The sequence below is a fragment of the Ensifer canadensis genome, assembly GCF_017488845.2.
In the GTDB taxonomy this organism is placed as follows: Bacteria; Pseudomonadota; Alphaproteobacteria; order Rhizobiales; family Rhizobiaceae; genus Ensifer; species Ensifer canadensis.
This window is the reverse complement of record NZ_CP083370.1, coordinates 3,683,952-3,741,622: the sequence shown is the minus strand read 5'-3', so window position 1 is coordinate 3,741,622 and position 57,671 is coordinate 3,683,952. Positions and strand designations below refer to the sequence as shown.

51 protein-coding genes (2 of these 51 cut by a window edge) are annotated in these 57,671 nt (G+C 62.2%); 24 read left to right on the top strand and 27 right to left on the bottom strand.

What is annotated here, in order from left to right; translation table 11 throughout:
• Positions 1–233, bottom strand: partial view of an MmcB family DNA repair protein gene (locus J3R84_RS18065; protein ID WP_025425368.1) — the 5' portion only. 307 nt of this gene lie to the left of the window's left edge; the window shows 233 of its 540 coding nt (coding positions 1–233); the start codon lies at positions 231–233; the stop codon falls past the left edge of the window.
• A gap of 183 nt (positions 234–416) precedes the next feature.
• Between J3R84_RS18065 and J3R84_RS18060 the strand changes: the two genes are divergently transcribed.
• Positions 417–1,106 (top strand): L,D-transpeptidase, encoded by a 690-nt coding sequence (locus J3R84_RS18060; RefSeq protein ID WP_025425367.1) that lies wholly within the window; start codon positions 417–419, stop codon positions 1,104–1,106.
• A gap of 269 nt (positions 1,107–1,375) precedes the next feature.
• Positions 1,376–3,313 (top strand): methyl-accepting chemotaxis protein, encoded by a 1,938-nt coding sequence (locus J3R84_RS18055; RefSeq protein ID WP_057206497.1) that lies wholly within the window; start codon positions 1,376–1,378, stop codon positions 3,311–3,313.
• Between the two features lie 134 nt (positions 3,314–3,447).
• Here the strand turns inward: J3R84_RS18055 and J3R84_RS18050 are convergent, their stop codons facing one another.
• Entirely contained in the window at positions 3,448–5,619 is a 2,172-nt protein-coding gene (locus J3R84_RS18050; protein ID WP_025425366.1) for a malate synthase G, read from the bottom strand.
• A gap of 115 nt (positions 5,620–5,734) precedes the next feature.
• The gene (locus J3R84_RS18045) at positions 5,735–7,738 is read right to left on the bottom strand and encodes a hydantoinase/oxoprolinase N-terminal domain-containing protein (RefSeq protein ID WP_025425365.1); all 2,004 of its coding nucleotides are present in this window, start codon (positions 7,736–7,738) and stop codon (positions 5,735–5,737) included.
• A 144-nt stretch (positions 7,739–7,882) separates the two neighbouring features.
• Here J3R84_RS18045 and J3R84_RS18040 point away from each other — a divergent pair, with 144 nt between their 5' ends.
• Positions 7,883–8,503 carry a hypothetical protein gene (locus tag J3R84_RS18040; protein WP_203529146.1) on the top strand — a complete coding sequence of 207 codons (621 nt, stop codon included), beginning with the start codon at positions 7,883–7,885 and terminating at the stop codon, positions 8,501–8,503.
• Here the strand turns inward: J3R84_RS18040 and J3R84_RS18035 are convergent.
• From J3R84_RS18035 to hslV, 5 genes are all read right to left on the bottom strand, one after another.
• A complete protein-coding gene (locus tag J3R84_RS18035; RefSeq protein ID WP_025425363.1) occupies positions 8,457–9,851 on the bottom strand; it encodes a cytochrome P450 in 1,395 nt (464 codons plus the stop codon). The genes J3R84_RS18040 and J3R84_RS18035 overlap by 47 nt on opposite strands.
• Before the next feature lie 74 nt (positions 9,852–9,925).
• A complete protein-coding gene (locus tag J3R84_RS18030) occupies positions 9,926–10,870 on the bottom strand; it encodes a DUF1402 family protein (RefSeq protein WP_025425362.1) in 945 nt (314 codons plus the stop codon).
• Positions 10,871–11,087: 217 nt separating this feature from the next.
• Positions 11,088–12,392, bottom strand: coding sequence for an ATP-dependent protease ATPase subunit HslU (gene hslU / locus J3R84_RS18025; RefSeq protein ID WP_025425361.1), 1,305 nt, complete (start codon positions 12,390–12,392; stop codon positions 11,088–11,090).
• A complete protein-coding gene (locus J3R84_RS18020; protein WP_025425360.1) occupies positions 12,389–12,910 on the bottom strand; it encodes a GNAT family N-acetyltransferase in 522 nt (173 codons plus the stop codon). Before J3R84_RS18020 ends, hslU begins: the two co-directional genes overlap by 4 nt.
• On the bottom strand, positions 12,900–13,457 hold the full coding sequence (gene hslV / locus J3R84_RS18015; protein ID WP_025425359.1) for an ATP-dependent protease subunit HslV: 558 nt from the start codon (positions 13,455–13,457) through the stop codon (positions 12,900–12,902). Before hslV ends, J3R84_RS18020 begins: the two co-directional genes overlap by 11 nt.
• Positions 13,458–13,680: 223 nt before the next feature.
• Between hslV and hisB the strand changes: the two genes are divergently transcribed.
• The 7 genes from hisB to coaA are packed head-to-tail and all read left to right on the top strand — an operon-like array spanning position 13,681 to position 18,317.
• A complete protein-coding gene (gene hisB, locus J3R84_RS18010) occupies positions 13,681–14,289 on the top strand; it encodes an imidazoleglycerol-phosphate dehydratase HisB (RefSeq protein WP_025425358.1) in 609 nt (202 codons plus the stop codon).
• Between the two features lie 24 nt (positions 14,290–14,313).
• Positions 14,314–14,784 carry a DUF2628 domain-containing protein gene (locus J3R84_RS18005; RefSeq protein ID WP_025425357.1) on the top strand — a complete coding sequence of 157 codons (471 nt, stop codon included), beginning with the start codon at positions 14,314–14,316 and terminating at the stop codon, positions 14,782–14,784.
• The gene (hisH, locus tag J3R84_RS18000) at positions 14,784–15,434 is read left to right on the top strand and encodes an imidazole glycerol phosphate synthase subunit HisH (protein ID WP_025425356.1); all 651 of its coding nucleotides are present in this window, start codon (positions 14,784–14,786) and stop codon (positions 15,432–15,434) included. The genes J3R84_RS18005 and hisH overlap by 1 nt, the downstream gene beginning before the upstream one ends.
• A gap of 31 nt (positions 15,435–15,465) precedes the next feature.
• Positions 15,466–16,203, top strand: a complete 738-nt coding sequence (gene hisA / locus J3R84_RS17995; protein WP_025425355.1) for a 1-(5-phosphoribosyl)-5-[(5-phosphoribosylamino)methylideneamino]imidazole-4-carboxamide isomerase — start codon at positions 15,466–15,468, stop codon at positions 16,201–16,203.
• A gap of 4 nt (positions 16,204–16,207) precedes the next feature.
• Complete coding sequence (gene hisF, locus J3R84_RS17990) at positions 16,208–16,984, top strand: imidazole glycerol phosphate synthase subunit HisF (protein ID WP_203529144.1); 777 nt, start codon at positions 16,208–16,210, stop codon at positions 16,982–16,984.
• A 17-nt stretch (positions 16,985–17,001) separates the two neighbouring features.
• Positions 17,002–17,325: a phosphoribosyl-ATP diphosphatase gene (locus tag J3R84_RS17985; protein WP_025425353.1), complete on the top strand. Its 324-nt coding sequence runs from the start codon at positions 17,002–17,004 to the stop codon at positions 17,323–17,325.
• On the top strand, positions 17,322–18,317 hold the full coding sequence (gene coaA, locus J3R84_RS17980; protein ID WP_025425352.1) for a type I pantothenate kinase: 996 nt from the start codon (positions 17,322–17,324) through the stop codon (positions 18,315–18,317). Before J3R84_RS17985 ends, coaA begins: the two co-directional genes overlap by 4 nt.
• Before the next feature lie 99 nt (positions 18,318–18,416).
• Here the strand turns inward: coaA and J3R84_RS17975 are convergent, their stop codons facing one another.
• The 5 genes from J3R84_RS17975 to J3R84_RS17955 all read right to left on the bottom strand — a co-directional run bounded on the left by J3R84_RS17975 (position 18,417) and on the right by J3R84_RS17955 (position 22,314).
• Positions 18,417–19,028: an alpha-ketoglutarate-dependent dioxygenase AlkB gene (locus J3R84_RS17975; RefSeq protein WP_025425351.1), complete on the bottom strand. Its 612-nt coding sequence runs from the start codon at positions 19,026–19,028 to the stop codon at positions 18,417–18,419.
• A gap of 10 nt (positions 19,029–19,038) precedes the next feature.
• Positions 19,039–19,488 carry a hypothetical protein gene (locus J3R84_RS17970; RefSeq protein ID WP_025425350.1) on the bottom strand — a complete coding sequence of 150 codons (450 nt, stop codon included), beginning with the start codon at positions 19,486–19,488 and terminating at the stop codon, positions 19,039–19,041.
• Positions 19,485–19,958 (bottom strand): peptidoglycan-binding protein LysM, encoded by a 474-nt coding sequence (gene lysM, locus J3R84_RS17965; protein ID WP_025425349.1) that lies wholly within the window; start codon positions 19,956–19,958, stop codon positions 19,485–19,487. The genes J3R84_RS17970 and lysM overlap by 4 nt, the downstream gene beginning before the upstream one ends.
• Positions 19,959–20,051: 93 nt before the next feature.
• Positions 20,052–20,486 (bottom strand): alternative ribosome rescue aminoacyl-tRNA hydrolase ArfB, encoded by a 435-nt coding sequence (gene arfB / locus J3R84_RS17960; RefSeq protein ID WP_025425348.1) that lies wholly within the window; start codon positions 20,484–20,486, stop codon positions 20,052–20,054.
• Between the two features lie 217 nt (positions 20,487–20,703).
• Entirely contained in the window at positions 20,704–22,314 is a 1,611-nt protein-coding gene (locus J3R84_RS17955) for a phosphoenolpyruvate carboxykinase (protein WP_025425347.1), read from the bottom strand.
• Positions 22,315–22,643: 329 nt separating this feature from the next.
• On the opposite strand from J3R84_RS17955, the gene chvI reads away from it, so the two are divergent.
• From chvI to trxA, 12 genes are all read left to right on the top strand, one after another.
• Positions 22,644–23,372, top strand: a complete 729-nt coding sequence (gene chvI, locus J3R84_RS17950; RefSeq protein WP_025425346.1) for a two-component system response regulator ChvI — start codon at positions 22,644–22,646, stop codon at positions 23,370–23,372.
• A gap of 228 nt (positions 23,373–23,600) precedes the next feature.
• Positions 23,601–25,382 (top strand): sensor histidine kinase, encoded by a 1,782-nt coding sequence (locus tag J3R84_RS17945; RefSeq protein WP_025425345.1) that lies wholly within the window; start codon positions 23,601–23,603, stop codon positions 25,380–25,382.
• A 29-nt stretch (positions 25,383–25,411) separates the two neighbouring features.
• Positions 25,412–25,834 (top strand): HPr kinase/phosphorylase, encoded by a 423-nt coding sequence (locus J3R84_RS17940; protein ID WP_051509138.1) that lies wholly within the window; start codon positions 25,412–25,414, stop codon positions 25,832–25,834.
• A gap of 156 nt (positions 25,835–25,990) precedes the next feature.
• Positions 25,991–26,392 carry a PTS sugar transporter subunit IIA gene (locus tag J3R84_RS17935; RefSeq protein ID WP_025425343.1) on the top strand — a complete coding sequence of 134 codons (402 nt, stop codon included), beginning with the start codon at positions 25,991–25,993 and terminating at the stop codon, positions 26,390–26,392.
• Positions 26,389–26,682, top strand: coding sequence for an HPr family phosphocarrier protein (locus J3R84_RS17930; RefSeq protein ID WP_025425342.1), 294 nt, complete (start codon positions 26,389–26,391; stop codon positions 26,680–26,682). Before J3R84_RS17935 ends, J3R84_RS17930 begins: the two co-directional genes overlap by 4 nt.
• Before the next feature lie 168 nt (positions 26,683–26,850).
• Complete coding sequence (gene ahcY / locus J3R84_RS17925; protein ID WP_025425341.1) at positions 26,851–28,251, top strand: adenosylhomocysteinase; 1,401 nt, start codon at positions 26,851–26,853, stop codon at positions 28,249–28,251.
• Between the two features lie 306 nt (positions 28,252–28,557).
• Positions 28,558–31,038 (top strand): sensor histidine kinase, encoded by a 2,481-nt coding sequence (locus tag J3R84_RS17920; protein WP_025425340.1) that lies wholly within the window; start codon positions 28,558–28,560, stop codon positions 31,036–31,038.
• A complete protein-coding gene (gene tsaE, locus J3R84_RS17915; RefSeq protein ID WP_025425339.1) occupies positions 31,038–32,549 on the top strand; it encodes a tRNA (adenosine(37)-N6)-threonylcarbamoyltransferase complex ATPase subunit type 1 TsaE in 1,512 nt (503 codons plus the stop codon). Before J3R84_RS17920 ends, tsaE begins: the two co-directional genes overlap by 1 nt.
• Positions 32,550–32,559: 10 nt before the next feature.
• The gene (locus tag J3R84_RS17910) at positions 32,560–33,291 is read left to right on the top strand and encodes a nucleotidyltransferase family protein (protein WP_203529143.1); all 732 of its coding nucleotides are present in this window, start codon (positions 32,560–32,562) and stop codon (positions 33,289–33,291) included.
• 2 nt (positions 33,292–33,293) lie between these two features.
• A complete protein-coding gene (addB, locus tag J3R84_RS17905; RefSeq protein WP_025425337.1) occupies positions 33,294–36,473 on the top strand; it encodes a double-strand break repair protein AddB in 3,180 nt (1,059 codons plus the stop codon).
• On the top strand, positions 36,463–40,032 hold the full coding sequence (gene addA, locus J3R84_RS17900) for a double-strand break repair helicase AddA (protein WP_203529142.1): 3,570 nt from the start codon (positions 36,463–36,465) through the stop codon (positions 40,030–40,032). Before addB ends, addA begins: the two co-directional genes overlap by 11 nt.
• 86 nt (positions 40,033–40,118) lie before the next feature.
• Positions 40,119–40,442: a thioredoxin gene (gene trxA, locus J3R84_RS17895; RefSeq protein ID WP_025425335.1), complete on the top strand. Its 324-nt coding sequence runs from the start codon at positions 40,119–40,121 to the stop codon at positions 40,440–40,442.
• Between the two features lie 236 nt (positions 40,443–40,678).
• Here the strand turns inward: trxA and J3R84_RS17890 are convergent, their stop codons facing one another.
• From J3R84_RS17890 to J3R84_RS17870, 5 genes are read right to left on the bottom strand one after another with little or no spacing between them, the layout of a single operon-like run.
• On the bottom strand, positions 40,679–42,022 hold the full coding sequence (locus J3R84_RS17890) for a bifunctional folylpolyglutamate synthase/dihydrofolate synthase (protein WP_025425334.1): 1,344 nt from the start codon (positions 42,020–42,022) through the stop codon (positions 40,679–40,681).
• Between the two features lie 27 nt (positions 42,023–42,049).
• Positions 42,050–42,967 (bottom strand): acetyl-CoA carboxylase, carboxyltransferase subunit beta, encoded by a 918-nt coding sequence (gene accD / locus J3R84_RS17885; protein WP_025425333.1) that lies wholly within the window; start codon positions 42,965–42,967, stop codon positions 42,050–42,052.
• A 50-nt stretch (positions 42,968–43,017) separates the two neighbouring features.
• Positions 43,018–43,857, bottom strand: a complete 840-nt coding sequence (gene trpA, locus J3R84_RS17880; RefSeq protein ID WP_025425332.1) for a tryptophan synthase subunit alpha — start codon at positions 43,855–43,857, stop codon at positions 43,018–43,020.
• A gap of 5 nt (positions 43,858–43,862) precedes the next feature.
• The gene (gene trpB / locus J3R84_RS17875) at positions 43,863–45,083 is read right to left on the bottom strand and encodes a tryptophan synthase subunit beta (RefSeq protein WP_025425331.1); all 1,221 of its coding nucleotides are present in this window, start codon (positions 45,081–45,083) and stop codon (positions 43,863–43,865) included.
• On the bottom strand, positions 45,080–45,754 hold the full coding sequence (locus J3R84_RS17870) for a phosphoribosylanthranilate isomerase (RefSeq protein ID WP_025425330.1): 675 nt from the start codon (positions 45,752–45,754) through the stop codon (positions 45,080–45,082). Before J3R84_RS17870 ends, trpB begins: the two co-directional genes overlap by 4 nt.
• A 131-nt stretch (positions 45,755–45,885) precedes the next feature.
• Between J3R84_RS17870 and J3R84_RS17865 the strand changes: the two genes are divergently transcribed.
• A complete protein-coding gene (locus J3R84_RS17865; RefSeq protein WP_025425329.1) occupies positions 45,886–46,086 on the top strand; it encodes a YqaE/Pmp3 family membrane protein in 201 nt (66 codons plus the stop codon).
• Between the two features lie 12 nt (positions 46,087–46,098).
• On the opposite strand, the gene J3R84_RS17860 is transcribed toward J3R84_RS17865, so the two are convergent.
• The 9 genes from J3R84_RS17860 to J3R84_RS17820 all read right to left on the bottom strand — a co-directional run bounded on the left by J3R84_RS17860 (position 46,099) and on the right by J3R84_RS17820 (position 56,774).
• Positions 46,099–46,854, bottom strand: coding sequence for a M48 family metallopeptidase (locus J3R84_RS17860; RefSeq protein WP_025425328.1), 756 nt, complete (start codon positions 46,852–46,854; stop codon positions 46,099–46,101).
• A 210-nt stretch (positions 46,855–47,064) separates the two neighbouring features.
• A complete protein-coding gene (locus J3R84_RS17855) occupies positions 47,065–47,493 on the bottom strand; it encodes a DUF2852 domain-containing protein (protein ID WP_025425327.1) in 429 nt (142 codons plus the stop codon).
• Positions 47,494–47,641: 148 nt separating this feature from the next.
• Positions 47,642–48,916, bottom strand: coding sequence for a polyhydroxyalkanoate depolymerase (gene phaZ, locus J3R84_RS17850; RefSeq protein WP_025425326.1), 1,275 nt, complete (start codon positions 48,914–48,916; stop codon positions 47,642–47,644).
• A 331-nt stretch (positions 48,917–49,247) separates the two neighbouring features.
• Positions 49,248–50,270 (bottom strand): zinc-binding alcohol dehydrogenase family protein, encoded by a 1,023-nt coding sequence (locus J3R84_RS17845; RefSeq protein ID WP_057206483.1) that lies wholly within the window; start codon positions 50,268–50,270, stop codon positions 49,248–49,250.
• Between the two features lie 31 nt (positions 50,271–50,301).
• The gene (locus J3R84_RS17840; RefSeq protein ID WP_057206480.1) at positions 50,302–51,279 is read right to left on the bottom strand and encodes an ABC transporter permease; all 978 of its coding nucleotides are present in this window, start codon (positions 51,277–51,279) and stop codon (positions 50,302–50,304) included.
• A gap of 39 nt (positions 51,280–51,318) precedes the next feature.
• The gene (locus tag J3R84_RS17835; RefSeq protein ID WP_025425323.1) at positions 51,319–52,872 is read right to left on the bottom strand and encodes a sugar ABC transporter ATP-binding protein; all 1,554 of its coding nucleotides are present in this window, start codon (positions 52,870–52,872) and stop codon (positions 51,319–51,321) included.
• Between the two features lie 110 nt (positions 52,873–52,982).
• Positions 52,983–53,972 carry an ABC transporter substrate-binding protein gene (locus J3R84_RS17830; protein WP_025425322.1) on the bottom strand — a complete coding sequence of 330 codons (990 nt, stop codon included), beginning with the start codon at positions 53,970–53,972 and terminating at the stop codon, positions 52,983–52,985.
• A 236-nt stretch (positions 53,973–54,208) separates the two neighbouring features.
• Positions 54,209–55,228, bottom strand: coding sequence for an aldo/keto reductase (locus J3R84_RS17825; protein WP_025425321.1), 1,020 nt, complete (start codon positions 55,226–55,228; stop codon positions 54,209–54,211).
• 40 nt (positions 55,229–55,268) lie between these two features.
• Positions 55,269–56,774: a UxaA family hydrolase gene (locus tag J3R84_RS17820; RefSeq protein WP_025425320.1), complete on the bottom strand. Its 1,506-nt coding sequence runs from the start codon at positions 56,772–56,774 to the stop codon at positions 55,269–55,271.
• A gap of 269 nt (positions 56,775–57,043) precedes the next feature.
• On the opposite strand from J3R84_RS17820, the gene J3R84_RS17815 reads away from it, so the two are divergent.
• A protein-coding gene (locus J3R84_RS17815; protein WP_025425319.1) for a GntR family transcriptional regulator crosses the window boundary here: on the top strand, positions 57,044–57,671 show its 5' portion. 251 nt of this gene lie beyond the right edge of the window; the window shows 628 of its 879 coding nt (coding positions 1–628); the start codon lies at positions 57,044–57,046; its stop codon lies beyond the right edge, outside the window.

Genomic DNA, 57,671 nt, shown 5'->3' with positions numbered 1-57,671 from the left:
CGATCGACGCGGAAATCCTCGATCGACGTCTTGATCTCGACGATCCAGATTTCGCCCTTCGCCGACAGCGAGATGAGATCGGCACGCCGGCCGCTGGCGAGCGTCAATTCCGGCAGCACCGCGTGGCGCAATTCCGTGAAAAGCCGCTGAACCCCGCGGCGCACCATGAGCGCGCGATTCGATTGTCGACCGTCCACGAGAGGGTTGTCGTCATGGATAGAGAGAATTGTCATTCGTCTAGACTCTCGTCTGCCACCGCTTTTGTTGCAAAAAAGCCAGCGTCACGGAATTTACACTTTCCCGCCGCCTTGTTGCCACGCAATCCCTTGCATAGCAGCAACTAATCGAAAATAACCGTTGTCACTGATGGTCGGGCCGACCCAGTTTTTCTTCGCTTCTTATTTTAAGAGACTCCTATGCGCTTCCGCAATGCCTTCCTCCTGTGCAGCCTGGCGGCGACACTCGCCGTAGCCGGCTGCTCGACAACTTCGACCAAGTCCGAGACGGCAAGCGGTGAGCCTGCTCCCGTTGCGGAACAGGTCGCTTCGGATCAGATCTTTTCGGGCAATTATGGCGCAGTTGAGGATCACGGTTACGCGCTCCCTGCAGTTCCGATCAACAAGGTCGATGGCCGCTTCCATCGCCAGATCGTCGATTATTCGACGAGCGAGCGTCCCGGCACCATCGTCGTCAACACCCCGAACCGGTTCCTCTACTACGTGCTGCCCGGCGGCAAGGCCGTTCGCTACGGAATCGGCGTCGGCAAGGCCGGCTTTGCATGGGAAGGCGAAGCCTATATCGCCTGGAAGCAGGAATGGCCGATGTGGCACCCGCCGAAGGAAATGGCGGAACGGAAGCCGGAAGTGGCCAAGTATGTCGAGGCAGGCATGGGCCCGGGCCTGAAGAACCCGCTCGGCGCTCGTGCACTCTATCTCTTCAACGACCAGGGCAAGGACACGCTGTTCCGCCTGCATGGCACGCCGGAATGGTCGTCGATCGGCACGGCCGCTTCGTCGGGCTGCATCCGTCTGATGAACCAGGACATCATCGATCTCTACTCCCGCGTTCGTCCGGGCAAGAACGCACGCGTGGTCGTTCAGCAGTAAAACGCGACCAGGATCATGCAATCAGAAAGCCGCCGGATTCCTCGGCGGCTTTTTTGTTGGCCGAACGTCCGCGACGATATTTCCTCGACGTCGCTACGCAGAGTTGCCCCGCTTCCGGTGCTTCAAACCAGGGTGGCTGGCTTCCGGTTCCGTTGCGATTATTTGTTCAAAAAACGCGCAAGAAGGCCTGAAATTCAGCGCCTTATTAAGTAAGGATTATCTAATTAATTAAAAAGTGTGGCCGAGAGATACCTAACCAAGGGACCGCCATGCTGATCAAGACCAAGCTCCTGAGTGCGATTGCACTGTTGTCACTCATCGCGATCGGCATTGCCGTCTACAGCCAGCATGCGCTTGCCGAAAACAGCGCGACGATGGATGCGGTCTATGCCGACCGTATCGTTCCCTTGAAAAATCTGAAGGCAACATCGGACGCTTTTGCCGTCTCGATCGTCGACGCGGCGCACAAGGTGCGCAACGGAAACGAGACGATGGAGGCCGGTCTTGCCTCGGTCAACGACGCCCGGCAGGTGATAACCGCCAATTGGGACGCCTATGTCGCGACCTCTATGACACCGGAGGAGCAGAAGCTTGTCGAGAACGCCAAGCAGCAGATGGTGGTCGCGATGGACTCGATCGCAACGCTGACGAAAATCCTGTCTGAGCGTGATTCTGCGGCGCTCGACAGCTTCGTTCGCACCTCGCTTTACGAAACCATCGATCCCTTGACCGAGACCATCTCGGAAATTTCCGACCTTCAGGTGCACTTGTCGGACAAGGTCTTTCAGGAACAGCATCGCGAATTCGAAACGGTGCGAGCTGTCAGCATCGGCATCATCCTGCTCGTTCTCGCGCTGGCTGCTGGAACCTACCTGGTGGTTTCACGTGGCGTCATCGGTCCGCTCGCCAGGCAGATCGGGGCGATGCGCAAGCTGATCGACGGCCATCTCGAAGACGACGGATCGAATGTGACCGGCAAGGACGAAATCGCCGAGATGGCCCGCGCCATCCAGTCGTTCCGGGAAGCGGCCCGATCCAACCTTCGTCTGCAGGCCGAGGCCGAGGAAAGCCGCCGCAATGGCGAAGCGGAACGCACGCGGATGCAGGACGAGGCCGAAGAGGCCGCGCAGCAGAAATTGATCCAGGCGACGTCAGGCCTTGCGACCGGCTTGCAGCGGCTGGCCGACGGCGATCTCGCCGTGCGGCTGGAGGAACCCTTCTCCGCAGAGTTCGAGCAGTTGCGTCACGACCTCAACAAGGCCGCCGCGCAGCTCAACGATGCCATGCTCGCCGTCGCTGACAGCGCCGGCAATATCGGCATGGGCACCCGCGAAATCAGCCAGAGCGCCGACGACCTGTCGAAACGCACGGAGCAACAGGCGGCATCCCTGGAGGAAACGGCAGCGGCCCTCGACCAGATCACCGCCAATGTCAGCAATTCCTCGCGCCGGACGGAGGAAGCCCGCGACGTGGCAGGCGAAGCAAAGACCAGCGCGACGCAGTCGGCCGTCGTCGTGGCCAATGCCGTCGAGGCGATGCGGCGGATCGAAGAATCATCCAGTCAGATTTCCAGCATCATCGGTGTGATCGATGAGATCGCCTTTCAGACCAACCTTTTGGCGCTGAACGCCGGCGTCGAGGCAGCGCGGGCGGGCGACGCCGGCAAGGGATTTGCGGTCGTGGCGCAGGAAGTGCGCGAACTGGCGCAGCGTTCGGCAAAGGCAGCCAAGGAAATCAAGGAACTGATTCGCAGCTCCAGCTCCGAAGTCGAGAGCGGGGTGCGGCTGGTGCGCGACACCGGCGAGGCGCTCAAGACCATCGAGGCGCACGTCATCACCATCAACGAGCATATGGCTGCCATCGCCACCTCGGCCCGGGAACAGTCGGTAGGGCTGGCCGAGGTCAATACCGCCGTCAACCAGATGGATCAGGTGACGCAGCGCAACGCCGCCATGGTCGAGGAGGCGAATGCCGCGTCGGCGACGCTTGCCCAGGAAGGCACGAACCTTCGCGCCCTGATCGGAAGGTTCCAACTTTCCGGGGAAACCCGTGCCGCGGCCAAGCCAGAGGCGCGGCGGACGCCGCCCCGCGCCGTCACGCCCCAACAGCACGCGAACATCGGAAACCGACCGCCTGCGGTACGATCGGCTGGGTATGCGGTGCAGGGCAACGCGGCCTTGTCCACCGAAGGCTGGGCCGAGTTCTGATCTACAGCGTTTCCGCCCCAAACGGAGGCACGGAAACGCCCTATGTCTTTGGTTTTTCGCGTTTCCGGACGGAAAACCGCTTCGCAGTTTTCCTGGAAAGTCTCCGGCGTTGATGAAGCCCGGCGCCGCCTTGATCAGGCGGCCAGCCGGGCCTTCAACTCGCGGCGACGGCGATGCAGGACCGGTTCGGTATAACCGTTCGGCTGCTCGCGGCCCTTGAGCACCAGCTCGAGCGCTGCCTGGAAGGCAATCGAGCCGTCAAAATTGCCGGCCATCGCTGCATACTGTGCATCATCGGCGTTCTGGCCGTCGACGACGGCGGCCATGCGCTCCATCGTCTCGACCACCTGCGCCTCGGTGACGACGCCGTGATGCAACCAGTTCGCCATGTGCTGCGCCGAGATGCGCAGAGTGGCACGATCCTCCATCAGGCCGACATTGTTGATGTCGGGCACCTTGGAGCAACCGACGCCCTGATCGACCCAGCGCACGACGTAGCCGAGAATGCCCTGCGCGTTGTTATCGAGCTCGCGCTGGATTTCCTCTGGCGTCCAGTTCGGACGGGTCGCGACCGGAACCGACAGTATATCGCTGAGCTTGGCCCGTGCCCGGCTCTTCAAGCCGGCCTGAACGTCGGCGACATTGACCCGGTGATAATGCGTAGCGTGCAGGGTCGCAGCCGTCGGCGACGGCACCCAGGCGGTATTGGCACCCGCCTTCGGGTGGGCGACCTTCTGCTCCAGCATCGCCGCCATCAGGTCCGGCATGGCCCACATGCCCTTGCCGATCTGCGCATGGCCGGAAAGCCCGCATTCGAGACCGATGTCGACGTTCCAGTTTTCGTAAGCGCCGATCCAGGCGGCCTGTTTCATGTCGCCCTTGCGGATCATCGGACCGGCTTCCATCGAAGTGTGGATCTCGTCGCCGGTGCGATCGAGGAAACCGGTGTTGATGAAGACGACGCGTTCGCGCGCGGCGCGGATGCACTCCTTGAGATTGACCGTCGTGCGGCGCTCCTCGTCCATGATGCCCATCTTCATGGTGTTGGCGGGCATGCCGAGTGCCGCCTCGACGCGCGAGAAGATCTCGCAGGCGAAAGCGACTTCTTCCGGCCCATGCATCTTCGGCTTGACGACATACATTGAGCCGTCGCGGGAGTTCATGCGGCGGCCGCCCTGGCCGATATCGTGCAGAGCGATCAGCGCGGTTGCCATCGCGTCCATGATGCCTTCCGGCACCTCGTTTCCGTCGCGATCAAGGATAGCCGGATTCGTCATCAGGTGACCGACGTTGCGCACCAGCATCAACGAGCGGCCTGGCAAGGTCAGCGTGCCCCCACTTGGCGCCGTGTAGACGCGATCGGCGTTGAGGCGGCGCATGAAGCTGCGGCCGCCCTTGGCGACTTCCTCCTCGAGATCGCCCTTCATCAGGCCGAGCCAGTTGCGGTATACGACGACCTTGTCTTCGGCATCGACCGCCGCAACCGAATCTTCGCAGTCCATGATGGTGGTGATCGCGGATTCGAGAATGACGTCGGAAATATGAGCCGGGTCATCCTTGCCGATCGGAGTCGTCGCATCGAGAACGACGACGGCATGCAGATTGTTGTGCCGGAGAACGATCTGCGACGGCGCTTCGTGCGAACCCGCAAAGCCGGCAAACTGCTCGGAGTTGCGAAGCGTCGTCTTCGCTCCGCCCGCAAGCGCAACCGAAAGGCTGCCGGAAGCAATCTTCAGCGACGCAACATCCGCCCAGCTGCCGCTTTCCAGCGGCGCGCTTGCATTGAGGAAGTCGCGCGCCCAGGCAATGACCTTGGTGCCGCGCTTGGGATTGTAGCCGCGTCCCTTTTCCGCACCGCCTTCGTCGGAAATGGCATCGGTGCCGTAGAGGGCGTCATAGAGCGAACCCCAGCGTGCGTTGGCGGCGTTGAGGGCATAGCGTGCATTCATGACGGGAACGACGAGCTGCGGACCGGCGATCGTAGCGATTTCAGGATCGACATTATCAGTCGAAACAGAAAACTCGGGGCCCTCAGGCAGGAGATAACCTATCTCCTTCAGAAAGCCCTGGTAGGCTTCGAGGTCGCTCGGCGCGCCATTTTCGCGATACCAGGCATCGATCCTGGCCTGCAGATCGTCGCGCTTGGCAAGCAAGGCGCGGTTCTTCGGCGCGAGGTCATGGACGATCTCCGACAGCGCGGAAAAAAACCGCTCGGCGTCGACGCCGGTGCCCGGCATCGCCTCGTCGACCAGAAAGCCATGCAGACCTGCATCGATCTTCAATCCGTATTTCTCAATGCGGTCCATCTTTTTACTCCTTGAAACAGGCCACTCGCGCGCGTGAAAGGCCGGCAGTTTCTCACCAATTCATTCCCTGTCAATTCAGCAAGGATGCGAAGAATTATTTCCAAAATCGAAAAGATCAGCCATGGGCAATGCGCGGCCTGCCGCTCGCCGACGCGATGAAACGTGCCTCGACCAGCTTGCGGCTTCCTTCGACCTCGGGAGCGTCGATTTCTTCTCGCAGCATCGAAGCCGGCTCGTCGGCACCGTTGGTGCGTGCCGCCTCAAGCGCCATCGTCTCGGCGCGACGGCGGGCCGCTGAAAAGGCCTGGTCCTGATCGAGAAAACGCTCGCTCACCCCTGCTCCGTTGACGATGAAAATGCCCTCTTCCGGCGTGGTGACGAACACGGTGACGGTTGCCCGCACCTGGCCGACAACCGCACCGATGGCATTTGCGACATCGGCCTCATCAGGGATGGATGGCTCGGTGCCAAGCATGTCGGCAATAGCGGGATAATAGACCGGGGCCGAAGCCCCCAAACCGACGAGCGGGCGATCGAGACCGATCGAAAACCGCACGATACCAGGCGCGCGGGTCAGAGCACGATCGACTGCCTGCGAGACCGCCGGGTCGATGGCCCCTGCCCCGTCTTCGCCGAGACAGGCCTGCAGGATGACTTCGCACGATTGGCGCGTGACGCGATCGACGATCATCTCGGCCATCGCCTCGGCAGATGCAGCAATCGGCTGGCCGGAGCCGTCGCGGATGCGCGCTGCCAGTTCGATGCCGAGACGGGCAGCCTCGACGCTCCATTGCGACTGCCTGCCGAGCACATGCATTGCATCGGAGGGCGTCAGGCCGCAGATATGCACCAGGCCGCGTGCCACCAGCCGGTCCAGCGTTGCCCGCTGCGGCGTCGAGGTCAGCAGGTTTTCAAGCGAGATCGGCACTGTGCCGATGCGCTCGTAGAGCGCCTGCTCCTGTGGCTGCAGACCGCTCGCCAGATGGTCGGGTAGACCGGTGCGAACAGCCAGGCGGCCGTTGTTGCGGCCGGCATGTTGCGCCCGCAGTTGTTTTTCCAAAACGGACAGCACCGCATCGCCATGCAGCGCCGCCGCGAGGCTGAGCGGCATCAACCGCCTCGGCCCAAGGTCGATCTTCGCCTTCAGCCCACGATCATTGATGCGGACCTCCGAATCGCCGCCAAGGCCATAGGTGCGCATCGCCACCGCCTCGACCATGGTGCGGAAACCGCCGACCACCGCACCTTCGCCATCGAGCCGCGGACGACCGCGGTCAAGTACCGCGACATCCGTCGTCGTGCCGCCGATATCCGAGACCACGGCATTGTCGAGGCCGGTCAGGTGCCGCGCACCGACAAGGCTGGCGGCAGGGCCGGAAAGGATCGTCTCGATCGGCCGAAGTCTTGCCTCCTCGGCCGAGATCAAGGCGCCATCGCCGCGCACAACCATCATGGGCACATCGATGCCGCGGGACTTCAAAAAGCCCTCGCACGAGCCGATCAGGCGATCGATCATCGAGACGAGCCGGGCGTTCAGCAGTGTCGTCAGCGCCCGGCGCGGGCCGCCGAGCTTGGACGAAAGCTCATGGCTGCAGGTAACCGGCAGATGCGAGACTTCGCGGATGCGGTCGCGCACCCGCTTCTCGTGATCCGGATTGCGGACGGCAAAATAGCCGGCGATCGCAAAGGAGGAAACCTGATTGGCCAAGGTCGGCAGGGCCTCATCGAGCGCGGTCATGTCGAGCGGCGTCTCGCCGCCGTGAACGTTGTGACCGCCCGGCAGGAAGATCACCGGATCGGAGCCGAGCGCATCCTGCAGCCCGTCACGCTTGAGATCGTCTGGCCCGAAGCCGATCATCACCAGGCCGGCACGGCCGCCCTGGCCCTCGACGAGCGCGTTGGTCGCAAGCGTGGTCGACAGGGATACGAGGCCGATGGCGGAAGCCGGGACGCCGGCCTTCTCCAAGACGGATTCCACCGCGCCGGAAATCCCGACGGCCAGATCGTGGCGGGTCGTCAGCGCCTTTGCCTTGGCGACGACACCCGCCGTTTCGCTGAAGAGAACGGCGTCGGTGTAGGTTCCGCCGGTATCGATGCCGAGAAGAAAATGGGACGTCAATTCAAGCCAGTCCAGTGTTTCGGCCCGGGGTAGCGCCGGGTTCAATGGGGATCGATCCGGTGATATGACATATTGGAAGAGAAGGCCATCGTGTCGCGGACATTCGCAGTCAGCAGAGCGACACGATACGAACGGGGGTGCGGCATGACGTTTTCCAGAGCTTCGGCAGTCGCCGGCATTCTTGCGGCAGGTCTGCTCTTCGCCCAGCCGGGCGGCGCGCAGGACGCCGTGGAGGAGGAATACAAGCCGCAACTGCCCGACGTCTCGATCTACAAGGCGATGCTCGACGCCAACAAGCAGACCGGGTGGATCCAGTTTCGCAACTACGACGACCGGCAGCTGATCTATTTTACCGCGCTGCAGACGATGCATTGCCGGCTATCGGAAATCCGCTACTCGATCAACTCGGACGCTCTCGACAAGCGCTTCCCCTTGGCAAAATGCAATCCGCAGATCCCCTTCAACCTGCCCGCCGACGAAACGGCCGAGTATGTCTACATCTCGCTGCCCGCAAACGAGGCCAAGACATTGACGATCCAGGCGGTGTGGGACGACGGTGCCGGCAGCGAGATCGTCGTCTACAAGCCCTGCGACAATGTCGGGGATGCGACCTGCGCCGCGATCAAGACCATCAAGAAGCCATCGAGGCTGTTGCCGCAGCCGATGCCGGCGGATTCGCCGGTGCGTGGCGTGCAATCGGCTATTCCCGGCAAGACCTTCAGCGAGCCGAAACCCGCATCGGCAAGCCGCCCCGCGGTTGAGTAGTCAGCCTCTGCACCGGCCAGGGCCGGGTCTCGTCGGTGACGTCGAAACGGAACCGATGCATCAGGACGGCAAGCGCAATGACCGCCTCCTGCAGCGCGAAGGTCGCGCCGATGCAGATGCGCGGTCCGGCGCCGAAAGGCAGATACTGAAAACGATGCAGCTTCTCGCGGTTTTCCGGCAGGAAACGCTCGGGCATGAAGGCGCGCGGCCGGTCCCAGTAGAGCACGTGACGGTGCAACGTCCACGGCATCACCAGAACCGCGATGCCCTTGGGTATCCTGACGCGCTCGCCGGACGGTGACGTCCATTCGTCCTCCTCGATGGCGGCGCGATTGATCGACGGCGCCGGCGGGTAGAGACGCATCGCCTCCTCGAAGGCCGCCAGCACATGCGGCATCAGGTTCAGCCATTCGACCGGTTCGGCACCGCTCTTGAGCACGGTGTCGATCTCCGCCTCCATCGTCTCGCGGAAAGCCGGCGTGTTGGCGACGCAATAGAGCGTCCAGGCCAACGCCCGGGCAGTGGTCTCATGCCCGGCGCCGATGAAGGTGAGGATATTGTCCTCGATCTCTTGCGTCGAAAGGCCGTTTGCGCCCTCCGTCTGCAGCAGCAATGTGAGGAAATCGTTGGGCGTGCCTGCTGGGTCCGTCGCCATGCGCTGGCGCCTCATCGCCATCGTTTCCGAGACGATCGACCGGAACCGGTTCATGACCTTCTTGCCGCCGATGCGGGTCAATCGCGGCAGCCATTCCGGCGCCAGCAGGATATCCATCGGATCGACGCGCCCCATGCGGTGCAGAAGCTCTTCGACACTCTGGACGAAGCCCTCCCTTTCGACGGCGACCTCACCGGAAAACAGCGTTTCCGCCAGGATATCGAAGGTCAGTTCGGTCATGTCGCTGGCGACATTGGTGGTGAACGGCTTCACCTTCGCGTGCGCGTAGCGTTCGACGAACTCTTCCGACCGGCGCAGCATCTGCCCGGCGAATCCCTTGGCGTGGCGCGGGGTAAAAACCGGCGCAATGGCCTTGCGCGACCGTTTCCAGATCTCGCCTTCGGCCGTCAGAAGACCGTCACGCAGGATCGGGCGGAGGATCAGCCGCCGAACCTTCGACATCTCATAGTTGCTGACGTTTTCGACGAGGATATAGCGGATGAGGCCGGGATCGTTGACGATCAGGGTGCGCTGCGTGATGAACTTGGTCTCGATCCACGGCAGCGTGTAGGACGGCTCGCCCCAGAGTTCGAGCGGATTGCGCAGAACAGTCTTGATGATCTTCAGGTAGGACGGCACGCCGACCCGAGGAATGGGAGCCGGTGGTTCGAAGGGCTCCGGACGCATGTCCATGGTGATAGGCCTTTCTCGATTGCGCCAGGATTTCAGGTTTTTACGGCGCAATCAAGGAAAGTGCTTCACATGAATCACAACAGGCCTTCGAGCTCCACGAGCTTGTCGTTCACCAGCCAGCCGTAATAGTTTTCTTCGGGCCACTGGGTCTCGCCGCCCTGGTTCCTGGCGGCAAGGGCTGCTGCGCGTTGGTCCGGATTGCCGACATTGTAAAGCGTGGCGGTGACGCCGGGATTGCCTGAAATATCGACGCCGGCGATCGACTTGTAGACGTCGATCGAGTGGCGGATCGAGGCGGCCATATAGGCGAGCGAGACATCAGGATCCATGATCGCCTCGTAGACCCCGGCGGCGTTGTTCTCGTCGAGCCGTTCGTAGCCCGACGTCTTCGAGACGATATCGGTCAGCATCAGGGCGGTCAGCGGATTGATCTGCCCGAGGCCAAAGGTCTGGCCGGCAAAGAACGGCTGGAAGAAAACGGCGCTGAAACGGTTGTTCGGGAAGGACTTGCCGTCGACGGACTTGCCGCGGAATTCGCTGTCCCAGACCCGCTCGCGGCAGCTCCACAGCGAATAGGAGCTCTTCTTTCCGGTGCAGTCGGCAAATTGCGGGCGGGCGACGAACTCAGCCACCGTCTCGCCGTCATAGCCGAACTGGAAGCTGTTGCCGGCATAGGCTGCAGCCTTGACGTAGTAGGACTGCAGCCGATCGTAGGCATCGACATTGTAGGTATGTTCGCCGACGATGGCGCCGATCATGTGGATCGGTGCGATGCCATAGGCGCGCGACGTCGACTTGATCTTGCTGATCAGCTGCCGGTCATTGGCGAGCAGATCCCGCACCTTCTCGAATTTGGCATCGAAGGACGTGCGGCCGGCCTTGGTGCGGCGAACGGATGCGCCCGGGATGCCGGGTTGTTCGACGTTCCGGTTGCCCGGCGGAACAACATTGGCCGCCATCGTCTGGCCTGCGGTCAGGCAAAACGTGGCAATAGCGAGCATGCAGGCGGTAAAACGCACGATCTCTTCTTCCTATGAACGGTGGAGACGCCCTATCCGGCGGTGCGGCTCCTACGACAGGATCGTGTCGGAAAGATGCCTCCGGCCACGATCGATTGCGGTTTCCGTGTTAGAAAAAATGAAGGCGCCTGTCGAGAGACAGGCGCCTTGCATCTTCACGGTTGCCTGACGGCAAAGGATTGCCGCCACCTCCGCGTTACAGGATGCAACGCGTGCGTCACAGGATGTAACGCGACAGGTCGGTGTTGGCGGCGAGATCGCCGACGTGCTTGCGCACATATTCGGCATCGATCGTGATAGCCTGGCCAGCGCTATCCGGCGCATTGAACGAGATTTCATCCAGCACGCGCTCCATCACCGTCTGCAGCCGGCGGGCGCCGATGTTCTCGACGCTCGAGTTGAGCTGGACTGCCACGTCGGCAAGCGCATCGATGGCATCGTCGGTGAAGTCGAGTTTCACTTCTTCCGTCTCAAGCAGAGCCTTGTACTGACGGATGAGGCTCGCCTCGGTCTCCGTCAGGATGCGGCGGAAGTCTTCCTTGGTCAGGGCACGCAGCTCGACGCGGATCGGCAGGCGGCCCTGCAGTTCGGGCAGAAGATCGGAAGGCTTCGACACATGGAAGGCGCCCGAGGCGATGAAGAGAATGTGATCGGTCTTTACCGGTCCATACTTGGTCGCAACCGTCGTGCCTTCCACCAGCGGCAGCAGATCGCGCTGAACGCCTTCGCGCGATACGCCGGCACCCATGCCGCCTTCACGCGATGCGATCTTGTCGATCTCGTCGAGGAAGACGATGCCGTCGTCCTCGACCGCCCTCATCGCCTCGCGCTGGATCTGCTCGTTGTCGAGCAGCTTGTCGGACTCGTCGTTGACGAGCACCTCATAGGAAGCCTTGACCGTCGTCTTGACCTTCTTGGTGCGTGCGCCCATCGCCTTGCCGAACATTTCCGACAGGTTGAGTACACCGATATTGGCGCCCGGCATGCCCGGAATTTCGAAGCCGCCCGGCGCGCCGGTCTCGGCGATATCGACCTCGATCTCCTTGTCGTCCAGTTCGTTGGCGCGCAGCTTCTTGCGGAAGGAATCGCGCGTTGCCGGCGAGGCCGTGGCGCCGACCAGCGCGTCAAGCACCCGCTCCTCGGCATTCTGGTGCGCCCTTGCCTTGACCTCCGCCCGGCGCTTTTCGCGCACGAGACCGATGCCGACCTCGACGAGGTCGCGGATGATCTGTTCGACATCGCGGCCGACATAGCCGACTTCGGTGAACTTGGTCGCCTCGACCTTGACGAAGGGTGCACCGGCAAGCTTTGCCAGACGGCGGGAGATTTCCGTCTTGCCGACACCGGTCGGCCCGATCATCAGAATATTCTTCGGCATGACCTCGTCACGCAACTCGTCGCCGAGCTGCTGGCGCCGCCAGCGGTTGCGCAGCGCAATCGCCACCGCGCGCTTGGCGTCGTTCTGGCCGATGATGAACCGGTCGAGTTCCGACACGATTTCCCTAGGTGAAAAAGTACTCATGTATTCCTCTCAAACTCGGTCCGCGTCAGCTCCATCAGGAGTGTGCGGCCGGACGCATCTATCCATTCGCCAAAGGGCACGAAGCCAGCTTTCGCATAGGCCCTCACGGCCCTTCTGTTGCCCGCATCGGGGTCGATCACGATCCGTGGTGCGCCGGCGGCAAAAAGCGTCTGCGCAAAGGCCCTCAAGGCCAGCGACGCCACGCCTTTTCCGGTCATCTCCGGCGGGCCGATGAAGATATCGACGCCGGGGACATCGCCGGGCAGATCCTTCGCCCACGGCTCTTCGTCATATTCGGACGGTGTCCAGGACTGGATGTAGCCGGCGGGCTCGCCGGCTACATGGAAGATGAAGCCATCCACTTCGCCCGTGGCGCAGCCGTCGCGGATCAACACGACTTCCTTGTCCGGATCACCCCACCATTGCCGCACATGCGGCTCGCTCAACCAGGCATGCAGCATCGGCAGGTGGTCATCGGCCACCCGTTCGAAGCTGACATGAACCTGGTCAGTTGCCATCCAGCGTCTCCACCACGATATTGTGGTTGGTATAGACGCAGATGTCGCCTGCGATCTCGAGCGCCCGGCGGGCGATTTCTTCGGCCGACTTGTCGCTGTCCATCAGGGCGCGGGCCGCGGCAAAGGCATAGTTGCCGCCCGAGCCGATGGCGATCGTTCCATGTTCCGGCTCCAGCACGTCGCCATTGCCGGTAATCGCCAGCGTGATCGACTTGTCGGCGACCAGCATCATCGCTTCGAGATTGCGCAAATACTTGTTGGTGCGCCAATCCTTGGCGAGTTCCACTGCCGCGCGCATCAACTGGTCGGGATATTGCTCCAGCTTGGCTTCGAGCCGCTCCAGAAGCGTGAAGGCATCGGCCGTCGCCCCGGCAAAGCCGGCGATAACGTCGCCCTTGGCGAGACGCCGTACCTTGCGGGCATTGCTCTTCATCACCGTCTGGCCAAGGCTGACCTGGCCGTCGCCGGCCATCACCACCTTGCCGTCCTTGCGCACCGTGATGATGGTGGTCGCATGCATCGTTCCGTAGGGATTGTGTTCACTCATTGAAGATACCTGTCGGCCCCAGAACCAGGGGCGTTGGGGGCTCGAACGAGCCTGGTTGCTTGGAGCCTATGTAAGTGCGCCTTACGCGATTGCAAATCCCGGTGAGCCACGCAGTTGACCGTAAATCGGGCGCCTGCCCGAATCGTTCGAATCTCAGCCGCGGTTCTGGATATTTTCCGCCTCCCCTGATAAGGAGCGGCTCCAGCGCATACAGGAGAGCCTGATGGCAGAAGCCACGTCCAGCCGCACCGGCCAAGTTTCGCGAAAGACGAATGAAACGGCCGTGTCCGTATCCGTCAATATCGATGGAACCGGAACGTCGAAGATTGCGACCGGAGTCGGCTTCTTCGACCACATGCTGGACCAGCTTTCCCGACATTCGCTGATCGACATGGACATCAAGACCGATGGCGACCTCCATGTCGACGATCACCACACTGTCGAAGACACTGGCATTGCCATCGGCCAGGCCATTGCCAAGGCGCTTGGCGACCGGCGCGGCATTACCCGCTACGCCTCGCTCGACCTTGCCATGGACGAGACGATGACGCGCGCGGCGGTGGATGTGTCCGGCCGGCCGTTCCTTGTCTGGAACGTCGCCTTTACCTCACCGAAGATCGGCACGTTCGACACCGAACTGGTGCGCGAATTCTTCCAGGCGCTCGCCCAGAATGCCGGGATCACGCTGCATATCCAAAATATCTACGGCGCCAACAACCATCATATCGCCGAGACCTGCTTCAAGTCCGTCGCCCGCGTGCTTCGCACGGCAACCGAAATCGACCCGCGCCAGGCCGGACGCGTTCCCTCGACCAAGGGTACGCTTGCCTGAGCGGTCATTATCTGGCTGATGACCATGGCCTCTTACATGATCCTGACCCCGCCGGGCGCCCGCGCCGACGATGACCGAGCGCGTTTCGTCGCCGACGGCTTCTCGTGGGGCGCCTTTCTGTTTCCGGCGCTCTGGCTTTTCGCCAAGCGCATGTGGCTCTTCGGAATCGCAGTTGCTGTTCTGCAGATTTTGTTAATCTCTCTGTCGGTGATCGGTGGCGGCCTCCTGGCAGCGCTGCTGTTGCATCTGGCGCTCGGCCTCATGGTCTCGCTGGAAGGCCCTGTTTTCATCGCCCGCCGCCTGATCGCCCGCAACTGGACGGTGCGCTCGATCGTGCCGGCGCGCGATCTTGAGACCGCCGAGGAAATCTACTTCGCAAACGTGGCCCCGGCCGACCGAAAGGCAGCGGAGCGGCCATCTGTCGACTGGCCGAGACAGGCGCCGGCAAACACCGGCCCGGGTCTTGGGCTTTTTGAATCCTACGGAGAACGCTGATGCGCGTCGCCATTATCGACTATGGATCGGGCAATCTGCGCTCGGCAACGAAGGCTTTCGAACGGGCAGCGCGGGAAGCCGGCATCGACGCAGAGATCGACCTGACGGACAGGCCCGAGCGGGTGGCGACCGCCGACCGCATCGTCCTGCCGGGCGTGGGCGCCTATGCCGATTGCCGTCGCGGCCTTACGGCCGTCGACGGCATGGAGCAGGCACTGACCGAGGTCGTCGAAGAGGCCGGTCGCCCGTTTCTCGGCATCTGCGTCGGCATGCAGCTGATGTCGTCGCGCGGCCTGGAAAAGACCACGACCCACGGCTTCGGCTGGATCCCCGGCGACGTCGTAGAAATGAGGCCGGCGGATCCGTCGCTGAAAATCCCACAGATCGGCTGGAACACGCTGCGGCTTGCCCGCACGCACCCGCTGTTTGACGGCATCCGCACCGGCGACGACGGCCTGCACGCCTATTTCGTGCACTCCTACCATCTGGCCGCGGAAAATGCCGGCGATGTTGTGGCCGAGGCGGATTACGGCGGCGCCGTCACCGCCTTCGTCGCCAATGGCAACAAGGCCGGCTCGCAGTTCCATCCGGAAAAGAGCCAGGCGCTTGGCCTTGCCCTCATCTCGAATTTCCTGCGTTGGAAGCCCTGAAGGCTCCGGCGACCTCTGATCGGATAGATACATGATCCTTTTTCCCGCTATCGACCTGAAAGACGGGCAATGCGTGCGCCTGAAGCTCGGCGACATGGAGCAGGCAACGGTCTACAACCCGGATCCGGGCGCCCAGGCGCGCGCCTTCGAGGAGCAGGGTTTCGAGTGGTTGCATGTGGTCGACCTCAACGGTGCCTTTGCCGGCGAGACCGTTAATGGTGCTGCCGTCGACGCGATCCTCAAGTCGACCAAGAACCCGGTCCAACTCGGCGGCGGCATCCGTACGCTTGACCATATCGACAACTGGCTGTCGCGCGGGCTTGCCCGCGTCATCCTCGGCACCGTCGCGGTGCGCGACCCGGCACTGGTGATCGAAGCCTGCCGAAAATTCCCGGGCAAGGTCGCCGTCGGCATCGACGCTAAGGGCGGCAAGGTTGCGGTCGAGGGCTGGGCCGAGGCGTCGGAACTCGGCGTCATCGAGCTTGCGAAGAAATTCGAGGGTGCCGGCGTATCGGCGATCATCTACACCGACATCGATCGCGACGGCATTCTCACGGGCATCAACTGGCCTTCGACGCTGGAGCTTGCCGATGCGGTTTCGATCCCGGTGATCGCTTCGGGCGGTCTCGCTTCGATGGATGATATCCGGCGAATGATCGCCCCGGATGCGGCAAAACTTGAAGGCGCGATCTCCGGCCGTGCGCTCTATGATGGCCGCATCGACCCGCAGGAAGCCCTGGCGCTGATCCGCGCCACGAGAAAGGCATGAGCCGATGACCCTCAAAGCCCGCGTTATCCCCTGCCTCGACGTCAAGGACGGTCGGGTCGTCAAAGGGGTCAACTTCGTCGACCTGATCGATGCCGGCGACCCGGTGGAGGCAGCCCGCGCCTATGATGCGGCCGGAGCGGACGAGCTCTGCTTCCTCGACATCACCGCCTCGTCGGACAACCGCGAAACCATCTTCGATGTGGTGGCGCGCACGGCCGAGCAGTGTTTCATGCCACTGACCGTCGGCGGTGGCGTGCGTCAGGTGGCCGATATCCGCAAGCTGCTTTTGGCAGGCGCCGACAAGGTGTCGATCAACACGGCGGCGGTGAAGAACCCGGATCTCGTCGCCGAAGCCGCCGACAAGTTCGGCAACCAGTGCATCGTCGTTGCGATCGACGCCAAGAAAGTCTCGAAGGACGGCGAAGAGAACCGCTGGGAAATCTTCACCCATGGCGGCCGCCAGACGACGGGCATCGATGCAGTGGACTTTGCCCGGCGCGTCGTCGATCTCGGTGCCGGCGAAATCCTTTTGACCTCGATGGATCGTGACGGAACGAAGAGCGGCTACGATATCGCGCTCACCCGGGCGGTTGCCGATGCGGTGCGTGCGCCGGTCATTGCGTCCGGAGGCGTCGGCACGCTCGACCATATGGTTGCCGGCATCCGCGACGGCCATGCGACGGCGGTTCTGGCCGCTTCGATCTTCCACTTCGGCACCTATAGCATTGGCGAAACCAAGCGCTATATGGCCGAACATGGCATCGCCATGCGTCTCGATTGAGTTTCAGGGTTTCGTTCATGAGTGATTTCTCCCTTTCCGACCTCGAGACCATCGTCGCCGCGCGCGCCAAAGCGTCACCGGACGAATCCTGGACGGCGAAACTGGTCGCAAGCGGCCAGCAGAAAGCGGCCAAGAAGCTGGGCGAGGAAGCGGTCGAAACCGTGATCGCAGCGATCCGCAACGACCGCCAGAATCTCGTCGATGAGAGCGCCGATCTGCTCTATCATCTCATGGTCGTATTGAAAATTGCAGACATTCCGTTGCAGGATGTGCTCGACGAACTTGCACGGCGGACAAGCCAATCCGGTCTGCAGGAAAAGGCTAATCGGCAGGATCCATGACCCTAGCTGCGCAAGACATCGAAACGGTCGATCTCCCGGACAATCTCCAGAACCGGGACTATTCGCCCTATCATCTGTTTTCTGCCGAAGAGTGGTCCCGCTTTCGCGCGGACACGCCCCTGACGTTGACGGCAGACGAAGTGCAGCGTCTGCGCTCGCTGAACGACCCGGTGGACCTCGGCGAGGTCAGGCAGATTTACCTGTCGCTGTCGCGGCTTCTGTCCGCGCATGTGGAATCGTCCCAGCTTTTGTTCGAGCAGCGCAAGCGCTTCCTCAGCATGTCCGGCGAGACGAAGACGCCCTTCGTCATCGGCATTGCCGGATCGGTCGCCGTCGGCAAGTCGACGGCCGCACGTATCCTTGCCCAGCTCCTGTCGCGCTGGCCGTCGAGCCCGAAGGTCGATCTGGTGACGACGGACGGCTTCCTCTATCCGAACGCCGTCCTGCAGCGCGAAAACATGATGGATCGCAAGGGCTTCCCGGAAAGCTACGACCTCGGCGCGCTGCTGCGGTTCCTCTCGGCGATCAAGGCCGGCCAGCCCAATGTCAAGGCACCGAGCTATTCGCACATGACCTATGACGTGCTGCCGGACCAGTACACGGTCATCGACCGGCCCGACATTCTGATCTTCGAAGGCATCAACGTCCTGCAATCGCGCAACCTGCCCGCCGACGGCAAGATCGTGCCGATGGTCTCGGACTTCTTCGACTTCTCGATCTACATCGACGCCGAGGAGAGCCTGATCCACAGCTGGTATGTCAGCCGCTTCATGCGCCTCAGGGAAACGGCCTTCAAGAATCCGGAATCCTACTTCCACCGCTATGCGACCATCAGCGAGGATGCGGCGCGCGCGATCGCCGAAGGACTTTGGCACAACATCAACCTGAAGAACCTGCACCAGAACATTCTGCCGACGCGGCCGCGCGCCGACCTCATCCTGCAGAAAGGCCCCAACCACCTCACCGAGAAGGTGGCGCTGCGCAAGCTTTGAGCGTGCAACATGCGTGCGACCCGAGAATACGCAGCGATGGCTTCGCGGAAAATGTGGGCGTGACGCGAAGGCTGCCGCTCTATTTTGACGCGACATGCCTTAGGGGTTCACCCGGCGCAGCGTCAGATTGAGTCGGCCACCGTTCTTGAGCAGCGTCGATGTGTTCGGATAGATCCGGTCGACGCCGTGGAAGGCCAGACGCCCCTCGCCGCCGAGCACGACGATATCGCCGCTTTCGAGCCTGAAGGATATGGTCTGGCTGCCGCGCTCTCTGCCGCCGACCCGAAACAGGCAGCTATCGCCAAGGGAAATCGAGACGACTGATGTTTCCAGATCGCGCTCGTCCCTGTCTTGGTGCAGACCCATGCGGGCCTCGTCGGAATAGAAATTCACCAGGCATGCTTCCGGCCGTTTGTCGCTGGCCGAAACCGCATTCCAGATTTCAAGGAGAACATCCGGCATCGGCGGCCACGGCCTGCCCGTCCCCGGATGCTGCGGCTGATAACGGTAGCCCTTCTCGCGGTCGGTCACCCAGCCGAGCGGGCCGCAATTGGTCATGCGCACCGACATCGGCTTACCGGTCTTCGGCATCGCCGGCACGAACAGCGGCGCTTCGTGCACCACGCCCCTGATCGCTTCAACGATCTGCTCCTGACGGGCCCGGTCGAGAAAGCCAGGGATGTGTTTTATTCCTTTCGGGAGAACCTGCATGAGGTTGCCCTCACTCCTCAAGCCCGAGCAGTTTTGCCGGGACGCCGTAGCGCTCAGACCAGCCGGCATAGGCGACATCCGTCGGACCAACGACGTGATCCACCAGATTCCATCGACCGCCCTGGAAGCTGACGAGCGCGAACACCGTCAAGCCATCCATCATGTCGGCCTCGTCGCGAAACCCGGTCTGCGCGAGATCGATGCTGCCGCCGCCCGGACGTTGCGGCTCGACCTGGACGAAGGCCCAGTTCGGCGCCGCTCGCATCGTCGTGACGACGAATTCAACCGAACCGCGCATCTCCGCCTCGACGGCAGGCCGCAAGGCATCAAGGATCGCTGCACGCTCCGAACTACCCTTAGCCGGCTCACGCAGCGATTGCGCGGTGCCGGCGGAGGCAAGTCCAAGACTTGCGACCACCAGAACGACGCTCGAAAATGCACGCATCGACAAGGCTGTCACGCGGCATCCAGATCCGGAATGCGCAGCACCTGACCGGGGTAAATTTTGTCGGGATGGGTCAGCATCGGTTTGTTTGCCTCGAAGATGACCGTGTGCTTGGCGCCCTTGCCCTTGCCGTACTGCGCCTCGGCGATCTTCCAGAGGTTGTCGCCCTTCTTGACGGTATAGAAGACGGGGGCCTTGGCGGGCGCGGGCGCTGCACCGGCATCCGCCACCTTCAGCTCAGACGCTTCGACCGAAGACACGCCGAGCGTGTTGCCGACGGCGACGACCGCCTTCTCGAACGCCGTCTGATCCTTGACGACACCCTTCAGCACCACCTTGTCGTTGACGACTTCGACCTGGACGTCCTTGGTGCCGAGATCGTGCGAAGCGAGTTCCTTCTGGACGCTGTCGGCATCAGGCGCATCGTCGTCACCGCCAATGCCCAACTTCTTGCCGGCGTTCTTGATAAAACTGAAAAGGCCCATGGATTTCTCCTTCTGCAAAAGTTCCTGCGCGATAAGAGAGGGCGCTTGGCGACAAAAGACAAGGGACAGCCGAAAAGAATCCGCAACCGCAAGTCACTCGCCAGTCGGGCGGCCGCGCAACTTCTTGGTCTCGCCGCGACCGGTTTTTTCCTTCAGTCGGCGCTCGATCGAGCCGCGTGTCGGCTTGGTCTTCCTGCGCGGTGGCGGCGGCGGCTCCGCGGCCTTCAGGATCATCTCCTTCAGCCGTTCACGGGCATCCTCGCGGTTGCGCTCCTGGCTGCGAAAGCGACTGGCCTCGATCATCAACACGCCGTCTTTCGAGGCGCGGCGACCGGCGAGCTTCAGGGTGTTGGCCTTGATGCGATCGGTGAGCGCGGGCGAGGCCTGGACATTGAAGAACAACTGAACGGCCGTCGACACCTTGTTGACGTTCTGTCCACCCGGCCCGCCAGCCAGCACGAATTGCTCGCTGAGTTCCCACCCGGCGATAACGATCTGTTCGTTGATGTATAAAGGGTCGCTGGCCATGATCGCTCCTGGCGCTTTCTACTGCATAATTCCTAAAACCGGAATCGATTTACGGAGAAAATTATGCAGCAGATCTCGAGCCTTACAGCGTCCTTTGCGCGTCACATTTGACGCGTGCGCTGCAGCGCACAGAGCGAACCGCTTGAAAACAAGCAACCACAAAAAGTGAAACCCGGCCATTGAGGCCGGGTTTCACGTGAATCATAGCCAGCAATGCTTATTCGGCGGCAATCTTCGTGCCGGGAGCTGCATCGCGGACGCTGCCATCGACATGGTCTTCGAACTTGGCGAAGTTGGCGACGAACATATCGACGAGGCGACGGGCCTGAGCGTCATAGGCGTTACCATCAGCCCAGGTCGAGCGCGGATCAAGAATGCCGTCGTCGACGCCCGGTACCGAAACCGGCACGGCGAAGCCGAAGTTCGCGTCAGTGCGCAGTTCGCTAGCGTTCAGCGAACCGTCGAGGGCTGCCGCGAGCAGGGCGCGGGTCACCTTGATCGGCATGCGGCTGCCGGCGCCATAGGCACCGCCGGTCCAGCCGGTGTTGACCAGCCAGCAGGTGACGCCGTTGTTGGCGATCAGATCCTTCAGCAGGTTGCCGTATTCCGACGGGTGACGCGGCATGAACGGCGCGCCGAAGCAGGTCGAGAACGTTGCTTCCGGCTCGGTGACGCCCTTCTCGGTGCCTGCGACCTTGGCGGTGTAGCCAGACAGGAAGTGATACATCGCCTGTTCCGGCGTCAGCTTGGCGATCGGCGGCATCACGCCGAAGGCATCGGCGGTCAGCATGATGATCGTGCGCGGCTGCGGCGCGGTACCGGTTTCGCTGGCATTCGGGATGAAATCGAGCGGATAGGCGCAGCGGGTGTTTTCGGTCAGCGAACCGTCGTCGAAATCGGGAACCCGGCGTTCGTCGAGAACGACGTTCTCCATGACGGTGCCGAAGCGGCGGGTCGTCGCGAAGATTTCCGGCTCGGCCGCTTCGGAGAGACGGATGGCCTTGGCATAGCAACCGCCTTCGAAATTGAAGACGCCCTGCTCTCCCCAGCCATGCTCATCGTCACCGATCAGCGTGCGGGTCGGATCGGCCGAAAGCGTGGTCTTGCCGGTGCCCGACAGGCCGAAGAAGATGGCGGTATCGCCTTCAGGGCCGACATTGGCCGAGCAGTGCATCGGCATGACGCCCTTCTTCGGCAGCAGGTAGTTCAGAACGGTAAATACCGACTTCTTCATCTCGCCGGCATAGGACGTACCGCCGATGAGAATGAGACCGTTGGTCAGATCGCAGGCAATGACCGTTTCCGTGCGGCAGCCGTGCCGCTCGGGATCAGCCTTGAAGCTCGGCAGGTCGATGATCGTCAGCTTCGGCAGGAAGGAAGCCAGCGCACCACGCTCCGGACGGATCAGCAGGTTGCGAATGAACAGCGAATGCCAGGCAAATTCCGTGACGACGCGGGTCGGCAGGGCATTGTCCTTGTCGGCGCCGCCAACGAGATCCTGGACATAGAGCGACATGCCCTTGGCATGATCAAGCATATCCTGGCGCAGCACGGCGAAATGCTCCGGCGACAGCGGCTTGTTGTTGTCCCACCAGATCTGATCGTCGGTGGACGCATCACGAACGACGAACTTGTCCTTCGGGGAGCGGCCAGTGTGCTGACCGGTGCGCGCAACGATCGCGCCGTGCGCCGTCAGCTGAGCCTCGCCGCGGCGAATGGCTTCTTCATAAAGCTCTGGGGCTTCGAGGTTGTAGCGGACCACATCGAGATCCGTAAAGCCGAGTTTTTCCAAGCCGTTCGCTGCATTGCGAGTGCCGAGTTGCTCCATGGTCAAGCTTCCTTCGTGTTTGGCCATTGGCGTTAAATCTGGCCGGAACATACTTGCATGCTCGCTCAAAAACAAGGCGACGTCAAAAAAAGAATAATGATTTCAGTATATTAATCGATTTAAAGAAAATTATCGTTTTTTTAATCGGTTGAATCCGAGTTCCCTGCGCCATATCTGCCTCTGGGCGACGGAGTGTACGCTTGAGCGCATTTTGGGCTTCGCCACAATTTGTTCCACCTTTATACTCAAGTAACGCACCCGTGACTCGCGGTTGCCGCAGATTCGGAGACGAAACCGGCGATCGGCCTCAAATGACGGAGTTGAACACGATGCAGACCATCGCGCTTGTCGATGATGACCGGAATATCCTGACGTCCGTATCCATCGCGCTTGAAGCTGAAGGCTACAAGGTCGAGACCTATACCGACGGCGCCTCGGCGCTCGAAGGCCTGTTGGCCCGACCGCCGCAGCTTGCGATCTTCGACATCAAGATGCCGCGCATGGACGGCATGGAGCTGTTGCGGCGCCTGCGTCAGAAGTCGGATTTGCCGGTGATCTTCCTGACCTCCAAGGACGAGGAAATCGACGAGCTCTTCGGCCTGAAGATGGGTGCGGACGATTTCATCACCAAGCCGTTCTCCCAGCGCCTGCTGGTCGAGCGCGTCAAGGCGATCCTGCGCCGGGCGGCCAACCGCGAAGCGGCTGCAGCCGGCGGCACCGCCGGAACACCCAAGACTTCCGACACGCCCTCGCGCTCGCTCGAGCGTGGGCAGCTGGCCATGGACCAGGAGCGCCACACCTGCACCTGGAAGAACGAGCCGGTCACGCTTACGGTGACCGAGTTTCTCATTCTTCACTCCCTCGCCCAGCGCCCGGGCGTGGTGAAGAGCCGCGACGCGCTGATGGACGCCGCCTATGACGAGCAGGTCTATGTCGACGACCGCACCATCGACAGCCACATCAAACGGCTGCGCAAGAAGTTCAAGATGGTCGACAATGACTTCGACATGATCGAGACGCTTTACGGCGTCGGCTACCGCTTCCGCGAGATGGCCTGAAGCGACGCGGGGTCTCAGCACTTGCCATCGCGTCGTTTGTGGAGCATTCAGAACCGACGCGATGGCGGCAGGCTTTGACCCGCCTCTTGGCTTGGCCGGTGGCATCGGATCCACGAGACCGAAGACCAGAAAGAACATCCGCGGATCTGCGAAACCCGACATCCGGGTGACGCCTGGTCGCAATCAGAAGATACGGCGGGGATACTCCCGCTGCGGGAGCGGAAAGACTTGGTGGAAGTCTTGCAAGGCGATGTCGATGAACTTGACGGACGGACATCGGCGAAAGGCCGGCGCTGGGCCTATTCGTTCACGCTGATTCGCCGCCTGTTCGGCAACGCCGTCTTTTCGAGCCTGACGCGACGGATCGTCTTCTTCAATCTCGTTGCGCTCGTGGTTCTGGTCGGCGGGATCATGTATCTCAACCAGTTTCGCGAAGGGCTGATCGACGCCCGCGTCGAAAGCCTGCTGACCCAGGGCGAAATCATCGCCGGCGCCATTTCGGCTTCCGCCTCCGTCGACACCAATTCGATCACCATCGATCCTGAAAAACTGCTGGAGCTGCAGGCCGGCCAGAGCATCACGCCGCTGCCGAGCGACGAAGACCTCGATTTCCCCATCATCCAGGAACGGGTGGCTCCGGTGCTCAGGCGGCTGATCTCGCCGACCCGCACCCGCGCGCGCCTGTTCGACGCCGATGCGGATCTGCTGCTCGATTCGCGCCACCTTTATAGCGGCGGCCAGGTGCTGCGCTTCGACCTGCCGCCCGTCGATCCCGAAGCCACCGGTATCGAGGAAAAGTTCGGAAGCTGGATCAACCGCCTGCTGCAGTCGGGCGACCTGCCGCTCTACAAGGAGCCGCCGGGCGGCAACGGATCGATCTATCCGGAAGTGATGAACGCGCTGACCGGCGTGCGTGGTGCGGTGCGCCGCGTGACCGAAAAGGGCGAGCTCATCGTCTCGGTCGCCGTGCCAGTGCAGCGGTCCCGCGCCGTTCTCGGCGTGCTGCTCTTGTCCACCCAGGCCGGCGATATCGACAAGATCGTGCATGCCGAACGCCTCGCCATCATCCGCGTGTTCGGGGTAGCCGCCCTCGTCAACGTCATTCTGTCGCTGCTCTTGTCGTCGACGATCGCCAATCCGTTGCGGCGCCTTTCGGCCGCCGCCATCCGGGTGCGTCGCGGCGGTGCCAAGGAGCGCGAGGAAATTCCTGATTTCTCGTCGCGCCAGGACGAGATCGGCAATCTCTCCGTCGCGTTGCGCGAGATGACGACCGCACTCTACGACAGAATCGCGGCGATCGAGAATTTCGCCGCCGACGTCAGCCATGAGTTGAAGAATCCGCTGACGTCGCTGCGCAGCGCAGTCGAAACGCTTCCGCTCGCCCGCACCGACGAATCGAAGAAGCGGCTGATGGACGTCATCCAGCATGACGTTCGTCGCCTCGACCGCCTGATCAGCGATATCTCCGACGCCTCGCGTCTTGACGCCGAGCTTGCGCGTAGCGACGCCAAGGTGATCGACCTCGAAAAACTGCTGGGCGACCTCGTCGATATCTCGCGCCAGATCCGCAGCAAGAAGAAGCCGGTGCTGCTCGATTTCGTCATCGACCGCAAGGACAGCCCCAAGGCGCGCTTCGCCATCAACGGCTACGAACTGCGCATCGGCCAGATCATCACCAATCTGATCGAAAACGCCCGCTCCTTCGTACCCGAACAGGGCGGCCGCATCGTCGTGCGCCTGACGCGCTCCCGGTCGCGCTGCCTCGTCTATATCGAGGACAATGGTCCCGGCATCCAGGCAGAAGACATCGACCGGATCTTCGAACGCTTCTATACCGACAGGCCGGAAGGCGAAGACTTCGGCCAGAACTCCGGTCTTGGCCTGTCCATCTCCCGGCAGATTGCCGAAGCGCACGGCGGCACGCTGAAGGCCGAGAACATCATGGGTCCGGATCGGCGGATCGTCGGCGCCCGCTTCGTGCTTTCCCTGCCCGCCGAGCCGCACGCGTGACGCCGCGGCACAACATTCACGGCACGGCAATGGTTCTCGGCACGACCGGCTTTCTGGTAACCGGACCTTCCGGCATCGGCAAATCGCGGCTGGCGCTCGCCTGTATTTCGGCGGCACAGCAGATGGGACACTTTGCGGCACTGGTCGCCGACGATCGTGTCGACCTGTCAATGGAGCAGGGCCGAATAATCGCCCGTTGCCCCGCGTCGATCGAAGGCCTGATAGAGATCCGCGGCGCCGGCATTGCCAGGCTCGAGACGGTGCATGCAGCGGTAATGGATTGGGCAATCCTGCCCGTCAACGCGCCATTCGATCCGCGCATGCCGCCGGAAAACGAGGAACTTCCCCTACCCGGCGGTGGCAGCCTGCCAATTGTTCGCGTCCCCATTGAAAACGGCGTACACGTGCTTGCTGTTCTGCGTGTGCTGCTACCCGAAAAATTAGGATTTTAGCTATAGTTGCAGGCAACTGGGCTGGTTTTTCGGCATTTTTGGCTTGCACTTCGCCTTTTCCTTGCCAAGATGGCCGCCCCAACAGGTGGACGAAATTGCTGCATTGCGATATCTGACCATCAGTGAATTGCGCGTGCAGTCGGAGAAAAGATACCCATGATCGGACTTGTGCTTGTCACCCATGGCAAGCTGGCTGAGGAATTCCGGCACGCGCTCGAGCATGTTGTCGGTCCGCAAAAAGCTATCGAGACCGTTTGCATCGGCCCCGAGGACGACATGGATCAGCGTCGGCAGGATATCCTCGACGCCGTGACCAATGTCGACGAGGGCCACGGTGTCATCATTCTCACCGATATGTTCGGCGGCACGCCTTCCAATCTTGCCATCTCGGTCATGCGCAGCGGCACGGTCGAAGTCATCGCCGGCGTCAACCTGCCGATGCTGATCAAGCTGGCCGGCGTGCGTGGCGAAAGCGACATGGACAAGGCCCTGCTGGAGGCTTCCGAGGCGGGACGCAAATACATCAACGTCGCCAGCCGCGTCCTGAGTGGAAAATGATGGACCATCGCACCGACATGTTGCTGACGCGCGAGCTCCTCATCGTCAACAAACGCGGCCTCCACGCCCGCGCTTCGGCGAAGTTCGTACAAACGGTCGAGGCCTACGATGCCGAAATCACGGTGTCGAAGGACGGCAGCACCGTCGGGGGCACCTCGATCATGGGCCTGATGATGCTGGCCGCCAGCACCGGCTCAAGCGTTTGCGTCACCGCCAGCGGTGCGCAGGCCGAAGAAGCGCTGAATGCGCTCGACGCGCTTGTGCGCGACAAGTTCGGCGAAGAAATGTGACCGACAATATAAAGATATAAAGACTTCTTTATATCGAGGTTGCCCTGCCCCAGGATTCCTGATAGATCGATCGCACTCTCACCGCGATGACATGCGCGGGAGGCATAGTCGTGCCGCCGGATGGCCAGAGGGCCAGAGCGGCTTGAAGAGATCAGCCTGGAGAATTTCATGACCACCACTCAGGATTACATCGTCGCCGACATCGGTCTTGCCGATTTCGGACGCAAGGAAATCACGATCGCCGAAACCGAGATGCCGGGCCTGATCGCCTGCCGCGAAGAGTTCGGCGCCTCCAAGCCGCTGAAGGGCGCGCGGATCACCGGTTCGCTGCACATGACCATCCAGACGGCCGTGCTGATCGAGACGCTCGCGGCTCTCGGCGCTGACATCCGTTGGGCCTCGTGCAACATCTTCTCGACCCAGGACCACGCAGCCGCAGCAATTGCTGCCAGCGGCATCCCGGTCTTCGCCGTCAAGGGCGAAACGCTTGAAGAATACTGGACCTACACCGACAAGATCTTCCAGTGGACCGACGGCGGCGTCTCCAACATGATCCTGGACGACGGTGGCGACGCGACCATGTACATCCTGCTCGGCGCCCGCGCCGAAGCCGGCGAGGACGTTCTCTCCAACCCGGGTTCGGAAGAAGAAGAGATCCTGTTCGCGCAGATCAAGAAGCGCCTCCAGGCTTCGCCGGGCTGGTTCACCAAGCAGCGTGACGCCATCAAGGGCGTGACCGAGGAAACGACGACAGGCGTCAACCGTCTGTACCAGCTCCAGGCCAAGGGCCTGCTGCCCTTCCCGGCAATCAACGTCAACGATTCCGTCACCAAGTCGAAGTTCGACAACAAGTACGGCTGCAAGGAATCGCTGGTTGACGGCATCCGCCGCGGCACCGACGTGATGATGGCCGGCAAGGTTGCCGTTGTCTGCGGCTACGGCGACGTCGGCAAGGGCTCGGCTGCTTCGCTCAGCGGCGCTGGCGCCCGCGTAAAGGTCACGGAAGTCGACCCGATCTGCGCCCTGCAGGCAGCCATGGACGGTTTCGAAGTCGTCCAGCTCGAAGATGTTGTTTCGTCTGCCGACATCTTCATCACCACGACCGGCAACAAGGACGTCATCCGCATGGACCACATGCGCGAGATGAAGGACATGGCGATCGTCGGCAACATCGGCCACTTCGACAACGAAATTCAGGTCTCCGCGCTGCGTAACCTGAAGTGGACGAACATCAAGCCGCAGGTCGACATGATCGAGTTCCCGAAGGGCAACCGCATGATCCTTCTGTCGGAAGGTCGCCTGCTCAACCTCGGCAACGCCACCGGTCACCCGTCCTTCGTGATGTCCGCTTCGTTCTCCAACCAGGTGCTGGCTCAGATCGAGCTTTTCACCAAGGGTGAGAACTACAAGAACGAAGTCTACGTTCTGCCGAAGGCGCTCGACGAGAAGGTTGCCCGCCTGCACCTGAACAAGCTGGGCGCGAAGCTCTCCGAGCTGTCGCGCGAACAGGCCGACTATATCGGCGTCGGCCAGCAGGGTCCGTTCAAGCCGGAACACTACCGGTACTAATCGTTACCCGGGCAATCCACAACATGTTGTGGCCGCGTTCTTGACAAGAGAGCGCGGCCTCTTTTTTGGGCAGCTCCCTTCCCGGCGATTCGTCAACGAAGTATGCTCTAACCCATTGATTCGTGATGCCGGTGCGGACCTTCGGGCATTGCGAGTGGGATGTCTTGTCGGCAAGCGGCAAACAGACGGAGACAGACCGGGGATGCAATCAGAACTGACGCGAACCCTTCAACCGGGTATCGCCGGAACTGCGCATGGCACTACAGGGCCGGCAGCACCCTTCGGGCAGACGGGGACGGCAGCGCCATGACAACAGCACAACAAACCTCATCGGGCGGTCGCCGCAAAGGTCCGGTATATCTCCGCCGCCTGATTTCTTGCACGGCGCTTTTCGCTGCGACCGATGCGGTCGCCCAGGTCTCGGCGCAGAAGGCGAATATCTTCGGTTCGTCGGAGGTCATCACCTTCTCCGTCCTCATCGGCGTCATTTCCGCGGCGATGATCTCGGCAATCTGGCTGATCCGCCAGCGCGGCAATATCGAGGCTGAAAACCGCGAGCTGCGATCCGACCTTTCGGACGCCAATCAGCGCCTCTCGCGCTTCCAGGCGCTCATTGCCGACAAGAACCGCCGCATCGTCATCTGGGATGGGCTTGCCGAGCGGGCCGAGTTGCTCGGCCAGTTGCCGGCAGAAACCGGCGCGCCTGCAGACGATCGCGAGTTCCTGGCCTTTGGGCGCTGGATTAAGGCGAATTCCGCCAGCGAGCTCGAAAAGGCGATCGACGCCTTGCGCACGCAGGCACGCAGCTTCGATCTGGTGCTCGAAACGACGCGCAACGAAGTCCTGGAGGCACAAGGCCGCGTTTCCGGCGGACGCGCTTTTGTGCGCTTCATCGCACTTAACAACATGCGGGCTGAACTGGCTGAACTGAAGCTCGAACGCGATCGCCTCAACAACTCGCTGACGTCCTTCCGCACCCTGCTCGACGCGATCGACCTGCCGGTCTGGCAGCGCGGCACCGATGGAGCGCTGAGCTGGGTCAACGAGGCCTATGCCGACGCCGTGGAAGCCCCCAACGTCGCTGCAGCCATCGCCGAGGGCCGTGAACTGCTGGCGACCGTGGCACGCGAAAAAATACGCGCCGTCTCGACCTTCGACACGCCATTCCGAGACAAGCTGTCGACCGTGGTCAAGGGCAACCGCACATTCTTCGACGTCGTCGACGCACGCAGCCCGGCCGGAACGACCGGCATTGCCATCGACGTCTCCGGCGTCGAGGCTGTGCGGGAAGAACTCAATCGCACGCTCAAGAGCCACGCGGAAACGCTTGACCATCTCGCAACGCCGGTCGCAATCTTCGACGGCAATCAGCGCCTACAATTCTACAACCAGGCCTTCCAGCGCCTCTGGAACCTGGACATGGGCTTCCTCGAGCGCAAGCCGGACAATGGCGAAGTGCTCGACCGTCTGCGCTCGGGCGGACAGCTGCCCGAACAGCTCAACTGGAAACAGTGGAAGGCGAACGCGCTCTCCGTCTACCAGGCGCTCGATACGCAATCCGACCTCTGGCACCTGCCGAACGGCCAGACGCTACGGGTATTCGCAACGGCACGGCCGCAAGGCGGCGTCACGTGGGTATTCGAGAACCTAACCGAGAAGGTCGATCTGGAAACCCGCTACAACACGCTGGTCCAGGTCCAGGGCGAAACGATCGACCATCTGGCCGAAGGCGTTGCGGTGTTCGGTCCCGATGGCCGCATCCGGCTTTCCAACCCGGCCTTTCGCGCGACCTGGGGCATCAACGAGACCGAGGCGAAGCCAGGCACGCATATCCGCGCGATCGAGCAGGCCTGCCTCATGTCCTACGACCAGCCGGACGGCTGGAAGCGGTTCTCCCATATCATCACCAGTTTCGACGACGAACGGCCCTCGAGTCGAGGCATTCTTGAACTTCGAACCGGGCTGATCCTCGACTACGCCGTCATTCCGCTGCCAAACGCCCAGACGATGCTGACCTTCGTCAACATCACCGACAGCGTGCGGGTCGAACGGGCACTGACCGAGAAGAACGATGCGCTGCGCAAGGCGGATGCGCTGAAGAACGACTTCGTTCATCACGTGTCCTACGAGCTGCGCTCGCCGCTTACCAACATCATCGGTTTTGCCGATTTGCTGAAGACGCCTGCCTTTGGTGACCTCAACGATCGGCAGGCGGAATATGTCGATCACATCGCCACGTCCTCGTCGCTGCTTTTGACCATCGTCAACGACATTCTCGATCTTGCGACCGTCGACGCCGGCATCGTCGAGCTCGACATGTCGGAAATCAATCTTACCGACTTCCTCGACGACATCGCCCATCAGATGGCTGACCGACTGGTCGAGGGCGGCGTCACACTGCGCGTTGCGGCACCCGACAACCTCGGACGCATGGTCGCCGACCAGCAGCGGCTGAAGCAGATTTTCGTCAAGCTGCTCACCAACGCCGCCAACTTTGCTCCTGACGGTAGTGTCATCGAGCTTTCGTGCCGGCGCGACGGTGGAGACTTCGTCTTTTCCGTTTCGGACAGCGGACCGGGCATTCCCCAGGACGTGCTCGATACGGTGTTCAACCGCTTCGAAAGCCACGGTCAGCGCGGCGGCGCCGGCCTTGGCCTGTCGATCGTCGAGAGCTTCGTCAGCCTTCACCACGGCACCGTGTCGATCCGCAGCCGTGAGGGCGAAGGCACCGAGGTCAGCTGCCGTATCCCTTCGGCAGAGGTCCCGAAGATCGTCGCGGCGGAATAATGAAGCCGATCGAACGCTTCCTGAAGGACGAGGCAGCCACGATCCAGCTTGGCGAAGACCTGGCTCTGGCGCTGAAAGTCGGCGACTGCCTGGCTCTCTCGGGTGATCTTGGGGCCGGAAAGTCGACCTTGGCACGCGCCTTCCTGCGCGCCGTCGCCGATGACGACGGGCTGGAAGTCCCGAGCCCGACATTTACGCTGGTGCAGAGCTACGACCTGCGCATTCCCGTGGCGCATTTCGATCTCTATCGGCTGGCAGATGCCAGCGAACTCGATGAGCTGGGCTTCGACGAGGCGCTGTCTCTGGGCGTCTGCCTGGTCGAATGGCCGGAGAGGGCCGACGGGGCGTTGCCTTCCGACAGGATCGTGCTGCAGATCACCCATGAGGCGGCCGGACGAACCGCCAGCATCGCCGGCCCCGAAGATGCCCTGCAGCGCATTACCCGCTCGCTGGCGATCCGCGATTTCCTCGCAGGTAACGGATTTGCGGACGCGCGCCGACGTCACCTGAGCGGCGATGCCTCGGTGCGAGCATACGAACGGGTCGACGGCCGAGACGGCCTTCCGAGCCGGATCCTGATGGATGCCGCGCGGCATAAGCCCGGTCCGATCCTCCAGGATGGCAGGTACTACCAGCAACTCGCGCATATCGCCGAAGATGTGATCCCCTTCGTCGCCATCGACGAGCTCCTCAGAGAACGGGGCTTTGCAGCACCTGTGATCTACGCACGCGATCTCGACCAGGGAATTCTGCTGATCGAGGACCTCGGCTCCGAAGGAGTACTCGACGAGGCCGGGAAGCCGATCGAGGCACGCTACGTCGAAAGCGCGCGCTTGCTCGCCCGACTTCACGCCACCCCGGCAAGGCGTGACATCGCGCTCTCCGGCGGCGTAGAGCACCATATCCCTGATTTCGACCGGAGGGCGATGAAGATAGAGACCCGGCTGCTCACCGACTGGTACCTGCCGTGGAAACGCGGCGAGCCGGCGACGGAACAGGAAAAGCAGGAATACGCGGCGATCTGGGACGACCTCATCGACCTCATCGCGACGTCGGAGAAGAACCTGCTCCTGCGCGACTTTCACTCGCCGAACATCATCTGGCGTCCCGAGCACGAGGGTCTCCAGCGTGTCGGCCTGATCGACTTCCAGGATGCGATGATTGGCCCGACGGCCTATGACGTGGCGTCACTGGTGCAGGACGCTCGGGTGACGATCGAACCGGCACTGGCAAGCCGCATGATGGATGCCTATCTCGGCGACCGCCGCGCTGCCGGTTCGTTCGACGAGGCCCTGTTCCTTCGCGACTGGCATCTGATGTCGGCGCAGCGCAACTGCAAGCTCGTCGGCATCTGGGTGCGGCTGATGCAGCGCGACGGCAAACCCGGCTATATGAAGCATATGCCGCGCACTTTCGCCTATCTCGAAGTCGCTCTCATGCACGAAGCGCTGAAACCCTTGCGCGACTGGTGTATGAAGACGGGAATCATCGTGCCCGAATCAGCGAACTGACAGAGAAGCAATGTCGATCAGCAATGCGATGGTGCTCGCGGCGGGCCTCGGTACCCGTCTACGCCCGATCACCAACTCCATCCCGAAGCCACTGGTGAAGATCGCCGGCAAGCCGATGATCGACTATGTTCTGGATCTGCTGGTGAACGCCGGCGTCACCAGGGCAGCCGTCAACGTCCACCACTTCGCCGAGCAGATGGAAGCACATCTGGCGCAGCGCCCGGCGCCCGAAATCGTGATTTCCGACGAACGCGATGCGCTGATGAATTCGGGCGGTGGCCTGGTCAAGGGGCTGAAGCTGCTTGCCGATGGCCCCGTTCTGGTGATGAACGCCGATCTCTTCTGGGTTGGCGAGGAAGCGGGCAAGCCCAGCAATCTCGAGCGGCTCGCCGGCTTCTTCGATCCGCAGCGCATGGACATGGCACTGCTTTGCGTGCGCGACGAGGATACGACCGGGCACAACGGCAAGAGGGACTTTTCGCTCGGCACCGACGGCCGTCTGGTCCGCTATGCCGAGGGCATGGACAATCCCGTGGTCTATGCCGGCGCGATCGCGCTCGACAAGAAACTGTTTGCCGACGCGCCGGATGATGCGTTCAACCTGAACATCTATTTCGATCGGGCGATCGCCGAAGGCCGATTGTTCGGCATCGTGCTCGACGGCCACTGGATGACTGTGGGCACGCCAGAGGCGATCGAAGACGCTGAAGCCGCGATCCGCCGCTACCAGCCGGAAGGATGAGCATGTCCTATCGCGGAACCAACGTCTTTACGATTCCGCCGGGCCTGCCCTTCCTGAAGACACTTGCGCGCAAACTCTGCGACGGGACGCTGACGCCGGATTTTCGCTACGATCCCGCGGATCCGCTGCCGCTTGCCGGCGTGACGATTTTCGTCCCGACGCGTCGGTCCGCCCGCGTGCTGCGCTCCGAATTCGTCGATCTGCTCGGCGGCCGTTCGGCAATCCTGCCGACGATCCGGGCACTCGGCGAAACCGATGACGACAGCGGCTTCTTCGATGCGGAAGTGCCGGCGATCTTGGACCTGGCGCCGCCCCTTCCCGGCACCGCCCGCCTGATCGAACTTGGCCGGCTTATCCTTGCCTGGCGAAACCGCCTGCCGAAGGTGGTGCTCGACATTCACGCGGAAAGCCCACTGATCGCCCCCGCAAGCCCGGCGGACGCCATCTGGCTGGCGCGCAATCTGGCCGAACTCATCGATGCGATGGAGACGGAAGAACTCGACTGGGAGCAGCTCGACAGTCTCGATGCCGGCGAACATGCGCTGTGGTGGCAGCTGACGCTCGAGTTCCTGAAAATCGCCCGCACCTATTGGCCGGAGCGGCTGGAAGAACTCAAACAATCCTCGCCGGCACGACATCGCAACGCCATCCTGCAGGCCGAGACCCAGCGCATTGCCGCGGGCGCGCTTCAAGGGCCGATCGTCATTGCCGGTTCGACCGGCTCCATCCCGGCGACGGCCGCCCTGATTGCCGCGGTTCAGAAGCTGTCCAACGGCACGATCGTGCTGCCGGGGCTCGACCAGACGATGACCGACGCCGAATGGGGCATGATCGTCGGCGAGACCGTCACCGGCGGCAGATCCGATCCGGCCAGCCGCAGCCACCCGCAATACGGCTTTCACCGCCTGCTGCAACGCATGCAGGTGGAACGCCGCGATATCCCGACCCTCGACCAGGCCGATGCAGGGCTCATCGATCGCAGCGAAATCCTGTCGCATGCGCTTTTGCCCGCCAAGGCGACGAATGGCTGGACTGAAACCCGCAACGAACTTAAGCCCGAAACATTGCAACGGGCCTTTGGCGACGTCGCCCTGATCGAAACCGCCAATGAGCGCGAGGAGGCGACGGCGATCGCGATCGCACTGCGGCTGGCGCTTGAGGGAAGCGACGACAGCCAGGCGGCCCTGATCACCCCCGACCGCAATCTTGCGCGCCGTGTCGGCGCGGAGCTGGCACGTTTCGATATCGAGGCCGACGATTCCGCCGGCACGCCGCTCGCCTCTACGCCTGCCGGCACGCTGATGCGGCTTCTGCTGGAGGCAAGTCTCAGGCCCGGCGATCCGGTACCGTTGGTCGCTTTGTTCAAGCATCCCCTAGCCCGCTTCGGCCTGCCGCAGGCGGAGATGCGCCGCAGCGCCGATGTGCTGGAGCGCTTGGCGCTGCGCAGCGGCACCGATATCGCCGACATTTCGCTTCTGGTGCCGCTGCTCGAACAGGCAGCCGGCCATCACAGGACGGACCGCCATCCCCCGGAATGGCGGATCGGCATTACCGAGGACGACATTCTCGCCGCGAGGGGCCTCGCAGCGCGGGTAAAGGTGGCAACGGACCCACTCGCCGGCGCGCTGGTGCGGCGCAGCCATGGCCGCCGCCCCTTCTCCGAGATATTTACCTTTGCCGAATGGGCGACACGAACCGGCCAGGCGCTGGAGGCCGTCTGCGGCGACGAGCGCGCCGACCTCAGCGGTCTATGGTCCGGCGAGGCAGGCGAAGCCTTGGCGACGCTGCTGCGCGGCATCATCGAGACCGAAGGCCAGATGGATGCCGACGGACCGCAATGGTGCGACATCATGGAGGCGCTTGCCGCCAGTGAGGCGGTCAAGCCGCGCTCGATGCGCCACCCCCGCGTCTTCATCTTCGGCGCGCTGGAATCGCGCCTGCAGAGCATGGATCTCGTGGTGCTTGGCGGCATGAACGAAGGCAACTGGCCGGGGCAAACCGCCAATGATCCCTTCCTTTCCCGAACGATGAAAACCGGGATCGGCCTCGAGCCGCCCGAACGCCGCATCGGCCAGCTCGCCCACGACTTCCAGATGGCGTGCGGCACCCGCAAGCTGATCTTCACCCGCTCGATGCGCCAGGGATCGGCGCCGACCGTCGCATCGCGATGGCTGCAGCGGCTGCTGGCGCTGGGCGGCAAGCGGCTGGCAGAGAACCTGCGATCGAACGGCAGCGACTATCTCCTGTGGGCGCGGATGCTCGACAAGGGTGGGCGTCAGGCCTTGGCCGAGCGCCCGGCACCCAAGCCGCCGGTCGACCTGCAGCCACGCAAATATTCGTTCAGCGAAGTCTCGCGGCTTCGCCGCGATCCCTATTCGATCTACGCGCGCCGGATCCTGCGTCTGCATCCGCTCGACCCGTTCAATCGCGATCCGGGCGCGTCAGAACGCGGCACGCTCTATCACCGCATCGTCGATCGTTTCGTGCGCGGCGGCTTCGACATCCTGTCCGCGGCTGCAGAAGAGGCGATGGGCCGCCTGCTCAATGAAGCCTTCGACGAAGAACGGCTGCCCGCCCATATCGACACCATATGGCGGCCACGCTTTGCAGCGGTCGGCAAGGCGTTCGTCGCCTGGGAACGGGAGCGTGCGCGGTTTATCCGCAAGCCGTTGACCGAAGTTGCGGCATCGATGGAGATCGGGGTGGTGGATATTCGCCTGACGGGGATCGCCGACCGGCTCGACACGATGACCGACGGGACGGTGGAAATCATCGATTACAAGACCGGCTCCAGCCCGTCGATCAAGGAAGCCCGCGTGCTGCTCGATCCGCAGCTGGCGCTGGAAGCGGCAGCGCTGAAAGCCGGTGCGTTCAAGGGCATGGGTCCCGGCCACCCGCAATCGCTGCTCTATGTCCGGTTGAAGCCCGGCTCCCGCTTCAAGGTCGAGACCGTCAACAACGAAAACAGCCGCGCCAAGGAAACGAAATCGGCCGATCAGCTGGCGGACGACGCCCTGACTGAGCTTAGAAAGCTGCTGACCGCCCTGATGTCGGGCAGACATGGCTTTGCCTCACGACTGATCGTGCAGAAGGAACGCGACTACGGCGGTGAATACGACCATCTGGCCCGGGTTGCGGAATGGTCGACAGCCGACAGCGAGGATGACAGCGATGAGGGATGAAAGCGCCGGCCCCGACGAAAGGACGCCCGAAGCCTGGCTCGACTGGACGTCGCGCCGGCAGTCGCTCGCCTCCGATCCCGCTCGCTCCGCCTGGGTTTCAGCCAATGCCGGGTCGGGCAAGACCCACGTTCTGACGCAGCGCGTCATCCGGCTGCTGCTTGCGGGCTGCAGGCCTTCGGCCATTCTGTGCCTGACCTATACCAAGGCGGCGGCTTCGGAAATGTCGAACCGCGTGTTCGAACGCCTTGCCGAATGGGTGACGCTCGACGACGAGGCGCTGGAAAAGCGGATCGAAACCATCGAGGGCGAGTTGCCCTCGCGGCTGAAGCTCCAGGAGGCGCGGCGGCTGTTTGCGCGCGCGCTCGAAACGCCGGGTGGCCTGAAGATCCAGACCATCCACGCCTTCTGCGAGGCGCTGTTGCACCAGTTTCCGCTCGAGGCAAACGTTGCCGGGCATTTCTCGGTTCTCGACGACCGGGCGGCGGCCGTGCTGCTGGCAGACGCGCGCCGCGCCCTCTTGACCGCGACAACGGCTGACAGCGATGCACCGCTTGCCGATGCCTTTGCCACCGTGCTCGAGCTTGCCGACGACACCGGGCTTGAAAAACTGCTGGGTGCGATCGTCTCCAACCGCACGGCGATACAGGCATTTCTCGACCATGCTGACCTCCATGGCGGCGTCGCCGTGCAACTGCACGCGGCACTCAGGCTTGAACCTGAAGACAGCGTCGAGCGCATCCTCGAAAGCGTCTGGCCGCTTCCCGGCCTTAACGGCCCGGCCCTCGAACGCTACCTTGGATTGGCTGCCAGCGCCGGCGGCGCCAAGGTGCTCGATTTCGCCGAGGGGCTTCGCGCAACGGCCAAGCTTGTCGATCCGATGGCCCGATACGAGGGGCTGCAGGAGCTGTTCTTTACCGGCACCGGCAAGCCGCGCGCCGAATCGGCCTTCGTAAACAAGGCCATGCTCCAGGCCGCGCCGGATCTGATTGAGCTGGTCGAAGCCGCCCGCGATCATGTCATCGCCTGCGCCGACCGGCTGAGCATCATCCAGATGTACGAGGCGACACTCTCGGCGCTGACGCTCGCCGATCGGCTCAACAACGACTATGAAGCGCTGAAGCGCACCCGCAGCCAGCTCGACTTCGAGGACCTGATCAATCGCACCGCAAGCCTGTTTGCGCGCGGCGACGTCAGCGCCTGGGTTCACTACAAGCTGGACCAGGGCATCGACCATATCCTTGTCGACGAAGCCCAGGATACGAGCCCGACGCAATGGACGATCATCCAGGCGCTGGCGGCGGAATTCTTCTCGGGCGACAGTGCGCGCGGCAACGAGCGCACCATGTTTGCCGTCGGTGACGAGAAGCAATCGATCTACTCGTTCCAGGGCGCACGCCCCGAGCGTTTCTCGCGCGAAAGCATCGAGACCGAGCGGCGCGTGCGAGACGGCGGCAAGGCGTTCAGTCCGATCCGCCTGCAGCTCTCCTTCCGCTCCACCGTCGACGTGCTCTCCGCCGTCGATACCGTCTTTGCCAACCCGGCGCATGCGCGTGGGCTGAGCGCCCGGAACGAAGCGGTCGTGCACGCCTCGAACCGCATCGGCCATCCCGGCGCCGTCGACATCTGGGATGTGATCGCGGCCGAGCCGACGGCGACCGACGACGAATGGACGGCCCCCTTCGATGCCACGCCGGAAACGGCACCGGTCAACATTTTGGCACGGCGCATTGCCGCCGTACTCGATAGCTGGATCGGGCGCGAGACCATCATCGAAAAGGGCGTGCGCCGCGCCATGCGCCCGGGCGATGTCATCGTGCTCGTCCGGAAGCGCGACGCCTTTGTCAATGCGCTGACCCGCGCCCTGAAGCGGCGCAGCGACATCCCCGTCGCCGGTGCCGACCGGCTGGTTCTGACGAGCCATATCGCCATCCAGGACCTGCTGGCGCTCGGGCGCTTCATGCTGCTGCCGGAGGACGACCTGTCGCTCGCGGCGCTGTTAAAGAGCCCGCTGTTTAACCTCGACGAAGACATGCTTTTCGAACTCGCTGCCCAACGGGACGAAGGCGCTAGCCTCTGGCAGAGGCTGCAGGAATCCGGCGCCATCGAAGGCTCCCCACATGAGGGAACCGTCAAGGCGCTTCTTCGTTATGCCGCCCTTTCTCAACAATTGGCCCCGCATGATTTCTATGCCCGCGTGCTTGGCGTTCATGGTGGGCGCGCGGCGTTTCTCGCCCGGCTCGGCAGCGAAGTGAGCGACATTCTCGACGAGTTCCTGACCTTTGCGCTCGAACACGAAAGAAGCGGCCTGCCCGGCCTGCAGGCTTTCGTCTCGACGCTCGAAATCGAGGCGCCGACCGTCAAGCGCGAGCAGGACAAGGAGCGCGACGAAGTCCGGATCATGACGGTGCATGCGGCCAAGGGGCTGGAGGCGCCGGTGGTGTTTCTGGTCGACGGCGGCGGCAAGCCTTTCAACTCCCAGCACGTGCCCGATCTTCGCTTCCTCGAGATGCCACTCGCCGATGGCTCGAGCTACCCGCTGCCCGTCTGGCGGGCGCCCGGTTCGGCTTCGAATTCACTCATCGCCGCCGACAGCGACCGGCTGAAGACGCTGGCCGAGGAAGAATACCGCCGGCTGCTTTATGTGGGCATGACCCGGGCTGCCGACCGGCTGGTCGTCTGCGGGTATCGCGGGCAGCGGCCAAGTGCGGACACTTGGCACGCCATCGTGCAGGCGAGCCTTTCGCAGGACGAGAATGGTCGCTGCACCCCTGTCACCTTCAAGGCGGGTGACGAAGAATGGCCAGGGCACTCCTGGCGGGAAACGCATGTGCCGCGCGAAGTGCCGTCAGGTGACGAGCTATCGGACCTCATGGCCCCCGCGAAGACCGGCCTGCCGATTGCTCTTTCGACGCCGCTGCCGCCGCCACGGCGGTTGCCGCGGCCGCTGAGCCCATCGGGCGTCGGCATTGCGGTCGATGAGGACGACGGCGACATGATCGTCAGCTCGGCGCTGTTTTCCGTGAAAACGCCAGCAAATTTCTCGATGCTGCGCGGCGCCATCCTGCACCGGCTGCTGCAGGTGCTGCCGTCGATCGCCCCGTCCGAGCGCCTGGCGGCGGCCGACCGATATCTCGCCCGCTCGGTGCCGCGTTGGCCCGAAACGCAACGCAAGCGCCTGCGTGATGCCGTCCTGCAGGTCCTCGATCATGGTGACCTGCGCGCGCTCTTTTCCGGCGCCAGCCGCGCAGAAGTCTCGGTCATGGGCACATTGAAGCTCGCAAACCGCGAATTTGCCGTTTCCGGCCGGATCGACCGGCTGTCGGTGGCGGATGGCGTCGTCACCATTGCCGACTTCAAGACCAATCGCAGCGTGCCCGCGTCAGCCGACAACGTCCCCGCCGCCTATAAAACCCAGCTTGCGATCTATCGCGAGCTGCTGCGGCCACTTTATCCCGCGCACCGCTTCCAGTGTGCGTTGATCTTCACCGAAGGCCCCGTCATCCACGTGCTCGAGGATGCGGCACTGGACAGGAGCCTTGAAGACCTCGCGACAAAGTGAGATACCCGATATTGAAAATCCAGTGGGACAGCCTCACATGAGACACAACATCTGGACACCGACATTTCGAACGCAAGGAGCAGCCGATGGCTACTGTAAAAGTCGATACATCCAATTTTCAGCAGGAAGTGCTGAACGCCGCCGAGCCGGTGGTTGTCGATTTCTGGGCTGAATGGTGCGGCCCGTGCAAGATGATCGCGCCGAGCCTTGAGGAAATCTCCAACGAGCTCGCCGGCAAGGTCAAGGTCGTGAAGCTGAACATCGACGAGAACCCGGAGCTGGCCGCGCAATACGGCGTGCGCTCGATCCCGACGCTTGCGATGTTCAAGGCCGGTGAAGTTGCCGACATCAAGGTTGGCGCTGCTCCGAAGACGGCCCTGACGTCCTGGATTTCGACTGCGGCCGCTTAAGGCCACCACATCGAAGTGACTTCAAAGCCCGGCTTGCCGGGCTTTTTTCTTGTCAAGAGCGTTTCCGATTTATGCGGAACCGCACAAACGCTCTATCTCTTTGTTTTTACGCATTTCCTGACGGAAAACCGCTTCGCACTTTTCCTGGAAATGCTCTAGAGGAAATTGCCCGGCTGCCAATTTTCGGGCGCCAGCGCAAATGGCGGCCTGTTGCGATCCTTGTCGCAGGCAACCGATCACTTCGGTGGCGTACCGTTATCGGCAAGCACGTCGCCGACGAGATAGAGCGAACCGCCGATCAGGATGCGTGGCGGCATCGGGTCTTCGTCGACGAGATTGGCGATGACGGTCAACGCTTCGGCCACCGATGACACGGCGGACGCCTCGAAGCCGACCGAGGCCGCGTCCTGCGCCAGGGCCACCGGATCCAGACCGGCATCGGAGCCACGAATCGGCACCGTGAAGACCTGTTCGGCCAGATCAAGGAAGGCGCGGAAGTAACCGAGCTGATCCTTGGTGCTGATCATGCCGATGATCAGGAACAGCGGGCGGGACTCCCGCTCCTCGAAATTCGCCATGGCTTCGGCGATCACCTGGCCGGCACCGGGATTGTGCCCGCCATCGACCCAGATTTCCGCATCCTGCGGGCCGTAGTGACCAAGCTTGCCACCGGCAAGACGCTGCAAGCGTCCGGGCCACTCGACGCCGGCGACACCGCGCTCGATGGCCGCATCCGGCACGTCGAAACCGGCGGCGCGGACGGCGCGGATGGCCGCGGCTGCATTGGCATACTGGTGACGGCCGGGCAGCTTCGGCAGGGGAAGGTCAGACAGACCCCGCTCGTCCTGATAGACAAGGCGGCCGAATTCCTCATGCGCCATGAAGTCCTGCCCGTAGACGGACATCGGGCAGCCGAGACGCTCGGCGGTCGAGGTCAGGACGTCGCGGACGCCTTCTTCTTCCTGCTGGCCGATGACGACGGAGCAGCCACGCTTCATGATGCCGGCTTTTTCCGCTGCGATCAGTTCGACCCGGTCGCCGAGATAGGCCTGGTGATCGAGCGAGATCGGCATGATCACGGAGACCGCAGGGCGGGTTATGACATTGGTCGCGTCGAAGCGGCCACCGAGACCGACCTCGATGATCGCGACATCTGCCGGGTGTTCGGCGAAAAGAACGAAGGTAACGGCGGTCAGGATTTCGAAGACGGTGATCTTCTCGCCGCCATTGGCTTCCGCGACGCGCCGAACCGCATCGGCAAGCACGGGATCGCTGACGAGCCTGCCCTTGCCACCCTTGACGCCAAGCCGATAGCGCTCGTGCCAGTTGACCAGATGCGGCGAGGTGTGGACGTGAACGCTCAAGCCCGCGGCTTCAAGCACCGCCCGCGAGAATGCGGTGACGGAGCCCTTGCCGTTAGTGCCGGCCACGTGAATGATCGGCGGCAGCCGATCCTGCGGATTGCCGAGCGCGGCCAGAAGCCGGGTTATCCTGTCCAACGACAGGTCGAAGCCTTTCGGATGCAAGGCAAGGAGTTTTTCGATCTCATAGCCTGCTTCGCTGGCTTCCACCGCTGTCATCTCGCCCTGCCCCGATAGGATCGTATGCTATGCGCTTGCCGCAACCGGCAAAGCCGCTGGTTCTGCACCGCCGCCGTTGAGTTTTACCGCATCGGCCGGCTTCTTCATCAGGATCTTCAGCACACGGGCCAGCGTCGAGGGAATGTCATGACGCTTGACCACCATGTCGACCATGCCGTGCTCCAGCAGGTATTCCGCGGTCTGGAAGCCTTCCGGCAGCTTTTCGCGCAGGGTCTGCTCGATCACGCGCTTGCCGGCAAAGCCGATTTCGGCGCCGGGTTCGGCCAGATGGACATCGCCAAGCATGGCGTAGGAGGCGGTTACACCACCGGTGGTCGGGTTCGTCAAAACGACGATATAGGGAAGGCCCGCTTCCTTGAGCATGTTGACCGCAACGGTCGTGCGCGGCAGCTGCATCAGCGACAGGATGCCTTCCTGCATGCGGGCGCCACCGGAGGCCGGGAAGATGACCAGCGGGCACTTCTCCGCAATCGCCTTCTCGAAGGCCTTCACGATCGCTTCGCCTGCGGCCATGCCGAGCGAACCGCCGATGAAGTTGAACTCATGCACGACGCCGACGAGCTTGACGCCCTGGACGCGGCCGACACCGGCCACGATCGTATCTTCCAGCTCGGTCTTGGCGCGACTGTCACGAAGGCGATCGGAGTATTTCTTGGAGTCGCGGAACTTCAACGGATCCTGCGCCACCTTGGGCTGCGGCAGGGCTTCATAGATGCCACCGTCGAACAGATCCTTCAGTCGCGCCTTGGCCGGCATCTTCATATGGAAGCCGGATTGCGGGATGACCCATTTGTTTTCCTCGAGATCGCGGTGATACACCATCTCGCCGGTTTCCGGGCACTTGATCCAGAGATTTTCCGGAACTTCCCTGCGGCCCAGCATCGAATTGATCTTCGGCCGAACGTAGTTTGTGATCCAGTTCACTTATAGACTCCTGAAGATTTTCTTCGGGTTGTGCGCGCTAATATAGGCAATTATTCGGCTGCTGCGAGCCGTGCGGACCGCACGCCAGCCGAAAGGCCCCTTACCAACGCTTCGACACCCGGTACCGTCGCGTCCGTTGCCCTGCCCTCTTCGGTCAGGCTCGACGCGATCTGATTGACGATCGCCGTACCGACGACGACGCCATCGGCGGAAGCACCAATGGCTCTTGCATGTTCCGCCGTCTTGACGCCGAAACCGACGCAAACGGGCAGTTTCGTATGGGCCTTGATGCGCTGAACGGCACCGGCAATCAACGACGGATCCGGCAGTGCCGAGCCGGTGATGCCGTTCATCGAGACGTAGTACACGAAGCCCGAGGTATTTTCGAGAACCTTCGGCAGACGACGGTCATCCGTCGTCGGCGTCGCCAGGCGAATGAAACTGATGCCCTTCTGCAAGGCGGGGATGCAGAGTTCATCGTCCATCTCCGGTGGCAGATCGACAACGATCAGGCCATCGATGCCTGCGTCCAAAGCATCCGTCAGGAAGCGATCGACGCCGTAGATGTAGATCGGATTGTAGTAGCCCATCAGCACGATCGGCGTGCGCTGGTCTTCCTCGCGGAAACGGCGAGCGATCTCCAGCGTCTTTGCCAGCGTCTGGCCGCCCTTCAGCGCGCGCTGGCCGGCAAGCTGGATCGCCGGTCCGTCGGCCATCGGGTCCGAAAACGGCATGCCGAGTTCAATGACGTCGGCACCGGCCTTCGGCAGCGCCTTCATGATGGAAAGGGACGTTTCGAAATCGGGGTCGCCACCCATGAAATAGGTGACAAGGACCGGACGTCCTTCCGACGCCACATCGGCGAACTTTCTGTCCATGCGTGCGGTCATGATCGTTATAGCCCCATACCCAGAATCTTGCCGACGGTGAAGATGTCCTTGTCGCCGCGACCGGAGAGATTCATCAGGATGATCTCGTCCTTGCCCATCTTCGGCGCACGCTTGATGACCTCGGCCAAGGCGTGCGAGGGCTCCAGCGCCGGGATGATGCCTTCAAGGCGGGTCAGCATCTGGAATGCCTCCAGCGCCTCGTGGTCCATGATCGGCACATATTCGACGCGGCCGACATCGTTGAGCCAGGAGTGTTCCGGGCCGATGCCGGGGTAGTCGAGGCCGGCCGAAATCGAGTGGCCTTCCTTGATCTGTCCGTCGCCGTCCTGCAGCAGATAGGTGCGGTTGCCGTGGAGCACGCCCGGCGAACCGGCCGTGATCGACGCGCAATGCTCGTCGCCGTCGAGCCCCTTGCCGCCAGCCTCGACGCCGACGATCTTCACGCCTTCGTCGTCAAGGAACGAGTGGAAGATGCCGATCGCATTGGAACCGCCGCCGACGGCAGCAATGACGAGATCGGGCAGCCGGCCTTCGGCCGCAAGCATCTGTTCCTTCGCCTCCTGGCCGATGACGGCCTGAAAGTCGCGGACCATTTCCGGATAGGGATGCGGACCGGCAGCCGTGCCGATCAGGTAATAGGTGTTGTCGACATTGGTAACCCAATCGCGCAGCGCCTCGTTCATCGCATCCTTGAGCGTGCCGTTGCCGGCGGTCACCGGCTTCACCTCGGCACCCAAAAGCTTCATGCGGAAGACGTTCGGCGCCTGACGCTCGACGTCGGTCGCGCCCATGTAGACGACGCAAGGCAGGCCGAAGCGGGCGGCGACGGTGGCCGAGGCCACGCCGTGCTGACCGGCGCCGGTTTCGGCGATGATGCGCGTCTTGCCCATGCGCTTGGCAAGCAGGATCTGGCCAATGCAATTGTTGATCTTGTGCGAACCGGTGTGGTTCAACTCTTCGCGCTTGAAGTAGATCTTGGCGCCGCCGAGTTCTGCGGTCAGCCGTTCGGCGAAATAGAGCGGGCTCGGGCGACCGATATAATGCGCGCCGAGATTGTCGAGTTCGGCCTTGAAGGCCGGATCGTTCTTTGCCTTATCCCACTCGGCCTGCAGATCGAGGATCAACGGCATCAGGGTTTCAGCAACGAAGCGGCCACCGAAAATGCCGAAACGGCCGTCTTCGTCAGGGCCCGCCCGGAAGGAATTCAGTTTTGGCGCCTCGTTCACGTCTTGCTCCCTGACCGTGCCGTAACCGCCTCCGCCTGGCGAACGGCATCGAAAAACGATTCCATGAGCTTCAGATCCTTGACGCCCGGCGCGCTCTCGACGCCGGAGGAGGTATCGATGGCGCGGGCGCGCGTCTGCGCCAGGGCCTCACCGATGTTGTTCACGTTCAAACCACCGGAAAGCATGTAATCGACGCTGCCGTCAAGCGCATCGAGCAGCTTCCAGTCGAAGGAAACACCGTTGCCGCCGGGCAATTCCGATCCTGCTGGGGGCTTTGCATCGAAGAGAAAGCGGTCGGCGATCCCGATATAGGGCTCGACCTTTTTCAGATCGTCGGCGTCGCGGATCGACAGGGCCTTCATCACCGGAAGGCCGTAGACCGCCTTGACGGTGAGCACCCTGTCGGGCGTCTCGCTGCCATGCAGCTGCAGAATGTCCGGATTAAGCGCGGCGACGATTTCATCGAGATCGTCATTGTCGGCATTGACGGTCACGGCGACGATTTTCGCCTTGCCTCGGATTCTGTCCGCCAGGCGGCCAGCGTCATCGGGTTCCAGGTTGCGCGGGCTCTTGGCGAAAAAGATGAACCCCGTGTGCGTTGCGCCGAGCGCAACTGCGCGATCCACCGCTTCCGCGGTCTTCAGCCCGCATATCTTCACTTCGGTTTTCATGAGAAGCGACCTTGCATGAAATGTCGCTGGAGTCGAGCCAAAAACCACCCTGCACACCGTCGTCCAGAGGGTGCGGCATTGCGGTGTCGGCGTGCGCTCACCATATGCATTCTATCACAACGGAGAGACGAATGCGTCTGCTGCTTGCCCTCATTCTTCCCTGGCTTCAGTTCTTCACCATCGGCCGTCCCTTTGCAGGCATCATCTGCCTCATTCTGCAGATTACCCTGATCGGCTGGGTACCGGCAGCGATCTGGTCGGTCTATGCGCTTAGCCAGTACAAGACAGACGAGAAAATTCAGGCGGCACTCGCCGGCCCCAGCCGCGGCTAATTCCAAAGCAAATCAGTCGAAGTCGATGGCGTGCAGCATCGTGCCGTTGCGCCTTAGCCAGCGCTTGGCATCGTTGGTGTCGGGGCAAAGCTTTTCGCACAGCGCCCAGAATTGAGGGCCGTGGTTCATCTCCTGGAGATGCGCGACTTCGTGTGCTGCGAGATAGGCGATGACCTTCGGCGGCGCCATGACGATGCGCCATGAGAAGCTCAGGGCGCCATCGGCCGAACAGGAGCCCCAGCGGCTGCGCGTGTCCTTCAGGCTCAGCGATTTGGGCCGCCGGCCGATCCGGCCGGCATAGACCGCGACCAGGCGATCGAGATCGTGCCGCGCTTCCTTCTTGAGAAAGTCGACGATGCGGCGGCGCAGATGTTCCTCGCCGCCGCTGACACGCAATATCGCGTCTTCGCCGACGATGATTGCCTCGGTCAAACCTCTGATTTTTCCTGACCTTTCGATCCGATGCGCGATACCGCGGATCAGGATCGAGCCGCCCTCTTCCAGTTGGCTTTCGCCGGAAAACCGCGCCAGCTTTGTCATCAACCAGCCCTGATGGCGGTTGAGGAAGGCGTTTACCTCCCGATCGGCCAGCCCTTGCGGAACCGTCAGCTTCAGCGCCCGACCGCCGGGCTCGATGCGCAGCGTCATTCGTGTGGCGCGCGAATTCTGGCGGATGGTTAGCGGAAGCATCTTGCCCGCGACTTCGATTTCTCGGGTCGTGTCGACAGGAGCCGGGGGAATGCGCCGCCGCGTGAAAGAAGGGAACATGACGGCTTTCTATCCGATTCGCGGTCTTTTCGGCTAATGCATAATTCCCTAAGGCATCAACGATCCAGGGAATTGCCAGTGCCTGATGATCGAAGCGCCTGATGATCGATAAGGATCGGCCCGTTTTCTCATCGAGAGAGACACGTGGCCCGCATGGCTGATCGCGACATCCGGCGTTTCATGTGAAACACCGGATGTCTTTTTCGTCACTCAGTTTGCCTCGAACGGGGCTACCGGTCCGGAACCGCCGTTGCGGCGTTCGCGCATGAAGCGGTCGAACTCTTCCTGGTCCTTGGCGCGGCGAAGCTCGCGCACGTAGGAATCGAATTCCTCGCGCATTTCATCGAGCTTGCGACGCTCTTCATCGAGGCGGGTAAGCTCGGCTTGGCGCCAGTCATCGAAGGCGACGTTGCCGGTGCGATGATGCTGCGTCCAGTTGGCGCGATTGCCGCGCTTGAAGGCGGAGCACATGCCATCGACCGTGCTGTTGGCGTCCTTCTTGAACGTTTTCAGTTTCTCGCCGAAGAGGATGTAGGCGAGCATGGCCAGGCCGAGAGGCCAGAAGACCACGAAACCGAGCACCATCAATGCAATGGTCGCGGGCGTCCAATCCGGACGGATCAATGCAGATTGGTTCATCTTCAGGATTCCTCGCAATCACCCGGGCCACCCATTGCGGCCCGGTGAAAACGATGTGGGAAGGCGGGCTTTCGACTACAAGACGCCCTTCCCCGGAATCGGACAAACCCTTGACTCTAAGCGGGCAAAAGCCCGCATTTTACGGGGATCAGGCGGTTTTGCCGCCCTTGATCAGCTGCTTTACCGGCTTTGCGTGGCGTGCGTGCTCGCGCTGGAAGGCGACGATGCGCGGCGCGATCTCGCGACGGAAACGCGAACCGTTGAAGACGCCGTAGTGGCCGACGTCCGGCTGCATGTAGTGCATCCGCATGTGCTCGGGGATGTTGGTGCAGATCGTCTGCGCCGCCTTCGTCTGGCCGAGACCGGAAATGTCGTCATTCTCACCTTCGACCGTCAGCAGGGCCACCTTCTTGATCGCCGTGGTATCAACCCGGCGACCGCGATGCATCATCTCGCCCTTGGGCAAGGCATGCTGCATGAAGACGACCTGAACGGTCTGCAGGTAAAACTCTGCCGTCAGATCCATCACCGCAAGATATTCATCGTAGAAATCCCGGTGCTTCTCGGCCGCATCGCCGTCGTTCTTCACCAGGTGGGCGAAGAATTCCTTATGGGCGATCAGATGCCGGTCGAGGTTCATCGACATGAAGCCGGAGAGTTGCAGGAAGCCGGGATAGACCATGCGCATGAAGCCCGGCTGCGGCCACGGCACCGGCATGATCACGTTGTCGCGGAACCACTCGATCGGCCGTTCCTTGGCCAGCAGATTGACGGCTGTCGGGTTGATGCGCGTATCGATCGGCCCACCCATCAGCGTCATCGACGCCGGCGACAGCGGATCATCAGCCGCTTCCATCAGGGCGACGGCGGCAAGCACCGGAACGGCGGGCTGACAGACGCCGATGACATGGGTGTCGGGTCCGAGGAAGTGCAGCATCTGGATGACGTAGTCGATGTAGTCGTCGAGATCGAAGGTGCCCTCGCTCAAGGGAACCATGCGCGCGTCTATCCAGTCGGTGATGTAGATGTCGGAATGGGGAAGCAGGGCCTCAACGGTTCCACGCAAGAGCGTGGCATAATGGCCCGACATCGGCGCGACGATCAGCACCTTCGGATCGGCAGCCCGCCCCTTGGGAAGCGCGCGCTCGAAATGGATCAGATTGCAGAACGGCTCGCGCCAGACGATGCGCTCGTGAACGCCAACGGGCTCGCCGTCGATCAGCGTTTCGGGAAGGCCGAATTCCGGCTTGCCGTAGCGGCGCGTCGACCGCTCGAAGACCTCGAGGCCAGCCGCCGTCGCGCGGCCGAAATAGGTGTGCGAGATCGGGTTCATCGGATTGCTGAAAGCAAGCCGCATGGCATCCGCCGCCGTTCGCCACGGCGCCATCATGGCATGATTCAATTCATAGAGCTGGTAGAACATAGGAAGCGTACCCCTTGGTTCAATCAACGACAACGCCGCTCCCAGTCGGACGCAAGCTTGCGATTGTTTGTCTTGGTGTCCGCAATCCCTGCCAGACTACCATGTTTCTTGTGCACTGCAACAAGTATACCCGTTTCGGTTCTAGACAAGCGACTTCTGCGAGAATGCGCCCGGATTACTGACAATTAACAAACGGACTTGCTCGGAGCTGGCCGAAAAGTCGCGTTTTCGTCAAAAATCGCGGATTTCGGCGAAGGCGTCTTACTTTCTCCGGCCGGCTTTCGATATCTGGCCGCCGATCCGCTTTCTCGCATCGCAGCAGAACGGGTCGTCACGCCGCCGCTATCCGGACGATCGCCTTGACCAGGCCCGACTTCTCATGCGCCCAGCGCGGCAGATCGTGGACCACCGCGTCCATCGTCGTTCGGTGGGTGATCAACCGCTCCACCGGCACCAGCCCCTCGCGTATCGAATTTACGACATGGTCGAAATCCTTGCGCGTGGCGTTACGGCTGCCGATCAACGTCATTTCCCGCTTGTGAAATTCCGGATCGGAGAAACGGATGCTGTCCTTGACGACGCTGACGAACACCAGTGTTCCCCCATGAGCCACATGGCCGAAGGAAGCCTCCATCGAACCGCCATGGCCGGTGGCATCGAAGACGACATCGAAACCATCGCCCCCGGTCGCCTCGGCGACGCGCCGAACGCACGCTTCGTCGGCAACGATGCCGGAACCGAAACCGAGCCGGTCGGTCGCAAACGCCAGCCGTTCGATGCTGGTATCCATCAGCGTCACCGCATGGCCGGCGATGCGCGAGAAGATGGCGGTTCCAAGCCCGATCGGCCCGGCGCCAATCACCAGAGCACGAACGCCGGCAGGGGCCGCAGCCCGGCGCACGGCATGGGCGCCGATAGCGAGGAATTCCACCGTCGCTGCCGCCTCTGGCGACAGATCGATCGCCGGATAAAGATTGCCCTCGGGAACGAGGATTTCCTCGCAGAAGGCTCCGTCGGTATGGACGCCGAGCACCTTGATCGCCGTGCAGCAGTTCGGCTTCCCCCGGCGGCAGGCGACACAGTCGCCGCAGGAAAGGTAGGGGTTGACCACCACAGGCGTTCCCGGCGCGATCGTCGTCGCCGGTCCGTTGGCAATTACCGTCGCGGAGATCTCATGCCCCATCACTCGCGGATATTCCAGGAACGGGTGCTTGCCGGCGAAGATGTGGTAGTCGGTGCCGCAGATGCCGACATGGCTGACGGCAACCCGCACCCACCCGGCCGATGGGGCGGGCGCGGGCGCGCGTTCAACAATCTCCAGGCGGCCGGGTTCCGGGCAGAGGACGGCTTTCATGTCATTTTCCGCATGTTGTCAGGGCCGGCGCCTAGCGCGCGCCGCGCCGCCTGAGCTGATCAAAATAGACGATCACGATGATGAGCACGCCGGTGATAATGCGCTGCCAGAACGAATTGACGTTGAGCAGGTTGGCGCCATTGTTGATCGTGGCGAGAATGAAGGCGCCAAGCAGCGGGCCGTGCACGGAGCCGACCGCGCCGAAGAGGCTGGTGCCGCCGATGACCGACGAGGCGATCGCCTGCAGCTCCCAGCCTTCGGCTTGCGTGGCGTTGCCGATGCCGATGCGGGAGGCGAGCAGCAGGCCGACAAAGGCCGCGCAGGTCGAGGACAGGATATAGGCAAGATAGATCGTGCGATGCACGTTGACGCCGGAAAGGCGGGCCGCCTCACTGTTGGAGCCGACGGCGAAGAGATAGCGGCCAAAGCGGCTCAAGTGCAGGAAGACATAGGCCGGGATCGCCACCACGATCACCATCCAGAACAGGCTGGGTACCCCGAGGAAGTTGGCGCGGGAGAAATTGGTGAAGGCCTCGTTGGTGATCGAGATCGTCGAGCCATTGGTGATCAACAGTCCGATGCCGCGCAGCGAGGTCAGGGTTGCAAGCGTGATGATGAACGGCGGCAGACCCATGCGGACAATACCGAAGGCGTGGAAGGCGCCGATCAGCACGCCGAAGGCGAGCGTCAGGATGATCGCAATCCAGAGCGGCACGCCGGCGGCAAGCAGCCAGGCGACGATCACGCTGGTGAAGCCGACAACGGCACCCACGGAAAGATCGATGCCCGCAGTGATGATGACGAAGGTCTGGCCGACCGCAAGGATCGCCGTCATGGCGCCCTGGCGCAACAGGTTGCTGATGTTGTTCGGCGTCCAGAAACTGTTGGTGGCAAGCCCCAAGAGCAGCCAGAGGAAAAGCAGGAGCCCGAGAAGCGTGAGCCCGAACAGGATGCTCACGCCTTTCCGCGGCGCGGGGCCGGCTCCGCTGTCGACCGTATCAGCACTCATCGTCGTCCTCCTGCTTCTTCTTGATTGTCATTGTCGCGATCAGACACCGATCGCCTGTGTCAGCACTTCCTCGTGGCTTGCCGCGTGATAGTCGTGGCTGGCGACCAGCCGTCCCCGGCGAAACACGTGCAGGCGATCGGACAGTTCGTAGACTTCAGGCAGGTAGGAGGAGATCAGGATGATCCCTGCTCCGTTTTCCAGAAGCCGGGCGAACAACCGGTAGATTTCCGCCTTGGTGCCGACGTCGACGCCGACCGTCGGCTCATCGAAGATGAAAAGCTTGGCGCCGTGGCTCAGCCACTTGCCGATGACGATCTTCTGCTGGTTGCCGCCGGACATCGCCGAGACAAGCACGCGGCGCGATGGCGTCTTGATCTTCAAATCCCTGATCTGCCGATCCGCATTCTCGATTTCCTTCTGACGGTTGATCGTCAGCCCGCGCGTCAGCCGACTGAAGATCGGCAGGTTGATGTTGAGGCCGATCGGCAGATTGAGGCAGAGGCCCTGATCGCGCCGGCTTTCCGGTGCCAACGCAATGCCGAGGTCTATCGCGATCCGCTCGTTGGCGATATTGACCTTGCGCCCCTGCCAGTAGACCTCGCCCGCAGTCGATGCATGGCGACCATAGAGGCCGAGCGCAAACTCGCTGCGTCCGGCACCGATCAGACCGTAGAGGCCGACGATCTCGCCGGCGCGAACGGTCAGCGACACATCCGCGAAACCGGGGCCGCTCAAGCCCCGGGTCTCGACGATCACTTCGCCGGCCGGAAAGTGTTCCTTGTGGTAGATCTGCTCGATGGTGCGATTGATCATCAGGGTGATCAGTTCGGCGTCGTTGGTCTCGCCGATCTTTCGCGTGCCGACGTGGGTGCCGTCGCGCAGCACCGACACACGATCGGCCAGCTCGAAGACTTCCTCCATGCGGTGGCTGATATAGACGATCGTCACACCTTCGCCCTGTAGCCGGCGAATGAGTCGGAACAGTTGCGCGGATTCCTGACGGGTCAGATAGGCGGTCGGCTCGTCGAAGATCAGAAACTGGGTGCCGCGCATGGCGGCGCGAGCGGTCGCGACCAACTGCTGCTGGCCGATCGTCAGGCTGCCGAGCGCCGCCGCGGCCGGCAGGTTGAAACCGAGATCGTCAAGGACGCTCTGGGCCGCCTCGGTCATGGCGCGCTTGCGCATCAGGCCGGCGCTGTTGATCTCGTCGCCGAGGAACATGTTGGCGGCGACGCTCAAGTGCGGGCATAGCACCACCTCCTGATGCACGGCGTTGATTCCGCGCGCAATCGCTTCTTGAGGATTGTCGAGCTGGACCGGCTTGCCGCACCAATAGACTTCGCCAGACGTGCGCCGGATGACGCCGGTCAAAAGCTTGATCAGTGTCGATTTTCCGGCACCGTTTTCACCAACGATGGCGTGAACTTCTCCTGATAGAAAGGTGATGGAAGCGGGCTTCAACGCTTCGACGGCGCCATATTTCTTCTGAAGCGCGCGCATTTCCAGGATCGGTTCGCCCCTCGGCACTGGGTGGCGGGCAGCCGTCCTCAAACCGTCGCTCTTGTTATCGCTGACCTCATCGAGACCTGGCATCTGCGCACTCCTCCCAATCGCACAGACTGCCAGCGGCCGGTCCTCGTATCCGGCCGCTGGCAACCGTATTCTCGGCGGCAGGCAATGCTCGCGCCTGCCGCCGATTGCCGTCAATTGACCTTCGGGTTCAGCAGTGCGTCGATCTTCGGTTCAGCCATGTTGGCCTTGGTCACCAGATTGGCGCCGGTATCGACATTGGCTTCGACCTTCTCCTTCTTCGAGACCGCAAGCGCCGTCTTCACGCCATCATAACCCATGCGGTAGGGATCCTGAACGACCAGGCCGGCCAGCACGCCTTCCTTGAGGAAGCCGACAGTCTTCTCGTCGCTATCGAAGCCGATCACCTTGATCTTGTCGCCGAGCTTGTTTTCGGCAATCGCCTGGCCGACACCCTGTGCCATGATCAGGTTGGAGGCAAAGACGCCGACGAGATTCGGGTTGGCGGTGATCAGGTCGGTCATCATGTTGAGACCGGTGGTTGCCTGGCCATCGGCATATTTGTCGGCCACGACCTTGAAGCCCGGATATTTCGTCTTGATCTGGTCGAGGAAGCCTTCGCGGCGCTGATCGAGCGAACCGACGCCCGGCAGGCTGGTGATGATGGCGATATCGCCTTCTTCCTTGCCCGACATTTCCTTGATCGCTGCAGCCAGACCATCGGCCGCGATCCTGCCACCCTGAACGTTGTCGGTCGTCAGGAACGAGGAGAACGCCTTGGAATCGGCGCCGGAGTCGATGCCGATGATCGGAACCGCCTTGGCAGCTTCGTCGATCGGCTTGCCCAGCGCCTTGAACTCGGTTGGTGAGATCACCACGGCAGCCGGAGAACCGGCAACGGCGTTTTCGAGGATGCTGATCTGACCGTTGATATCGGATTCGGACTGGGCGCCGAGCTCGGGAACGTTGACGCCGAGATCCTTGCCGGCCGCGCGCGCACCGGCCAGCACGATCTGCCAGTAGAAGGACGTGGTATCCTTGACGATGATCGGGATCGTGACATCCTGCGCGAAGGACGCGACGGGTGCCATCGCGGCGATCATCGTCGCGCCGGCCAGGGCAGTGAAGGCACGGCGGGAAAGAATGTGCTTGGCTATGCTCATTGGGGTTCTCCTCTCAGTGCACCTCGTTCCACCTTATGGAAATCGATTCGCCAGGTGCTTGCATATCGATCTTTTATCGATAAAAAACATATTGAAACGCTAATACAACGCTGTCCGCTTTGCAAGCAGTCGTTGCTGCGATTTACGTGACTGCACTGTCTCCTCCCAGATTACGTTTCGTTATGTGAAATTCGGGTTGTGCCTGCAAGGACCCGCGGGCTCGGCACCCTCAAGCATCAGGCCCGGACTGCCTCCAATCCAAGCTCCGGCGCCACAAGCGTGTAGGGCTCGAAAGCCGAGAAATCGTCCTTTGACATACGATGCCGCAGCGCATCGATGTTGCGCCTCAAGCTTTCCGGTTTCGCTGTCCCAAGCAGGACCGAGGCAACCACCGGATTGTCGAGCGGGAACTGCATGGCGGCAGCGGCCAACGGCACACCACGCTCCCGGGCAATGCGTTCCATCGCGCCGACCTTTTCGCGCACCTCGGCATTTGCTCGCATATAGTCGAAATGCGCGCCATCGACCGGGCCAGTCGCCAGGATGCCCGAGTTGAACACACCGCCGACGATCAGCGACGTCTTCTTTGTCTCGCAGAGCGGCAGGAGTTCGGCGACTGCGGAACGATCAAGCAGCGTATAGCGCCCCGCAAGCAGGATGCAGTCGATGTCGGCACGGCGCATCACCTCCAGGCAAACCGGAACCTCGTTGACGCCAAGCCCATAGGCCGCGATCACGCCACCAGCCTTTAGTTCCTCCAGCGCCTTAAGGCCGGAATCCAGCAATTGCCTGAGATAGACGGCGTTGCGGGCGACACCGTGCGTGTAGACGCCGATATCATGGACATAGAGGATATCGATGCGATTGAGGCCGAGGCGCGCATAGCTGAATTCCACCGAACGCATGATGGCATCGTAGCTGTAGTCGTAACGCACGTCGAAGTTCAGCGCCTTGACGTAGGAATAGTCCGGCACGGCGCCTTCAGGCACGGGATGCAGCAGCCGTCCGACCTTGGTGGACAGCACATAGTCACCGCGCGGCTTGTCGCGCAGGAAATCGCCGACCCGCCGCTCTGCAAGACCGAGCCCGTAATAGGGTGCGACGTCGAAATAGCGCAAACCAGAGCCCCAAGCGGCGTCCAGCGTTTCGATCGCCGCTTCGCGCGTGCATTCGCGGTAGAGCCCCCCAAGTCCGGCGGCGCCGAAGCTGTATTCGGTCACCGGCAGGTCGGTTCGACCGATCTTTCTCGTCTGCATTCCCTGTCTCCTCCCTCCTAGGATGCGCAAGCTCACATCATCAGAGTGTTGCCCCGAGATGCCAGGGCACGAATTCGTTGTCGCCGTAGCCGAAGAGTTCGCTCTTGGTCTTCTTTCCCGAAGCGGTATCGATGATGAGATCGAAGATCTCGCGACCGAGGTCGGCGATCGTCGCCTCGCCGGATGCGATCACGCCGCAATCGATGTCCATGTCTTCTTCCATCGCGCGGAACAGCGCGGTGTTGCTGGTCAGCTTGATCGACGGTGCCGGCCGACAGCCGAAACAACTGCCGCGGCCGGTGGTAAAGGCGATGACATTGGCTCCGCCGGCCACCTGGCCGGTCGCCGACACCGGATCGTAGCCGGGCGTATCCATGAAGACGAGCCCGTGTTCAGTGACGCGTTCGGCATAGCCGTAAACCGCATTGAGCGGTGAGCGCCCGCCCTTGGCGACCGCACCCAGCGACTTCTCCAGAATGGTTGTGAGGCCACCGCGTTTGTTGCCCGGCGAAGGATTGTTGTCGAGCGATGCACCATGCAGCGCGACGTAGTTTTCCCACCAGACAATCAGCCCGTCGAGCTTTGCGGCGACCGCCGCGCTGGCGGCACGGCTGCGCAACAGATGTTCGGCGCCGTAGATTTCTGACGTTTCGGAAAGGATGGCGGTACCACCGGCAGCCGCCAGGATATCCACCGCCGCTCCCAGCGCCGGGTTAGCGGTGATGCCAGACAGCCCGTCCGAGCCGCCGCATTGCAGACCGACGATGATTTCGCTGACCGGAATGGCGACGCGACGTTGCCTGCCGACTTCCTGGGCAATTTCATCGAGGATGCCGAGTGCACGCTCGACCGAGCGTCGGGATCCGCCGGCCTCCTGGATGTTGAAGTGGCGCTTTTCCTGCCCGGCTCCGCTCTGCCCGTAAAGCGTCAACTGGTTGACCTCGCAGCCGAGCCCGACCATCAGCACCCCGCCGAAATTGGCGTGGCGCGCGTAGCCCGCCAAGGTCCTGTGCAGGTTCATCATGCCGTCGCCGGTCGAAGACATGCCGCAACCCTGGTCATGCACGATCGGCACGAATCCGTCGATGCCATCATATTTCGGCAAGATGCGTCTGTTGGCCTCCTCGGCGATTGCCCGGCAGACGGTGGTGGAACAGTTCACGCTGGCAATGATGCCGATATAGTTGCGCGTCGCCGCCCGTCCGTCTTTGCGCCGATAGCCCATGAAGGTGCGCGCCCTGTCGGCGGCGCTCGCCTCTTCCGGCGCGCCTTGTGGACTGATGGCCAAGCGATCCTGATCGAAGGAGAGGTTGTGGGAATGGACATGCTCGCCGGCTTCTATATCGCTGGTCGCGCGTCCGATCGCCTGGGCATATTTGACCACGGGGTCGCCCGCACGAATCCGCCGTATGGCGACCTTGTGCCCCAGATCGATCTTCGTGGCGGTGCGAACTCCGCCCGGCAGGGCCTCGCCGGCAGCGATTGCCAACGTCGCCACGGCCACATTGTCCTCAGGAGCCAGAAGGATTGAAGACGGCACAGACACTCTGAATTTCTCCGTGAAAACTGCTGCGATTTTGAGAAGGGTCTATTTGTCTTTTATCCACAATAGACAGATCGCCGTCAATGGGTATTATGAAACGAGACAGCGCCGCCCGCCCGCAGGCACAGCAGCAACAGGGGAGAAACGTCATGATTTTGGTGCGAGAGCCAAAGACAAGCGCGCGCCGGCAGGTTAGATCGGCGGCCGACGAAAGCTGATCTTCCGATCAGCGGCTCATCGCTCGCGCAACCCCAACCGTCCGGATCCTGGCAATGGCAAAACAGAACACCGTCTTCAAGGATGCCTATAACCGCTGCCTGAAAGTGCTGGCGGAGACATCTTCCCTGCCCTCCGAGCCGGAACTCGGTCAGGTGCTCGGCGTGAGCCGGACGACGGTGCGTGCCATTCTCCGCCGCTTCGAAGAGGCGAAGCTGATCACCTGGGACAAGCGCAAGAAGATCGTGCTGCGCCAGCCGCAACCGGACGACTATTTCCCGACGGAGGAAACGGATTCGCTGGCCGAGATCATCGAGCGCAGCTTCATGCGCCGGATTCTGGCCGGCGGCGCCGAGCCTGGCATGCAGATCAACGAACTGGAGCTGGCACGCGAGATCGGCGCCGGTACCACGAGCGTGCGGGAGTTCCTGATCCGCTTCAGCCGGTTCGGGCTGATCGAGAAGCGACCGAACAGCCACTGGATCCTCAAAGGTTTCACCCGCGAGTTTGCGCTGGAACTGACCGAGGTCCGCGAGATGTTCGAGCTTCGCTCGGCTGCAAGTTTCGTTGCGCTGCCGGACAGCCATCCGGCCTGGCAGGAGCTGAACAGGATCGAGGCGCTGCACCACGAAATCCTGGCCGACATCGACAACCGCTACAAGGAATTCTCCGAACTCGACGAGC

What these genes read in the sequence shown, in the direction of transcription:
- J3R84_RS18060 (WP_025425367.1), top strand. Translation starts at nt 417, where the DNA reads ATGCGCTTCCGCAATGCCTTCCTCCTGTGCAGCCTGGCGGCGACACTC.
- J3R84_RS18055 (WP_057206497.1), top strand. Translation starts at nt 1,376, where the DNA reads ATGCTGATCAAGACCAAGCTCCTGAGTGCGATTGCACTGTTGTCACTC.
- J3R84_RS18050 (WP_025425366.1), bottom strand. Translation starts at nt 5,619, where the DNA reads ATGGACCGCATTGAGAAATACGGATTGAAGATCGATGCAGGTCTGCAT.
- J3R84_RS18040 (WP_203529146.1), top strand. Translation starts at nt 7,883, where the DNA reads ATGACGTTTTCCAGAGCTTCGGCAGTCGCCGGCATTCTTGCGGCAGGT.
- J3R84_RS18035 (WP_025425363.1), bottom strand. Translation starts at nt 9,851, where the DNA reads ATGGACATGCGTCCGGAGCCCTTCGAACCACCGGCTCCCATTCCTCGG.
- hslU (WP_025425361.1), bottom strand. Translation starts at nt 12,392, where the DNA reads ATGAGTACTTTTTCACCTAGGGAAATCGTGTCGGAACTCGACCGGTTC.
- J3R84_RS18020 (WP_025425360.1), bottom strand. Translation starts at nt 12,910, where the DNA reads ATGGCAACTGACCAGGTTCATGTCAGCTTCGAACGGGTGGCCGATGAC.
- hslV (WP_025425359.1), bottom strand. Translation starts at nt 13,457, where the DNA reads ATGAGTGAACACAATCCCTACGGAACGATGCATGCGACCACCATCATC.
- hisB (WP_025425358.1), top strand. Translation starts at nt 13,681, where the DNA reads ATGGCAGAAGCCACGTCCAGCCGCACCGGCCAAGTTTCGCGAAAGACG.
- J3R84_RS18005 (WP_025425357.1), top strand. Translation starts at nt 14,314, where the DNA reads ATGGCCTCTTACATGATCCTGACCCCGCCGGGCGCCCGCGCCGACGAT.
- hisH (WP_025425356.1), top strand. Translation starts at nt 14,784, where the DNA reads ATGCGCGTCGCCATTATCGACTATGGATCGGGCAATCTGCGCTCGGCA.
- hisA (WP_025425355.1), top strand. Translation starts at nt 15,466, where the DNA reads ATGATCCTTTTTCCCGCTATCGACCTGAAAGACGGGCAATGCGTGCGC.
- hisF (WP_203529144.1), top strand. Translation starts at nt 16,208, where the DNA reads ATGACCCTCAAAGCCCGCGTTATCCCCTGCCTCGACGTCAAGGACGGT.
- J3R84_RS17985 (WP_025425353.1), top strand. Translation starts at nt 17,002, where the DNA reads ATGAGTGATTTCTCCCTTTCCGACCTCGAGACCATCGTCGCCGCGCGC.
- coaA (WP_025425352.1), top strand. Translation starts at nt 17,322, where the DNA reads ATGACCCTAGCTGCGCAAGACATCGAAACGGTCGATCTCCCGGACAAT.
- J3R84_RS17975 (WP_025425351.1), bottom strand. Translation starts at nt 19,028, where the DNA reads ATGCAGGTTCTCCCGAAAGGAATAAAACACATCCCTGGCTTTCTCGAC.
- lysM (WP_025425349.1), bottom strand. Translation starts at nt 19,958, where the DNA reads ATGGGCCTTTTCAGTTTTATCAAGAACGCCGGCAAGAAGTTGGGCATT.
- arfB (WP_025425348.1), bottom strand. Translation starts at nt 20,486, where the DNA reads ATGGCCAGCGACCCTTTATACATCAACGAACAGATCGTTATCGCCGGG.
- J3R84_RS17955 (WP_025425347.1), bottom strand. Translation starts at nt 22,314, where the DNA reads ATGGAGCAACTCGGCACTCGCAATGCAGCGAACGGCTTGGAAAAACTC.
- chvI (WP_025425346.1), top strand. Translation starts at nt 22,644, where the DNA reads ATGCAGACCATCGCGCTTGTCGATGATGACCGGAATATCCTGACGTCC.
- J3R84_RS17940 (WP_051509138.1), top strand. Translation starts at nt 25,412, where the DNA reads ATGGTTCTCGGCACGACCGGCTTTCTGGTAACCGGACCTTCCGGCATC.
- J3R84_RS17935 (WP_025425343.1), top strand. Translation starts at nt 25,991, where the DNA reads ATGATCGGACTTGTGCTTGTCACCCATGGCAAGCTGGCTGAGGAATTC.
- J3R84_RS17930 (WP_025425342.1), top strand. Translation starts at nt 26,389, where the DNA reads ATGATGGACCATCGCACCGACATGTTGCTGACGCGCGAGCTCCTCATC.
- ahcY (WP_025425341.1), top strand. Translation starts at nt 26,851, where the DNA reads ATGACCACCACTCAGGATTACATCGTCGCCGACATCGGTCTTGCCGAT.
- J3R84_RS17920 (WP_025425340.1), top strand. Translation starts at nt 28,558, where the DNA reads ATGACAACAGCACAACAAACCTCATCGGGCGGTCGCCGCAAAGGTCCG.
- tsaE (WP_025425339.1), top strand. Translation starts at nt 31,038, where the DNA reads ATGAAGCCGATCGAACGCTTCCTGAAGGACGAGGCAGCCACGATCCAG.
- J3R84_RS17910 (WP_203529143.1), top strand. Translation starts at nt 32,560, where the DNA reads ATGTCGATCAGCAATGCGATGGTGCTCGCGGCGGGCCTCGGTACCCGT.
- addB (WP_025425337.1), top strand. Translation starts at nt 33,294, where the DNA reads ATGTCCTATCGCGGAACCAACGTCTTTACGATTCCGCCGGGCCTGCCC.
- addA (WP_203529142.1), top strand. Translation starts at nt 36,463, where the DNA reads ATGAGGGATGAAAGCGCCGGCCCCGACGAAAGGACGCCCGAAGCCTGG.
- trxA (WP_025425335.1), top strand. Translation starts at nt 40,119, where the DNA reads ATGGCTACTGTAAAAGTCGATACATCCAATTTTCAGCAGGAAGTGCTG.
- J3R84_RS17890 (WP_025425334.1), bottom strand. Translation starts at nt 42,022, where the DNA reads ATGACAGCGGTGGAAGCCAGCGAAGCAGGCTATGAGATCGAAAAACTC.
- trpA (WP_025425332.1), bottom strand. Translation starts at nt 43,857, where the DNA reads ATGACCGCACGCATGGACAGAAAGTTCGCCGATGTGGCGTCGGAAGGA.
- J3R84_RS17870 (WP_025425330.1), bottom strand. Translation starts at nt 45,754, where the DNA reads ATGAAAACCGAAGTGAAGATATGCGGGCTGAAGACCGCGGAAGCGGTG.
- J3R84_RS17865 (WP_025425329.1), top strand. Translation starts at nt 45,886, where the DNA reads ATGCGTCTGCTGCTTGCCCTCATTCTTCCCTGGCTTCAGTTCTTCACC.
- J3R84_RS17860 (WP_025425328.1), bottom strand. Translation starts at nt 46,854, where the DNA reads ATGTTCCCTTCTTTCACGCGGCGGCGCATTCCCCCGGCTCCTGTCGAC.
- J3R84_RS17855 (WP_025425327.1), bottom strand. Translation starts at nt 47,493, where the DNA reads ATGAACCAATCTGCATTGATCCGTCCGGATTGGACGCCCGCGACCATT.
- phaZ (WP_025425326.1), bottom strand. Translation starts at nt 48,916, where the DNA reads ATGTTCTACCAGCTCTATGAATTGAATCATGCCATGATGGCGCCGTGG.
- J3R84_RS17845 (WP_057206483.1), bottom strand. Translation starts at nt 50,270, where the DNA reads ATGAAAGCCGTCCTCTGCCCGGAACCCGGCCGCCTGGAGATTGTTGAA.
- J3R84_RS17840 (WP_057206480.1), bottom strand. Translation starts at nt 51,279, where the DNA reads ATGAGTGCTGATACGGTCGACAGCGGAGCCGGCCCCGCGCCGCGGAAA.
- J3R84_RS17835 (WP_025425323.1), bottom strand. Translation starts at nt 52,872, where the DNA reads ATGCCAGGTCTCGATGAGGTCAGCGATAACAAGAGCGACGGTTTGAGG.
- J3R84_RS17830 (WP_025425322.1), bottom strand. Translation starts at nt 53,972, where the DNA reads ATGAGCATAGCCAAGCACATTCTTTCCCGCCGTGCCTTCACTGCCCTG.
- J3R84_RS17825 (WP_025425321.1), bottom strand. Translation starts at nt 55,228, where the DNA reads ATGCAGACGAGAAAGATCGGTCGAACCGACCTGCCGGTGACCGAATAC.